Raw genomic sequence first — 57671 nt, forward strand, 5'->3', positions numbered from 1 at the left:
TATTGATATATTAATTGCTACGCCTGGACGCTTATTAGATTTAATTGGACAAGGACATCTTAAAATCAATCAAATTGAGATTTTTGTTTTAGATGAAGCTGACCGAATGTTAGACATGGGATTTGTACACGAAATCAAAAAGATTATCGAAATCATTCCAAAACAGAGACAATCTTTATTTTTCTCGGCTACTATGCCAAAATCAATTCGTAAATTTTCTCATTCCGTTTTAAATCGTCCAAAAGAAGTAAGTGTTACACCTGTTTCTTCGACTGCCGAAACTGTTGAGCAATTTGTTTACCATGTTGACAAGGATATGAAAGTAAAACTTTTGGTCAATATCTTAAACGAACATCCAGAAGATCGTACGTTAATTTTTACACGTACAAAACACGGTGCAAATCGTTTGGTTAGACATTTAGAAAAAGTTGGTATTCCTTCTGCTGCAATTCACGGTGATAAATCTCAAAATGCACGTCAAAAAGCTTTAACTAATTTCAAAGAAGAAAAATTAAAAGTACTAATTGCAACCGATATTGCTGCGCGAGGAATTGACATTGATCAATTACCTTACGTTGTGAATTATGAATTACCTAATGTTCCTGAAACATACGTTCACCGAATTGGACGTACTGGTAGAGCTGGACGAGAAGGAAAAGCTATTTCTTTATGTGCTGCTGATGAGAGAGGTGATTTAGCAAATATTGAGAAATTAATTGGCAATTATGTTACCGTAATTAAAACACCAAAAGAGTTTTACAAATTACCTGATGCGAATAGCAACAATAATTTCAAAAAAACAAATACAGGTTTTAAACCGAAAAAAGATACGAAACCGAAGAATAATAATCGTAAACGTAGAAAATAAAACAAAAAATCACTTCATAATGAAGTGATTTTTTTATGCTTTCACATCTTCTGCATATTTGTCTACAATCATACTCAATGCGCCATCAGTTGTGATATTACAAGCTGTTCCAAAACTATCCTGCAATGCAAAAATAGTCAAGATTAAAGCGACGCCAGCTTCATCAAATCCTAAAACATTAGATATTAATCCTAACGAAGCGACAACTGTTCCACCCGGAACTCCAGGTGCACCAACAGCAAAAACGCCTAATAGTAAAACAAAAGTTACCATTGTTCCTAAATCAGGAATTTGCCCATATAAAACTTGCGAAACTGTCATTACAAAGAAAACTTCGGTTAAAACTGATCCACACAAATGCGTATTTGAGAAAAATGGAATTGTAAAGTTCGAGATTGTTGGTTTGATTACTTTACTATCATTCACTGCTTTTACCGCAACACCCAAAGATGCCGCAGAAGACATAGTTCCGACTGCTGTTAAATATACTGGCGGATAATATTTCAAAAGCTTAAAAGGATTTGTCTTGTGATAAAAACCTGCAATTGTATACATCAACGTCATCCATAGAAAATGACCAACAATTACAATCAAAATTACTTTTAGGAAAACAGGTAATTGTTTTTCAATAGAACCTTCATAACTCAAAATTGCAAAATTTGCTGCAATGAAAAATGGTAAAATCGGAATCAAAACTTTATTCACCAAGAGGATCACAATATCTTTGAATTGATCGAATATCTTTTCCAATTCTTTGGCTTTCGTAATTAAAATTCCCATTCCCAACATCAACGAAATAATCAACGCTGTCATCACTGAAAAAATTGGCGGAATATCTAATTGAAATAGTATTTTTGGAACTTCTCGTAATGAATCTACTGAAGTTGGAACTGATAAATTTGGAATGATTTGATAACCTGCCAACATTGAAAACAAACCTGCTCCAATTGATGATAAATAAGCAATCAATAACGAAAAACCTACAATTTTAGCTGAACCTTCATTTAGTTTTGTGATAGATGAAACAATAAAACCAATTACAATTAACGGAACTAAAAAGAAAATTAATTGTCCTGTAAAATATTTTAATGATAAAACAACCTGAATTGTTGCTTCATTTAAATAATTCCCTCCTACTAATCCAATAATTACACCCAAAAGCAACCTAAATAAAGTATTGCTTGCTATTTTTTTAAACATTTGAACAAAATTTGCGACAAATATAAACTCTATTAAATAAATAGACTAAATGTATTTCAGGAAATATTTAAATATTTTTACTAAATTATATGACATTAAAAAAGTACAAAATAAAAAGTCCCGTGTCACTCTGAGCCTGTCGAAGAGTCTTTTCTATTTTTTGATAATAAAGATAAATCTTCAAATCTATTATTAATTAAAGCTTCCTTTTTAGCTCTACTCCAACCTTTCAGTTTTTTCTCAAAAATTATTGCATGGTTTATGTCTAAAAATTCTTCATTAAAAACTAATTTAATTGGTCTTCTCGAAAAAGTATAACTCATAGGATTTATTCCGTCGTTATGCTCATTAATTCTTTTTTGGAGATTATTTGTCACTCCTACATAATACGAATTGTCTGAACACTATATAATATAGACATAATATATTTTTCTCATAAACAAAGTTTTATTCTTCGACAGGCTCAGAATGACCACAGTATTATTTATAATCTTTTCATATCACTTTGAGTTTATCCAAGAGTAATTATTTTAACACTCCTCTCTCACAAATTCTATTGCCAAGTTCAATGCATTATTCGAAACAATTTTGATAAAGTCTTCACGATCCAAATAAGGATAAAAACACTTTTTATTCAAGGCTTTTTCTCCATTCGTTACAGAAATCCAAACTGTTCCAACTTCTTTTCCATCTTCTCCTCTGTTCGGTCCCGCAACGCCTGTTGTAGAAATAGAAAGATTAGAATTTAAAACATTACAAGCTCCTAAAGCCATTTGTTCTGCTACTTGTTCTGAAACAACCGAATACTGATCAATATCTTTTTGATTAACGTCTAAAACAGAAGTTTTAACAGAAGTTGCATAAGAAACAATACTGCCAATAAAATAAGAAGAACTTCCCGAAACAGAAGTAATTAAGGTTGAAATATTTCCGCCTGTACAACTTTCTGCTGTAGAAATTGTTAGATTCTTTTGTTTTAAAAAATCACCTAAAACTTGCTGCGCTTTTCCTGAATTTTCTGAAATTAAAAACTCCCCCGCAATTGATTTAAATTTATCAATCTGATGCTGAATTTCATTTCTTAAAAAAACCTCATCATTTCCAGAAGCAGAAAAACGTAAATCAATCGAAGTACGATTCGGTAAATACGCCAAATGAATAAAATCTGGTAATTGATTCTCCCAATCTTCGAGCAAAATTGCTAAATCACTTTCTGGAATTCCACTGACCAAAATATCACGATGAATGATTGTATCTGAATTAAATTGACTTTTTAATCGTGGTACGATTTCATCACGCATCAAACCTTTCATTTCGAATGGAACGCCAGGTAAATTGATGATAATTTTGTTGTCAATATTTGTCCAAAGACAAGGCGCCGTTCCGTATTTATTCTGAATAAATGTTGATTTTTCTGGAATTAAAGCTTGATCTTGATTCAAATTATTTAACTCTTTCGTATAACCTCTAGCAGCAAATAATTGAACAATATTTTCAATTACTTTTTCTTCTCGAATTAAACCGCAATTTAAAAATTGACACAAAGCAGACTTTGTTTTATCGTCTTTTGTTGGCCCTAAACCTCCTGTAACAATTACAATTTCTGATTTCGATACGCCTCGTTGAAAGGCTTCAATTATATGTTGTAATTCGTCTTTTACAGAAATAATTTCTTCAACTTCAATTCCTATTTTATTTAATTCTTGTGCAATAAATGCCGAATTAGTATCTACAATTTGACCAATTAATATTTCGTCTCCAATTGTTAATAAAGTTGCTTTTGTTTGCATGGTATAAAAAAACTTGCTTAAAGTTAAGCAAGTTTGATATTAATATAAAATTTAAAAACCTTGTTCTCGATACAAAATTCTAAAAGAATTTCACTCGAACTGACGGTTTTATTTATTTTTTGTCAATTCCGTTACCTTGAGATTGTTCGTATAATTCGTCTCGTTTACGATTTGTTTCGCGTAAAATATCTGTATATTCCTTATTTGTTACTTTTTCACCTTTTGTTGGTTTTACGATTTTAGCTTTTTTAATTTCTTTAATTTTTTGAGCATTAATTTTGACGATTCGTTCACCTTTTTCAAAAGTTTCATTAATTAATTCTTCCAAAACCAAACCATTTACTCCCGTGTAAACATCTAAATTATAATTCTTTTTAAAATCAGGAACATACCAAACCGTAATCTTTAAATTATCTTTGGTATAAATTGATTCTTTTGCTGTATATCCTAAAATAGTTTTTGTATTTCCAGAATCTTTAAACTCTAATGGTTTGAAATTATTTTCGAGAATAAATTTTCTCCCGTACATATCCCTTTCTTCTAAATACGTTCCTTTTTCGTAATCGTAATAACTATAATTTGTATTAAGATTTGGAGGAATCATTATAAATCTAGCTATCTCACCCTGTCCGTTGTTCACTTTTTTTACGTAATTTACATTTGCTTCCTTATCATTAAAAATAAATGTAAAATACTCTTTTGGAGGATTTGCATTGCCTTCGATAATTTTGTTGCGCTCACTTACACTCGGTTGAGATTTTTGTAACTCTTCAATTCCTTTTTCATTGTTAATATAACTTACATGCGTTTCATATTCTATTTCATAAAACTGGGCTTGCGCAAAACTTGAAATAAGGATGATTAATGTTAACAGTTTTTTCATGGTTAATTATTTTTTGTCTACGCCTTCGCTATTATTTCTCAATTCATTCATTTTATTATTGGCTTCATCATAAATTGCATCAATTTGATTTGCTTTTACCTCAATTCCTTTTTTGGGTAAACTTATTTTCGGCGATTTCTTAGATTCCTTTTTAGCAATTGCTATCCACGAGTTAATCATTTCCGAATTATCAAAATTTAATTTATAATGCAATTCTAAAATAAAACCCTTTGAAGTCGAATAAATATCTGGTGTATATAAATATGGAATATCTTTTGTGTACCAAACAATTATATCAATATCATTTAATTTACCTTTCGCTTCATAAGCTTTAAATCCAATTATATCCTTTGTTTTTCCTGTATCAGTAATATTAATCGGTATTAAATTATCTTTAACTAAATAATTTTTACCATAAACATCTATTTCATATGAGAATTGATTCAATTTATAATCATTTACAACAATCCCTCCCATATTCATTGGTACTTTAGAAATCATAGATTCATTATCTTGATTATTATTTATACGACGAATATGTTCCGATTTACTTAACGATTCATTGTAAATAAACTTAAATGTTTCCTTTGGTGGATTTTGATTCATCTCAATCATTTTCTTGATTTGCTGCTTATCACCACCAACTGCTTCTTCAAACCATTTTAATCCTTCTTCATTGTAATGCGTTTGAACTTGTGTTTCGTACGTTATTTCATAAAACTGCGCTTTTGCAAAACTTGAAATGATGATGATTAAGGTTAATAGTTTTTTCATAGTTAATTTGATTTATCTACACCATTATTGTTATTATACATTTCGCTTCGTTTACAATTTGCTTCTTCTTCAAGTTTTTGAAATTCTTGAGGCGTTACAACATTATCTTTTTTGCTAGTTTCTATTATTGGATTTTTAAACTTATACTTTTTAGCATTTTTATTAATCTTAAGTACTTTAATGTAATTATTCACTTTACCAACATTTTCTGCTTTAAGAAAAATATTCATTTCTAACACAAAACCTTCAATCGGTTTTACTAATATTGGCATGAAATTCGAATCAATTTCTTTGGTAAACCAAGCTTCTACATTATAATTATTGTATTTAGCCGTTGCTTTGTATGTTTTGTAACCAAGAATTTCTTTTGTTTCATCGGTATATGTCCAATCCAATTCTTCTAAAGGAGATTTAACAATGTAGTTTTTTCCATAAAGATCAACTTTTCTATAGTTTTCTCCTTTTACGAGATTAGAATAAGTAAGACCATATATCAAACCAGGAGGGTAATTCTTGACTTCACCTTGAATCCCTTGTTGATTGTCAATTTTTTCTTGTTCAATTGTGTTTAACTCTGTTTTTGAAAAATAAATTTTAAATTCAATCGGTTTTGCATTTGTATGTTGTTCTATATACCATTTCCTCGTTTCAGGATCTTTTATGTCTTCATAAAATTTTACTAAATATTCTGCCGTATATTCTGGATTATACTTGGTTTCTACAAGAACTTCATAAACTTGAGCTTGCGCAAAACTTGAAAGAAGAATAAGTAGTGTTAAAAATTGTTTCATATTAAATTGATTATTATTTAAATATAATAAAAAAAGAGTTACAAAAAATTGTAACTCTTTCTAACTATTATAGTTCTATTTATTTTTATAAAATATGTTTCTCAGCATGGTAAGAAGAACGAACCAATGGTCCAGATTCTACATGACGGAATCCTAATCCACGAGCAAAATCTTCGTATTTTTTGAATTGTTCTGGTGTAATAAATTCCTTTAAAGGCAAATGTTTTTTTGTTGGTTGTAAATATTGTCCAATTGTAATGACATCTACATTTGCATCTGCTACTTCCTGAATTGTTTCAAAAACCTCATCTTCGAACTCACCTAAACCAAGCATAATTCCAGTTTTTGTACGACGCTGTCCAGCTTCTTTTGCATAACGTAAAACTTCTAACGAACGATCATATTTTGCTTGAATACGAACTTCGCGCGTCAAACGACGAACAGTTTCCATATTATGTGATAAAACTTCTGGTCCAGCTTCTACAATACGATCGATATGTTTTTCAATACCTTGAAAATCTGGAATCAATGTTTCCATTGTTGTTCCTGGACTAATTCTACGAACTGCATGAATTGTCTCTGCCCAAATAATAGATCCCATATCTTTTAAATCGTCACGATCAACAGAAGTTAAAACTGCATGTTTAATCTGCATCAATTTAATAGAACGCGCTACTTTTTCAGGTTCTGCCCAATCCACTTGATCTGGACGGCCAGTTTTTACACCACAAAAACCACAAGAACGTGTACACACATTTCCCAAAATCATAAATGTTGCAGTTCCTTCACCCCAACATTCACCCATATTTGGACAACTTCCACTTTGGCAAATGGTGTTTAATTTATATTTATCAACTAAACCTCTTAATTCACGATGTTTTTTCCCTGTAGGTAATTTTACACGTAACCATTCAGGTTTTTTTACTCTTCCATCTGGTAATAGCTCAACACTCATACATTACTTTTCTGATTGGCTAATTTACAAAGATTTTTTGGAAGATATTACATCCGAAATAATAGATTATGTTTCGATTAGTAAACTGAATAAAATTATCATCTTTAACATTTTTTGGAATATTTTTTGGATTAACAAGAATACTCTAACCTATAAAAAGATGAAAAAATCAATTATTCTTACTCTATTATTTTTTCTAACTATCGTTAGTTGTAATACTAACAATGATATGAAGTTTTCTACAAATGAGAGAAGCATTTACGATTCTAATGAAAACTCTTCCAATAATTTGTATAATATCGGAAAAACAAACACCAATAGTGCAAAAACAACACTTGATTGGGTTGGAACCTACGAAGGTATTTTACCATGTTCTAATTGTGCTGGAATAAAAACCACAGTTACATTAAATAAAGATGAATCTATTAAAATTACTACTCAATATTTGAAGCAAAATAAAAAATTTGAAAATGAAGGATACATTAAATGGACAGCTGACAACAACGCTTTGTATTTAGACACAAAAGACAAAAACAGATTTTTTTATAAAGTTGGAGAAAATAAATTAATTGTTTTATCTGAAGAAGGCGAAGAAATGAAAGGTCCCTTAGCTGATAAATATGTTTTGATTAAGAAATAATATAACCTCAAAAAATCATAATCCCGATAATTAATTATCGGGATTATGATTTAGAATAAATTCAACTGAGTTGATTCTAATTCTAACAAAAATTGTTTTCGTTTTTTACCTCCTGCATAGCCAGTCAAAGAGCCATCCGAACCAATTACACGATGACAAGGTACGACAATCGCTATTTTATTTTTACCATTTGCATTTGCAACTGCACGAATAGCTAATAAATCTCCAACTGCTATAGATTGATCTTTATATGATCGTGTTTCACCAAACGGAATTTTTATTAACTCGTTCCAAACTTTTTTCTGAAAATCAGTTCCTATCAAATCAAGTGGAATTGTAAATTCTTTTAAATTTCCATCAAAATAATCATTCAATTCATTTTCCAAACGATTCAAAATATCATCTTCTTCTTTTGGGATGATTTCCCCTAAATTTTCAATTTCTTTTAGTTGTTTTTCTGTCGATTTTCCATCAAAAAACTCTAACATACAAAGTCCTTTTTCTGATTTAATCGCAAGCATTTCTCCCAAAGGAGTTTGTATTTTTTTAGAGTAAAACATTTTATAAAATTTTAGTTGAAAGTTAGAAAAATATACCCGTAATTTGGTATCAAATTTGTTGTTAAAAATATCATAAAATTAATTTATGAAAAAATCTATATTTGCGAGTGTTTTCGCTTCATTCATATTATTCTCTTGTCAGTCAAAAGGTGTTCAACAAGAACAAAAAAATAATAGTGTCGATAATGCTATACCTGCAATCATTGCAATAACAGATCACAATGCTAAAAATTCTTTGGACTGGACTGGAAAATATGAGGGAACTTTACCTTGTGCCGATTGCGAAGGAATAAAATATAGTGTTGAGATAAAGAAAGATGGAAACTTTTTTATTGAACAAGAATATTTAGGAAAAGAAACCGTTTACCAAGACGAAGGTTTTTATAAATGGGACGCTTCAGGAAATGTATTGCACTTAAATTCGAATGTAAGCCCTTTAGTATTAAAAGTTGAAGAAAATAGATTGAAAGTTTTGGATCAACAAGGAAAAGAAATTTCTGGAAATCTAAAAGACAAATATATTTTGAAAAAGATAAAATAATCAATACAAAAAAAGCCCAATAAGTAATTTTATTGGGCTTTTTCATTTAATATATCAATTGATTTTTCTTAAGCTCTTCATAAACCTTGAGAACACCAATTACTTGAATTTCTTCGTTCAAATACTCTTCGAAACTAAAATAGTTTACAGCTTCAATTTCATTTGTTGGCTTTATATCTTCTTTCAAATCATACAAAAAACAATCCTGTTCCATCAACAAATTTTGTTCTCCGTAAGCTTCAGCCGTAATATGACAAAAGAATCTTAATTTTTCATTATCAAGATTAACATTCAATTCCTCTTTAATCTCTCTAATCAAACCAGATTCAGATGTTTCACCTTCATCTATTTTACCTCCTGGCAAATACCACGCTTTTTTATTTTTACTAAATGTAAGCAATAGCCTATTATCATTAATAACCAATAAACCTGCTGTTGGTAACTGAATCATATTTTATTTTTCTAAACTTTTTTGCCATTCCCAAGCTGTACGCATACTTTCAGCTAACTGAATTTCTGGTTTCCAACCCAATTCTTTCTCTGCAAACGAATTATCTGCATAAGCTTCGATAATATCACCCGCGCGACGCTCTTTTATTTGGTAATTTAATTTTAGATGATTTGCTTCCTCAAACGCATTTACAACTTCTAACACCGTAGAACCTGTTCCTGTACCAAGGTTAAAAAACTCTAATTTCGATTTGTTTTTATTTTCGATTAATCTTGTCACCGCTTTTACATGCGCATCAGCTAAGTCATTTACATCAATATAATCTCTAATTGCCGTTCCATCACGTGTAGGATAATCATCTCCCCAAACAGATAAAGCTTCTCTAATTCCTGCAGCTGTTTGCGTTACATATGGAATCAAATTATTCGGAATTCCTTTTGGCAATTCTCCAATTTTAGCTGTTGGATGCGCACCTACTGGATTGAAATAACGTAAACAAATTACATTTTTATCAAAAGCTGAAGAAAAATCTTCTAAAATTTCCTCTCCCATTTGTTTTGTTTTACCATAAGGAGATTCAGGTTTCTTTAAAGGCGTTTGCTCATCAATTGGCATTTTATCTGCTTGTCCATATACCGTACAAGAAGAACTAAAAATAATATTATCTGCATCAAAATCTTTCATTGCATCTAAAAGATTGATTAATCCTAAAAGATTATTGCGGTAATACATCAACGGTTTTTCAACAGATTCACCCACTGCTTTATGCGCCGCAAAATTGATAATTCCGTCTATTTTATTTGTTTTAAAAAACTCGTTTACCTTTTCTTGATTTTTTAAATCGATTTCGAAGTAGTTTGGTTTTGTACCTGTAATAGAAGTAATACGATCTAAAACACCAATTTCGGTATTCGACAAATCGTCTATAATCACAACTTCATAACCTGCATTTTGTAAAGCTACAACTGTGTGCGAGCCAATGTAACCCAAACCGCCAGTTACTAAAATTTTACTCATTTTAATTCTTAGTTTTTATAGTGAAATCAAATTTAGGAAAATAAAAAAGCTTCTGAAACTAATCAGAAGCTTTTTAGGTTATTTTTAGGATAAATTATTTTCCAAAAAATTCGCGAACAGCAGATGTTATATAAGCTAATTGCTCTTCATCTAATTCTGTATGCATTGGTAAAGACATTACTTCTTCTACCAATTTATTCGTATTAGGGAAATCTGCATCATTATAATGTCCGTTATCATATGCTTTTTGTTTACGTAAAGGAACTGGATAATAAATCATTGCAGGAATTTCTTTTTCTGTTAAGAAAGCTTGTAACTCATTACGTTTTCCATTTGTTACACGTAAAGTATATTGATGAAAAACATGTGTTGTATCTTTACCTTTTACTGGAGTTAATAAAGCATCAATATCTTTGAAAGCTTCTGAATAATAAGCTGCTGCTTTGTTACGAGCTGCGTTATAATCATTTAATAAAGGTAATTTACGACGTAAAACTGCAGCTTGAACAGAATCTAAACGAGAATTTACACCTACTTCATCATGATAATAACGTTTGTACATTCCGTGATTTACAATTCCACGTAAACGATGTGCAATATCATCATCATTTGTAAAAATTGCTCCACCATCTCCGTAACAACCTAAGTTTTTAGAAGGGAAGAAAGATGTACAACCAATATGACCAATTGTACCTGCTTTTTGACCTTTATAATCTGCTCCAATTGCTTGCGCTGTATCTTCTACAACATATAAATTATGCTCTTTTGCAATAGCCATAATTTCGTCCAGATTTGCACATTGACCAAATAAATGAACTGGAATAATTGCTTTTGTTTTTGGGGTAATTGCAGCTTTCAATTTTTCAGTATCAATTGTAAATGTATCATAATCAACATCTACTAAAATTGAATTTAATTTTAATAAATCAATTACTTCAACAGTTGCAGCAAATGTAAAATCAGCAGTAATTACCTCATCACCTGGTTCTAAACCTAAAGCCATCAAAGCAATTTGTAAAGCGTCAGTTCCGTTTCCACAAGGAATAACATGTTTTACGTTAAGATATTCTTGTAATTCAGTTTCGAATTGTTTTACTTCTGGTCCATTAATAAAAGCAGCCGAATCTAAAACATTCATAATTGCCGCATCAACGTCACCTTTTATTTTTTGATATTGACTTTGTAAGTCAACCATTTGTATTTTTTTCATAACTTAATGAATCTTTCAAAATCTACAACTTTAAAAAGTCGTTATTATTACAACAAATGTACAAAAAAAGCTCATTCTAAATTTTTAACTTTGCAACATTGTGCAAGGATTTTATAACACATCAATCAAGGCGTACGGAATGGCGCTAAAATTGGCATCGAATTTTAATGAAAAGGCAAAACTTTGGGTAAACGGTCGCAAAAATTGGGAAGAAAAAATAGCTTCTAAAATTTCTAAAACCGATAAAGTTCTATGGGTACATTGTTCATCTTTAGGAGAGTTTGAACAAGGTCGACCTGTTATAGAAGCACTAAAAGAAAAATATCCTTTGCATAAAATTGCGGTTTCATTTTTCTCACCTTCAGGCTATGAAATTAGAAAAAATTATCAAGGCGCAGATTTGATTTTCTATTTGCCATTGGACACAAAATCTAATGCAGAGAAACTAATACAGATTTTAGATCCTGAGATTTTGATCTTAGTAAAATATGAATATTGGTTCAATTTAATTTCAGCTTTACATCAGCACAACATTCCTACAATCGTAGTTTCTTCTATCTTTAGAGAAAGTCAAAACTTTTTCAAAAAGGGTGGAAATAATTGGTTTGCTAAAAAGTTAAGTTTAATCAATCACTTTTTTGTTCAAAACCAAAAATCTAAAAATTTATTAGATTCTATTCAAATTACTCAAAATACAATTGCAGGTGATACGAGATTTGATCGTGTAAAACAGATTGTTCATCAAGATAATCGTTTAGATTTTATGGAGAATTTCAAAGGGAATTCGAAATTAATTGTCGTTGGAAGTTCATGGCCAAAAGACGAAGAATTATTTATTGAATTGATCAATCAAAAATTAAATGATAATTGGAAAATTCTTTTTGCACCTCATAATTTGAATGAAACTGAAATCAATTCTTTTTTAACTAAAATCAATCAAAAATCGGTAAAATATTCAGATTTTGAAAAAACTTCTACACAAGAATTAATTGATTCAAAAATTTTTATTCTTAACACAATTGGTATTTTGTCTAAGGTATATTCGTACGCAGATATCACCTATATTGGAGGTGGTTTTGGAGCGGGAATTCACAATACATTAGAAGCTGTTACTTTTGGTAATCCGGTAGTTTTTGGACCAAAATATAAGAAATTTCAAGAAGCTGTGGATTTAATTGAAGTTGGCGGAGGATTTTCTATTTCGAATCAAATTGAATTTAATGAAATAATGAATCGTTTGATGAATGATGAAAATTTCCGAAAAGAAAGTGGAAAAAAAGCTGGAGATTTTGTTCAAAATTCACCAAATGCGACTAAAATTATTTTAGAATATTTAAATGATATTTTGTAAATCTTAAAATTTTATCAATTTTTAACAAAAAAGGCACAGAAATTGTGAATCAAAAAGCGTTATTGATTTTTGAAAGAACAAATCAATCTTTTATCTATGAATAAAACTTTACTTTTGAATTAAATATAAATAACTCAAACTTAAGTAATAAAAAAATGAAGAAACTTATTTTAGGAATAGCACTTTTCGGTGGATTAAGTGCAGCTAACGCGCAAATTGATTTAGGAGTAAAAGGAGGACTTAATTTTTCTACACTTTCTGGTGACTCAAGAAAATTATATGATGATCAAACTAAATTTAGAACTGACTTTTATGTGGGTGGATATGCCAACTATAAAGTAACAGATCAAATAAGTTTTCAACCAGAGTTATTGTATTCTAAACAAGGAGCTGGCTTAAAAACTACGGATAACTCTAAAGCAAAAATTGTCACACATAATATTAATATTCCATTGATGGGACGTTATGAAATTATGGATGGATTAAATCTTGAATTTGGTCCACAATTGGGTTTCTTAGTTTCTGCTAAAGCGAAAAGTGAAGAAGGAAAAACTGATACAAAAGTTAAAGTAACAGACAATTTCAAAACATTTGATTTCGGATTAAACTTCGGAGCTGGTTACAAAGTAACAGACGAATTAGAAATCAATGCTCGTTTTACAAAAGGTTTGTCAAACATCAACAATGTTTTTCCAGAGGGAATGAACGACAACTACAAAATTACAAACACTTATTTTAGTGTTGGTGTAGCATACAAATTAGCCGAAATGTAATATCATTTCAATTTAAAATATCAAGGAGCTTTTTGCTCCTTTTTTTGTGCAAAGTCGTTAAATAATTCAAAAATAAGTTGGTCAAATTAAATTAAATTCTATATTTGTAGTAATTAAATTACAGTTGTAGATATGAAAGTTAAATTATCAAGAAGAGAGGAAGAAGTGATGGAAGTAATTTGGAGTGGAAAACAAGTATTTGCAAAAGATATTATCGATTCCTATGACGATCCAAAACCTGCTAACACAACAATTTCTACTCTATTAAAAAGAATGCACGACAAAGGTTATATTGATTACGAGCAAATGGGAAACTCGCGTCGATACTTCGCTTTGGTAAAAAAAGATGATTATTTTTCTAAAGAAGTAAAAGGAATGATTTATAATTTCTTTAATAATTCAACAAGTCAATTTGCTTCATTTTTTGCTAAATCAAACAATATGTCTGTCGAGGAATTAGAAAAATTACGTGACATCATTGATAATGAAATAGACCGTAAAAAGAAATAGCCTATGGTTGCTTTTTTAATAAAATTTATTCTATGTTCTGGATTTTTATATTCTTTTTATAAACTTTTCTTGGAACGCGAAAGCATGTATAAAATCAATCGATTTTATCTTTTGTTTTCGTTAGTGTTTTCGTTGATTGCACCTTTGTACAAAATCGATTTGCCCATTACAGCTAATGAAACAAATATTTCACCTGAACTTTTAGCCTTTTTAATGCAAAATCCTGAATTATTGCAACAACAAGAAGGTGTTAATTTTGGAGATATTTTGAATCTGATTTATATTATAATTGGAGCTGTTTTTTTAATACGTTTTATTTACAATTTATACGAATTAATGTTTAAAATTAAAACAGAAGAAAAAATCAAAGATCAAGAAATTACTTACATTCTCGATTTAGATTCAAATCAACCTTACAGTTTTTGGAAGTATATTTTTATCCCAAAAAAGCAACTTGAAAATTTACATCAAAATTTAATTGATCACGAAAAAGCACATTGTATTCAGAAACATAGCTTTGATATTTTATTAATTGAAGTTTTTCAGATTCTTTTTTGGTTCAATCCATTTATTTATTACTACAAAAAATCGATTAAACTAAATCATGAGTTTTTAGCAGATGAGTATGTTTTGAAAAGAAATTCTGATTTAAAGACCTATCAACATCAAATTTTAGATTGTATTGCAACACAAAATCCATCAATGATGGCAAGTAATTTCAATTTTATTCTAACCAAAAAACGCCTACTTATGATGACAAAAAATACATCGAAACGAAAAGTAAAGATTCTTTCGTTTGCATCATTACCTTTTATATTGAGTGCATTTGTATTATTTTCTCAAAAATCTTTCGCACAAGAAGTAGAAAAAAAAGCTAAAAAAGTAGAACAAGCTTTAGAAAAACCTGTACAATCACAAGCTGAGCTTATTTTTGATCAAGTAAATAATTTAGGAGATACACTTCTTAATTCAAAAAAAATCGAACAAGATCAAACTGCTCCTAAAATAGAAAAGGTACTTACAAAAGATCAATTAAAAGAAATTTTAAAAAATAATCCTCAAAACAAAATTATTTTAAATGATGCTGGAGATATCATCTTGAATGATTCTATCAAAATTAAAGATATCGTTTTCAAAAAAGATTTGGTTCCAACAGTTTTATACGGAACAGATGGAAAAGTTTTACAAAGAATAGATCCTAAGGATATTGATAAAATGTTTGTAAAGAAGAATGAAGGTTTAATAGAAATCATCAAAAAAGATTCAAGTATAATCAAAATTTTCAACTCTGCAGAGGATATTCCAAAAGTTTCAAAAAAAGATATCGAAAAAGCAAATTCTGCTAAAATGTCAATGGTTACTAACCAGATTACTTTTCGTAATGGATTATCAATTTATACTGATAAAAATGGTGTAGAACATAAAATACAGAATTCTGATATAGACAAAATTTATATTTCAAAAATTAAAAATGGAACACTTGAAAATAAAGAATTTGATTTATCAAAATTCCCAAAAAATATCACAAATATAAAAGTAGATTCAAAATATGAAGGTAATGATATGAATATTAAAATTCTTCCAAAAAATGGATATACTGTTAATTACGAATTTAATGAAACAAATCAGCCATTATCTGAACTATTAGATCAACGAATGAAAGAACTAAAAAGTGAAGAACAAACTACTAAAATGAAAATAAAGGCATTAGAAAAATTACAAAAAGAAGAACGTAAAAAGGATAAGAATTAATGTTTTTAATTTATTTAAGAATATTTATAAAGTCGCTTAAATTTAAGCGACTTTATTTTATCTGTTTATTAAATACTTAAGTTTAACTTAATGATAAATATCATTTAAAAAATACTAACCTCAATATACATTTGCCACAAATTTAACTCTCATGAAAAAATTAATTTTATTAGCTACCGTATTAGCATTTGGAATAAATGTTAATGCACAAGAAAAAGAAAGTGTATCATTAGATGGAAGATGGTTCATTATGGGACAAGCTGGTTTCAATTCATCACACGAAGGAAATGTTCAATCTTATAGCTTTATTCCACAAGTAGGAACTTTTATTTCAGAAGATATTGCATTAGGATTAGGTGTTGGTTACAAGGGTAGCAAAACTGAAACTGAAAACACGAATAATATTGTTAACACTCAAAAAGAAAATTTATTAATAGTTAAACCGTTAGCTAGAAAATATTGGAATGTTGCTAACAATTTCTTTATTTTTGGTGAATTAGCTGTACCATTTGGATTTGGTAAAATTACTAATGAAAATTCAATTGGTAATAATACAACATCAATAGAATATAAATACACAAATATTGGTGTACAATTAGCTCCAGGTTTAGATTACTACCTATCTGACAATTGGTCTATAGAGGCAACTTTTGGTTTATTAGGATGGTCTTCTGTAAAACCTAAAGATGGTGACGCATCAAATGAGTTTAACTTCGGATTAAATTCTGGTGTTGATAATGGTGTAAAACTTGGAATTAAATACACTTTCTAATTAGTCGTTACATTCTTTCAAAAACATATTAAAAAAGGAAACTCTATAGAGTTTCCTTTTTTTAGTACGTCATGTTTTGGCATTCTGATTTTCTACTTTTGAGAAGATTGTTTAACTTTCCTAAAAATTCAGAATTTGTTACAAGCAGGCGATTTCAAAATTTACAATGCATCCGCTGGTGCAGGTAAAACTTATACGTTGGTAAAAGAATTTCTTTCGTTGTTATTGACGAATGAAAGCGATTATCATTTCGAACATATTTTAGCCATCACATTCACCAATAAAGCTGCTGGTGAAATGAAAGAACGTATAATCGAAACATTAGAAGAAATCGCTAATAACCCTAATCCAAAAGAAGATCGGTATATTCTCGAATTAGCTTCAGAGCTGAATATGAAGCCAGAAATTATCAAAACAAAAGCGTATAATATTCTGATTGCAATTCTTCATAATTATTCAAAATTTTCTATTTCAACTATTGATAAATTCAATCTTCGTTTGATGAAATCATTCGCGCAAGATTTAGGTTTATCGATGAATTTTGATGTCGAAATGAATACCACAGAAATCATCAACGAATCGGTTGATTTATTGTATTCAAAAATTGGAGAAGACGAAAAACTAACGCAAACCATGATCAAAATTGCGTTGGATAATATGGACGAAAATAAATCGTGGGATATCCGAAAAACGCTTTCTTCTGATACTTCTGACATTTCGAACGATCGACATTTACAAGATTTAGAAAAGTTAAAAAATATTTCGTTAGACGAATTTATTCGTTACCGAAAAGTTATTTTTGATGATATCAAAACGTTGAAAGATGGTTTAATTACAATCGGAAATGAGTTTTTTGAATTGCTTGCAAACAATGGAATTTCCGTGAACGAATTACCAGGCAAAAGTCGTGGAATTGCTGCTTTCTTTCAAAAATTAAAAAATTTCGATGGTTTTGGGTTGATTTTACCAACCGATTCCAATACAAAAGATGTTTTAGAAGGTGGTTATCTTTCGAAGGTGAAAGATGCAACTGCCGAATCTATTTTTCCACAAGTGAAAGATTTGTTCGAAAAAGCTGCAAACATCAATGATCACTTACTTTTATTAACCTCAATTCAGAAAAATATTTCTTCGATTTCGTTGATTAATGAGGTTGAAAAATCATTGGATTCAATCAAAAAAGATTCAAATGTTTTATTAATAAACGAATTCAATACCATCATCAGTAAAAATCTGCAACAACAACCTGCCAATTTTATTTACGAACGAATTGGTTCTCGTTACAATCATTATTTTATTGATGAATTTCAAGACACTTCGACTTTACAATGGAACAATTTAAATCCATTGGTTGAAAATGCGCGTGCGCAATCTGACACAATTATGTTGGTTGGCGATGTAAAACAGTCTATTTATCGTTGGCGAGGAGGAAATCCAGCACAAATGATTGATTTAATTGATCGAAAAGAAGAAGAAAATATCAAGGTAGAAGAATTAGAAAAAAACTGGCGAAGTCACGAAAATATTATTCAATTCAACAATGACTTGTATTCGTTTATTGCGCCTCAGCTTAATTTACCAAGTTTTCAGTATTTATACGAAATCGGTAATAAACAATTAACCAATCAACAAAAAGATGGTTTTGTCAAAATAAATTTTATTGAGCAAGAAGGTCGTTCGAAAGATTTGTTTAAAGAACAAAATTTAGATTTAGTTCTTAAAACAATAGAAGATTGCAGAGAAAATGGATTTTCGTTAAGTGATATTGCAATTTTGGTTCGTAGTAATGCGCAAGGAATTTTGTTGGCGAAATATTTGACCGAAAATAATTTGGTTGTCATTTCAAATGAAGCATTGTTACTTAAAAATTCATTCGAAATACAATTAATTGAATTTTTGTTCAAAATAACATCAAATCCGCAAGACGAACAATCCAAAATTCGCTTTCTAATGGTCGCTTACGAATTAGAATTATTCAAAACGAATGATTTAACAATTACTGTTGAACAAGCATTAAAAGGAGATTTACCAAAGTTTTTAAAATTAACAAAATCACTTGCAATTGATTTAGATTTCATTCAAGATCAAAATCTTTCGTTATACGATTTCACCGAAAAAGCGGTTAGAACGTTACATTTACAAGAACGTTCACCTGCTTACATTCTCAGCTTTTTGGATGTTATTTTAGATTATTCATCAAAAAATGAATCAGATCTTAATTCCTTTCTTGAATTTTGGTCAACGATCAAAGATAAAGCAAGTATCAAAACACCAAAAGGTGTTGATGCGATTCAAATTATGACAATTCATAAATCAAAAGGATTAGAATTTCCTGTTGTTATTTTACCGTTTTTGGATTGGCAAAGTAAGAATTCTAAAATTTGGATTCCGTTACAAAAAGATGAAGAAAATCCGTTCGAAACGTTTTATGTTGGAATTAATAATGAATTAAAATCAATCAAAAATGAAGCGATAAAATCAAAGATTGACGAAGAAGAAAACTTGGTTCAATTAGATGAAATTAATACGCTTTATGTTGCTACAACACGTGCAAAAGAGCAATTATATATGATTGCCCAAAAACCAAAAGAATCATCAAAGTCAAAAAATATTGCCAATTATTTACATGAATTTGTTTTCAGTAAAGGTTTTTCTGAGGATGAAGTTATTCTAAAGGGTTCTCCTGAACGAATTTCAACTCCAAAAGTCATTGAAAATTCTTCGGCTGAACTAAAAATTTATTCTTCGGATTGGAATACTCGTTTAGTGATTAACACCAATTCAGAAAAAGCGCAAGAAAAATTAAAGTTTACTGAATTTGGAAATACCGTTCATAACATTTTGTCACAAATTGTTACACAAAATGATTTACCAAAAATCATCGAAAGTGAAAAACAACGCGGAACAATTTCTGTGGAAAATGTAGAACATCTTCAAAAAACCTTGCAAAACTTATTACAAGATGTTAAATTAGTTCCATATTTTGCTGAAGGTTTAACGGTTTTGAATGAACGCGATTTTATCGATGAAAGTGGACAAATATTTAGAGCCGATCGTGTTGTAATTGATTCTGAAAATAATTGTTCAATTATCGATTATAAAACTGGTCAACCCGATTTAGATCATCATTTTCAAGTAAATAGATATGCTGAATTTTTCAATAATTTAGGTTATAAAATTCAAACAAAAATCTTGATTTATATTGATGATGAACAGCAAAAAATAAATGTTGTAGAGGTATTTTGATGAATGAAAATGTAAAATTAAAATTAGCGAGTTTACCCGAAACGCCAGGTGTTTATCAATATTATAACAAAAAAGGAGATTTGTTATACATTGGTAAAGCGAAAAACCTGAAACGTCGTGTGAATTCGTATTTCAATAAACAACACGATTCGAAACGATTGCGTGTTTTGGTGAGCAATATTGATAATATTGAAACCATAAACGTAAATTCTGAATATGACGCGTTGTTGTTGGAAAATAATTTAATTAAAGAACATCAACCTCGATACAATATTCTATTAAGAGATGACAAAACTTATCCTTGGATTTGTATCAAAAATGAACGTTTTCCTCGTATATTTTCTACTCGAAACGTTATAAAAGATGGTTCTGAATATTTTGGTCCATATTCTAATGTCAAAACCATGAAGATTTTATTGGGTTTGATTAAAGAATTGTATCAAGTTAGAACATGTTCGTATGATTTGAGCGAGAAAAACATCGAAAATCATAAATTCAAAGTTTGTTTGGAATACCATATTGGTAATTGTCTTGGGCCTTGTGAAGCTTATCAAACCGAGGAAGAATACAACGAGCAAATTTCGGCGATTCGTAATATTATCAAAGGTGAATTTAACGAAGCAAAACAATATTTGGTCAATCAAATGACAAAATATGCATCGGATTTGAAGTTTGAAAAAGCGCAAATCATCAAAGAAAAAATCGAAGCGTTACAGAATTATCAATCTCGTTCGACAATTGTTTCGCCTACCATTACCAATGTTGATGTTTTTTCGATTTCTTCGGACGAAGAATATGCTTACGTCAATTTTATGAAAATTTATCATGGTGCAATTATACAATCGCATACTGAAGAATGGAAAAAGAAATTGGACGAAACGGATGAAGATTTATTGGAACGAGCAATTATTGATTTCTCGGAACGATTTAATTTAACTTCGAAAGAAATTTATGTTCCATTCGAATTAAGTTTAGAAATTCCGTTCCGAAAAATAACAGTTCCAAAAATTGGTGATAAAAAACATATTGTTGATTTATCGTTAAAAAATACACGAATTTATCGTTTAGAACAGCTCAAACAAACCAAAATTGTCGATCCAGATCGTCATACCAATCGCATCATGAATCAAATGAAAGTTGATTTACGATTACCCGAAGAGCCTCGACATATAGAAGGTTTTGATAATTCTAACATTCAAGGAACCAATCCAGTTTCAGCTTGTGTGGTGTTCAAAAATGGAAAACCAAGCAAAAAAGATTATCGTATTTTCAATGTCAAAACTGTTGAAGGACCCAACGACTTTGCAACAATGGAAGAGGTGATTGAAAGACGATATTCTCGAATTTTAGCTGAAGGAGAATCTTTACCACAATTAATTTTGATTGATGGTGGAAAAGGACAATTAAGTTCGGCTTTGAAATCAATTGATCGTTTAGGTTTACGTGGAAAAGTATCCGTAATTGGAATTGCAAAACGTTTGGAAGAAATTTATTACCCAGAAGATCCATATCCTTTGTATTTAGACAAGAACTCTGAGACCTTAAAAGTTCTTCAACATGTACGTGATGAATCGCACCGATTTGGGATTACTCGACATCGAAATCGACGCAGCAAAAATGCCTATAATTCGGTTTTAGAAGAAATAGAAGGCATCGGTCCGCAAACAATTAAAGAATTATTAACAAAATTTAAATCGGTTGAACGAATAAAAAATGCATCTTTGTTAGAGTTAACCGATTGTATAGGAAAATCTAAAGCAAAAAAAATAAAAGATTATTTTTCGAATGATGAAAAATCTACTAATTGACAGAGATTTAACCTCTCTTTTGAACAATCCAAAGCTACAAGCTACTTTGGCAATTGTTCCAATCACCTTATTTATATTAGGCTTGTTAAGTTATTTTGGAATTTTTTATTCAATGTTCAGCACGCTCGATGCGCAACTTGGACATTTAGGAAACTCTAAATCGCTTTTGAGTGCTTTATTGGGAAATCTTATCATTTTTATCTTTTTAGTTTTGATGAGCTTTTTTACTGGAGTAATTTCCTTTGTATACTTTATTGTACATGCCTTAAAAAATCCGAATTTAATAAAAAGTGATGATCGTCTCATTTGGATCACAGTAATTATTTTTGGGAATGGAATAGGTATTTTTGTTTATTGGTTAACACAAATTAAACGTAAAAAACCTCGACCTATTATCGATTTATATACGGACGATATTTAGAATATAAAACAGTTTTACAATTTAGTAAAGCTGTTTTTTTTTATCTATAAACCAAAATGTTGTACCTTTTTACTACAAATCAGAACATTATGACAATAGTAAAATTATTAGCAACAGAATTGCAAAACGAATATCAAATTACGAAAGAATTTGTAGCAAAATTTCCAAGTGATAAAGCAGATTATAAACCGCATGAAAAAAGTATGGATATAACAACTTTGACAAATCATATTGTAGAAATATTTGCTTGGCCAGCTTTGATTTTAGCAACAGAAAAATTAGATTTCGCTGCTGGAGATTACAAACCGACAAATTATACTTCGGTTGACGACTTGGTACAAAAATTAAATAATGATTATCAAGCTGGTAAACATGCATTAGAAAATGCATCTGATAATGATTTAGATAAAAATTGGAAAATTGTAGCTGGAGAAACTATTTATGCGGATTATTCCAAATACGAAGCGATTCGACATGCGTTAAATCAAATTACACATCATCGTGCTCAATTAGGTGTTTATTATCGTTTATTAGGAATTACCCTTCCATCAAGTTATGGACCTAGTGCAGATTCTCAGAAATTTTAAAATAAAAAAAAGGCTTCTTTTTGAGAAGCCTTAAAATCATAATTAGTGTTAATTGAATACTACTGATCAGTAATACTGTTTACTCAAAACTATAACATATATCATATAAAAGCAAATCATGTTAAGATAATTTTTAATAAATCTTAACATTTTTATTAGATTCACACTTTTTAATTAGTATTTTTTAATTTATCTAAATAAGACACTCATAAAAGTATCAAATAATATGAATTCATAAAAAAAGCTTCCGAAATGATCAGAAGCTATATATGATTTAATATATCAATATCTTTTTAAACAAAAGGAGTTTTAACAACTTCTGCTAAAATATTTTTATCACGAATTTGAATTCTAATTGTTGTTCCAACTTTTGCAAAATCTGTGTTTACATAAGCTAAACCAATTCCTTGTTTCAACATTGGCGATTGAGTTCCTGAAGTAACTATACCAATTGTATTTTCGTTGTCGTCAACTACTTTATAATCGTGACGAGGAATTCCTCTTTCAATCATTTTGAAACCAACTAACTTCTTCTCTACTCCAGCTTCTTTTTGTGCTTTCAAAATATCAGAAGAAATAAAATTTGTATCCAATTTAGTTACCCAACCTAAACCTGCTTCTAAAGGAGTTGTTTCGTCGTTGATATCATTTCCATATAAACAATATCCCTTCTCTAAACGTAACGTATCGCGGGAAGCTAAACCACAAGGCTCTATATCATAAGATTTACCAGCTTCCATTACTTTGTCCCACATTTCGTTTGCTGCTTCATTTGCAAAGTATATTTCGAAACCTCCAGAACCAGTATAACCAGTAGCTGAAATAATAACGTTATCAATGCCTGCGAATTTCCCTACAGCAAAATGATAAAAAGGAATTTCTGCTAAATTAATATCCGTTAATGGTTGCATAGCTTCGATTGCTTTTGGTCCTTGGATTGCTAACAACGACATTTCATCAGATTTGTTTGTTAACTCTGCTCCAAACGTATTGTGTTTGTTCATCCATTCCCAATCTTTGTCGATATTAGATGCATTTACAACTGCCAACCATTCGTCATCAGACATTTTATAAATGATTAAATCATCTACAATTCCTCCTTTTTCATTTGGCATTGCATTATATTGTGCTTGACCAATTGCAACTTTCGTTACATCATTTGTCAAAATATGCTGTAATAAATCTGTTGCTTTTTCTCCTTTAATAAAGAATTGTCCCATGTGAGAAACATCAAAAACACCAACTTTTTCGCGAACAGCAAAGTGCTCTTGGTTAACACCTGCGTATTGCACTGGCATTTCATATCCAGCAAAAGGAACCATTTTTGCACCTAAATCTTTGTGCTTTTGGTTTAATGCAGTTACTTTCATTGTTTGTTTGCTTTGAATAAGTTTATAATTCTCCCAAAAATAAGGAAATAATTCGTAGGAAAATTTCTTAATGATAAGATTATCTAATTTTGTGAATAATTTTTAAATTCCCTTCTGTCGCTTTATAAGGCTCGAAACGCATGATTGATTTTCCTTTGCCAAATTTGTTCATAAACTTTTCGTTTATCTTTCCTGTCAACTTTAGTGGCTGACATCCTTCGCAAGGAATAATCAAAATTGTATCATTTGTTTCTCCTTTTACTTTTACAATTTCGTACGAATAATCTTTATCCAAACGAGAATTAATCGTATTTTCAATTGGTTTGCTAAAGCTTTCTACAAAGAAAACTCGTCGATCTTTATTACTACCAATAATAATTGCAATGCCAACTAAAATCAATAAAACGACAATTGATATCGTCAAAATTTTTTTAAAATCCATCTTTTTGGTTAATTCGTAGATTAAAAGTAATAATTCATTCCGAATGAAAAAAATATTCATTTTATTTCCTATCTTTTTAGTTCTATTTACATTGACAATGAATAGTTGTTCTAAGACAAAAATCACAACAGAAAAAAAATATATCTCGATCAAAAAAATTCAAAATGGAGATTTGATCTTTGTTGGTGCGCAAACCGAAGAGCTTTCTGGTGCAATAAATAGAGTTACAAAAATAAATGATGAGACAAATTTTGATCATATTGGTTTGATCGAAAAAACTTCTGATTCTATTTTCGTTTTACACGCAGCACCAATGGGAGGATCGCAACGAGAAGAAATTCATCATTTTTATACATCTCAAACCAAAAAAAATAATCAAATTGTTATTTATCGATTAAAAAAAGAATATCAATCAACAATTCCGAATGCAATTGTAAAAGCGAAAACCATGTTAGGAAAACCTTATAATTGGTTATATATTTTGAATGATGACGAATTATATTGTTCAGATTTTGTAGAAAGAGCTTTTCGTGATGATAAAGTTTTTGAATTAATTCCTATGAATTTCAAGAATAAAGAAACTGGAATTATTGATGATTTTTGGATAGATTTTTATCATAAAAAAGGAAAAAAAGTTCCGCAAGATGAACCTGGAACAAATCCAAATCAATTGGCAACTTCTGAAAAGTTAATCAAAATTGGAGAGTTGAAATTATGACTAAAAAGAGAGCATTAGCAATTACATTTCTAATTATATGTAGCGCATTTCTATTTTTTAATTCCAACCTTTACATAAATAATCAGAATTGGAAATATAGAAATGGATTTCATGTTGGAGATACATTAAATAGAAATGTGAATATTTCTAATGATGAAACTCTTTATTGCCTTGGATATATTTTAATAATCAAAAATGACAAAACAAATGAAAAAGGTTATTATATCAGAAAATAAAAAAAACTCTTCAACAAGCTCAGTATGACAACTATTTTCTTGTCTTGCAAAACTTATCAAGCTGGATTCATATCAGCTTCTCATGAATTAAACGAATAATTTACAAAAATGTATATAACTAATATATTAATAATTCTTAGCTTAAATATTCTAATTATTTTAAACTTTTATAAATCAATTTCTAAAATTAAAATTGGTTTAATCTGTCTATTAATACTTTTATTTATTGGACTTAATATTTATTTACAATCATTTTATCAACCAATAATTACCTTTATTATTCTATTTTTTTCTAGTTCAATAATAATTTTCAATTTATTTCTTAAACTTAGTCCTATTGATCATAAAATAGAAAATTATAAAACAATAAAGAAAGTTAGAATTCTTATATTCAAGATAGTTTTTCCGATTTTAATAACTAGTTTTCAAATTGTATTAATGTCTGACACTAAATTACAAGAAGAAATGTTATCTAACAAAAATCAAAACACAATAAAGGCTTCTTAAATGGAACTTAAAATCAAAATAGATTTATTAATTGACCAATCAATTGATTTTGCTCAACTTTGTTTAAACTGAATTCATTTTCATTAATAAATTAAAAAAAATGAAATTATTAAGATTAGCTGTAATACTTTTTGTATTTATATTATTTCAAAAAATTGCTTTTGAGAATTGGGAATTTAAGTTAGAATTCTTAAATCAAATTGTACTTTTTATTTTTATTTCTACTTTATTGTTCATTTTTTATTATTTTATTTCATTTAAAATCAACAATAAAAAAACACTTAATATTTTATTTGGATGTTTAATATTTATTTCAATTTTTAAAATTTTCATCAATCCTGAGAAAAGTAAAATTCTAAGTAAAAAAAATATAAATCCGACAGAAGAAATTATTATTATAGAATCAGATCCAAGTACATATATTGGCAATAGCTCAAGTTTTACAGATACCATTTTAATTAAAAAATATTTTCTTGTGCAGAAAAGAGTAAAATCAACAACTAAAACAAGCTCAGAATAATATTTATTTAGAAAATTTCATCCAACTTCTCAGTTCAATTATCTCAGAAAATTTTTCTGAATTAACGAAGTTTAATTAAAATAATATTATCGCTTCAAATAGAATTAGAGGAATGTAAACTTCAATAATATCATTACTTTTACCAGATGAAACAAAACATTATATATTCTGTTCTATTTTTTTGTGTCTTGTTTGGACTAAAATATTTATTCGACAAAAGTGATACGCAATCTATGTTAATTAGTTCGGGAATTGGTACGGCAATCTTTTTTATTTACCGTGCTATAATTAGACAAAAATTATATAAACAAAAAGACCAAGAAAATTAATTCCCTTGGTCTTTTTTTATTGCGTTCATTGCTTCTTCTATATGCAGATCTGCTGTATTAGAAACGATATGTTTAATTAATTTTCCTTGTTTATTAAAGACAAATGTTTCGCGAGGTGTGATTAATCCAAATTTCTTTTTAACTCCTAACAGTTTAGATAATTTCGCTCCTTTATCTGATAGTAACGGAAAATTAAGTTGATGTTTGGTATAGAATTTTTCGTGAGAAGATGTTGATTGTCCATTAATTCCTACAACAACCGTATCCAATTCACTAAAATCTGCATTGACATCTCGAAATTGACACACTTCTTTGGTACACATTGGTGTAAAATCCATCGGATAAAAGAATAAGACAAAATACTTTTTGTATAAAAACTCGTCTGAATTAAACCAATTTCCTTTGTTATCTTCCAACGAAAAAGTTGGTACATGATCACCTATTTTCATTCGCCAGTATATTCTACAAAATTACGAGGAGTTTCGTATAAAGTAACTTTCAATTCTAAATCTGAGGCTAATTTTGCGCGAATTTTATTCCATATTAAAATCACAATATTTTCTGCAGTTGGATTTACATCTTTAAATTCTTCGATATCTACATTTAGATTTTTGTGATCCAAATAATCTTCGACTTCGACTTCGATAATTTTTCGCAATTCGTCCAAATTCATTACAAATCCTGTTTCTGGATCAACTTCACCTTTCACTGCAACAATAATTTCGTAATTGTGTCCGTGATAATTTGGGTAAGAACATTTTCCGAAAACTTCAAAATTTTGTTCATCGCTCCAATTTTTATTAAACAATCGGTGCGCAGCATTAAAATGTGCTTTTCTGTTGACCGTAACTTTCATCTGTTTTTAGTTTTATTCTTCGATATACGAAACGTAATGTTCAAAAATTATTTTGAACCAAGCTGTATAATTCTGAGGATTTTTATCAATATCTTTTTTCAAATCATCTAATTCTACCCAACGATACGCCATCACTTCATCTGGATTTAGCTTTGGTTCTTCATCAAATGTTCCGATAAACACATGGTCTAATTCATGTTCTATCAAATCATTTTCTAGATGTGCTTTGTAAATAAAATTAAATTTATATTCTAATTCACAATCAAATCCCATTTCTTCTTGCAAACGTCTGTGTGCCGCTTCTTTGTATGTTTCGTTATCACGCGGATGACTACAACACGTATTGGTCCACAATGTTGGCGAATGATATTTGCTTGCAGCTCGTTGCTGAATCATCAACTCTCCTTTCGAATTGAATACAAAAACAGAAAATGCGCGATGTAACATACCAGCAATATGCGCTTGTTGTTTCTCCATCAATCCTAATTTTTGATCATCCTGATCAACTAAAACTACGAATTCTTCCATGTAACAAAAATAAACTTTTAAATAGGATTAAAAAAGAAGTTCGATTTCTTTGTGCTTAAATTCTCGCAATTCATTATTTATTTCAATTACTAAATTTCCTGCATCATTTACATCTCTAATAATTCCGTCTACTTCTACTCCATCTAGTTTAAATTTAGAAATCTCATCTTTTCTAAAAAGATTATCTAAATAAATTTGATGAATTTTTTCGAAATTTTTCTGTTCTAAATCCGGATACTCCATTTCGAACTTCCGCATCAAATCTGCCAAAATTTCCTCGATGTCATATTCTCTGTCAGTAATTTTTCGAATTGATGTAGCTTTTGGCAAGTGATTAAAATCAGTTTGATTAACATTAATTCCTATCCCTATCACAGAATTCATTACACCATTGGAACGATGATTTTCAATTAATATTCCACAAACCTTTTTATCGTTCAAAATAATATCATTTGGCCATTTTACGTTAGATTTTGGGTGAAATTGTTTTAAAAATAGACAAATAACATTCGAAATCCATTGATTAAAATAAATTAATTCTTGAAAACTATAATCCGTTTTCAGTAAAAAACTAAAGGTTAAATTTTCTCCTGCAACAACTTTCCATTCATTCCCTGCATAACCTTTTCCTTTTGTTTGATTTTTAGCATGTATGACAGTCCAACTATTGGCATCTTTTTTGGACAAATCCATTAAGAACTCGTTCGTATTAGGCAAAGAATCAAAACTAATTAAATACATTTTTTTTACTATTTTTATAGAGTGGTTAAAGTTATTTTAAAAAGTTTAAACTTTAATAAGGATTCACTAAATTTGCGAATTACAAAATAAAAGATGATAGATACTCAATATACAAAAGACTTGCTAGATAGCATTGTTGATGGAATTACAAATGTGAAAGGAGAAGAAATTACAATTTTAGATCTTAGAGAAATTGAAAATGCATTTTGCCAATACTTTGTGGTTTGTACAGGTAATTCTAACACTCAAGTTAGTGCTATAGCAGCTTCAATAGAAAGAACTGTAAAAACAGAAATGTCTGAAAGACCTTTTCACGTAGAAGGTACACAAAATAATCAATGGGTTTTGATAGACTATACAAATGTCATTGTCCATGTCTTCCAGAAAGAATACAGAGAATATTACGATATCGAAAGTCTTTGGGGTGATGCCATAGAGACACGTATCGAAATGGAATATTAATCATAACTGAAACCAAAAAAAATTGAAAAAAAATAATTTTAAACCTTCGGGGTTTAATCCTACATGGATTTATGCTATCATAGGATTATTGCTGATTGCCTTTCTATTATTTTCTGATAATATTGGAGGTGTAGGCGGAACAACAAAAAATATTGACCGCACAACATTCCTTACTTATGTAGAAAAAGGCTACGTAAAAGAAGCTGATTTAGAAAAAGAAACAGGACGTGTTAGTGTATATTTGACGGATGCAGCCCTTAATACTGAAGAATTTAAAAAGTTCAAAAAAACGAACGAAACTTTAAATCCTTTTGCAAATGGAGCTCCTAACTTTACATTTAATGTAGCAGATGCAGGAAATTTTGAAAAAGATTTCTACGCTAATGTGGAAAAAAGTCCAAATAAAACCGCAAAACTAAATACGCTTGTTTCAAGCGGTTTTGGAGGATTATTTATGAATCTTTTCATCTCTTTAATTTTCTTCGGATTAATCTACTTCCTACTATTTAGAAGAATGGGCGGAGGAGGATCTGCTGGAGGTGGCGGAGGAATTTTTTCTGTCGGAAAATCAAAAGCAAAATTATTTGAAGGTGATGATCATATCAAAACAACTTTCAAAGATGTAGCTGGATTAGAAGGTGCAAAAGAAGAAATAGAAGAAATTGTTGAATTCTTGAAACACCCAGAAAAATTCACAAAATTAGGTGGACGTATCCCTAAAGGAGCCTTATTAGTAGGACCTCCAGGTACAGGTAAAACCTTATTAGCAAAAGCTGTTGCTGGAGAAGCGAAAGTGCCTTTCTTTTCATTATCAGGATCAGATTTCGTAGAAATGTTTGTTGGAGTTGGTGCATCTCGTGTACGTGACTTATTCAAAAATGCAAAAGAAAAATCTCCTTCAATTATTTTTATTGATGAGATTGATGCAATTGGTCGTGCACGTGGAAAATCAAATTTTACAGGTTCTAATGATGAACGCGAAAATACATTAAACCAATTATTAACAGAAATGGATGGTTTTGGAACAGAATCTAACGTAATTGTGATTGCTGCAACAAATCGTGCTGATGTATTGGATAAAGCATTGATGCGTCCAGGTCGTTTTGACCGTATTATTCACGTTGATTTACCTGAATTAAACGAACGTAAAGAAATCTTCGCGGTTCACTTACGTCCATTAAAATTAGGTGAAGATGTTGAAATCGAATTTTTAGCAAAACAAACGCCAGGTTTCTCTGGTGCAGATATTTTCAATGTTTGTAATGAAGCGGCTTTAGTTGCTGCTCGTAAAAACAAAGAAGTCGTAGAAAAACAAGACTTTTTAGATGCTGTTGACCGTATTATTGGTGGATTAGAGAAGAAAAGTAAAGTGATTAAACCTTCTGAGAAAAAACGTATCGCTTATCACGAAGCTGGTCACGCTACAATTGGTTGGTTAACAGAACACGCTGCGCCATTGGTAAAAGTAACTATCGTTCCTCGTGGACGCTCATTAGGTGCCGCTTGGTATTTGCCAGAAGAAAGACAAATTACAACGACAGAACAATTGTTAGACGAAATGTGTATGACAATGGGAGGTCGTGCTGCAGAAGAAGTTGTTTTTGGTAATATTTCAACAGGTGCATTAAGCGACTTGGAGAAAGTGACAAAACAAGCTAATGCAATGATTAGTATTTATGGTCTTAACAAAGAAATTGGAAACGTTTCTTACTACGATTCATCTGGACAAAATGAGTATGGATTCAGTAAACCATATTCAGAACAAACTGCTCAAGTAATTGACAAAGAAATTAAGAAAATGATTGAAGAGCAATACGTAAGAGCAAAAGATATCTTACATATTAATCGTGATAAAGTTGACTTATTGGCTCAGAAATTAATTGAAAAAGAAGTTATTTTTAGAGAGGATTTAGAAGAAATTTTCGGTCCAAGAAAATATGTAAGCGAATTAGATCAGATTGAAGAGAAGCAAGAAGAAGCTATCGAAGCTGGACCAGAACAAGTTATTCAACCAGAATCTGGAAACGATATTTAATCAAAAAACATATAATTTTTCAAAAAAATCGCCTTATTAAGGCGATTTTTTTTTTACTTCTTATTATATTGTTAAAAATTATTACCTTTAGACTGAAATTGTATTAAACCGTACAAAAATCATAAGTTCCCATGTGGAAAGCAATTAAAAACCTACTTAAAAAAGCAACAGAGAAATCTGAGAATAAAGACGATGATAATCATATTGATTTATTTCATCCAAATTATTTTGAGGATAATATTTCTATGGATGAAGTTTTTGCGACAAACTTCAACGCTGGTGGTGGTCACTTTTTATTCTGCGATAACAATCAAGAAGCTTTTCAGAACTTAAAAGAAATTATCAATTACGAAAATGTAACTGAGTTAATTTGTCTTGATCCAAAGCTTCAAGAGATGTTAACAACTAATCAAATCCCGTTTGTAGTTAATCCTTGCGATTCTCGTTACACGCTTAGTTTTCTTAGTTGCGAGTTCTTAATTGCCTTTGATGGAAGTATTATGTTATCTGCACATCAAACTTGTGGAAGAAATATAGATGATTTTCCATCAAATTTTATTATCTATGCACGCCCATCGCAATTAGTAGAAAATGTGGGAGCGGCATTACAGAAATTACGAACATTAAAAAAAGACAACCTACCATCTAAAATAACTTCTATTCGAGGGAAAAACATGCACAAATTTCCTAATATACAGAATGCGAAGAATATTTATTTGTTACTGGTTGAAGAATAGCTATGAAAAATTTAGCAATTAGAGCATTTTCGGGACTTATTTATGCACTTGTAATATTTTTCGGAACAACAATACATCCAAAAGGTTTAATCGTTTTAATGATGGTTTTTGGACTTTTTTGTTTGTACGAATTCTTTAAAATCACCAATCTTACCAATAAACTTTATCAATTAGGTTCACTTTTAGCTGCTTTAGTTGTATTTGGATATTATGGGAAAGAGTTTTTACAAGCCTTTGAAACTACAAATCACTACTATTTTTATTTACGAAGTTTATATTTCATTATACCTGTTTTATTTGTTTTTAGTATTTATGTTATTTTCAAATCAACAAACGAGTTATTGAATGATTTTGGTAAAACTACTTTAGGTTTAACCTACATCATCGCTCCTTTCGCTATTGCACTTACTCTACCAAGTTTTGATTATAGTTTAGGTGAAAAAGTAATGCACTACGAAGTATTTTTTGTTTTCTTATTACTTTGGTGCAGTGATACATTTGCTTATTTAACAGGAAACTTAATCGGAAAACACAAATTAGCACCAAAAATTTCTGGAGCTAAAACTTGGGAAGGCTTTTTTGGTGGAATTATTTTCACTTTATTAACTGGATTTTTTATTCAGAAATATTTTGGAGAAAACTTACATGGTAATTGGATGATTATAGGTTTAATCGTTGCTGCATTAGGACCTTTAGGTGACTTAACAGAATCTAAATTGAAACGTTTTTTCAATGTAAAAGACAGTAGCAATTTAATTCCAGGTCATGGTGGTTTTTTAGATCGATTAGATAGTTTTATATTTGTCACACCATTTATTTATTTATATTATTTATTAGTATATACTTTATGAAACTTCACAGAGAAGGAACTGCAATTTTGATAGGTTGCTTAATTTTATTTGCAATCGCTACAGGAGTATTACATTACTTTTTTCCTGTTTATGGTCTTTTATTCGCTTTACCATTATGGATTCTTTATGGATTTGTCGTTTGGTTTTTTAGAAATCCAATTCGTGAATCAGATTCATCTGAAAATTGTGTTATTGCGCCGGTAGATGGAAAAGTAGTTGTATTAGAAGAAGTATATGAAAGTGAATTTTTGAATCAAAAATGTATTCAATTATCTATTTTCATGACGCCACTTAATGTACATGTAACGCGTTATCCTGTGAATGGAAAAGTTATTTATTCGAAATATCATCCAGGAAAATTTTTGGTAGCATTTCATCCTAAATCATCAGAGCTAAACGAAAGAACAACTGTTGTGGTAGAAAATACAGATCATACAAAAGTTCTTTTTAGACAAATTGCAGGCGCTGTTGCGAGAAGAATTGTTTGCTACAGTAAAGAGAATGATACAGCTGTTGCTGGTAAAGAATATGGCTTTATCAAATTCGGATCTCGAGTAGATATCTTTTTACCACTTGATACTGAAATCAATGTAAAGGTTGGAGATAAAACAAAAGGTGGAATTCAGAAAATTGCACAATTGAAATAAATCAGTTAGTTGAACTCAATGTTTTTAACTAATTTTGTCAAAACAATTATAACAATATATTCATACAATAAATTTTGTACGTCATGAAAAAATTAATTCTTTTAGTAGCTGTTGCTGCATTTGCTACATCTTGTAACTCTAAAGCAGGTGTAAACCATGGTGTACTTCCTGTAGTTCACGAACCAGCTACTGCTGAAGAAATGCACCACAAGTCTGAAGCTGCTCACGAAGGTCATGCAAAACATGAAGAAGCTGTTGAAGAAAAACATGAGGAAGTAAAAGATTCTACAAAAACTGTAGAAACTCCGAAAGTTGAGAAAAAAGATACTGTAAAAGCTGGTCATTAAGATTCAGCTTTTTTTATTCTATTTCTACAATCATTTTACCATCTCCAATGATATAATTTTTATTTTTTGGATGAATATAAAATGAAACCAAAGGCGAATTATTTTCTGAAATAATAGCTAAAATTTCTTGATAAGTAAACAGATCAGCATCTAAAACTAGATGTTTATTTAATTGTGATAAAGTTGTAAAATCTGTATTTCTATTTATCCAAAACAGTTCTTCTATACTTATTTGTTCCTTCAAATTATTCGTTGATGATTTTAGAGAAAACTTAACTAATTGCATGACATATTTTATCAAAATACCTGAACGTAACAACTGATAATTCAACCAATTCTTTTGATAATATTTTGACAAGAAAATCATCATTGCTTCAAAAAAATGCTTGTAATATTTTTTATCTCGTTTCGTACTCTCTCCTTTGTAATGTAAAACCGTGATATCTCCTTTATAATAATTTTTATAACCTGCTAATTCTGCACTAAAAGACAAATCAATGTCTTCTCCATACATAAAATAACGTGGATCAAAACCTCCAATTTCTTGATAAATCTTTTTCGTCGTAAACATAAAAGCACCTACCAAAATTTCGCAAGGCGCGGTATCAAATTCATCAACTTCTAATTTGTAATAATTATTTTTTTGTGAATGATTAAAACGACTAAACAATTTAGAAAAAGAGTTTTTAGCTGTTGGAATATTACGTTTAGATTCTGGATGAAAGTTTCCATTTGTATCCATCATTCTAACCCCTATAAATCCTATTTTATCTTTGGATTGATGAAATTTAATTAACGAATCAAATAAATTTTCAGGAATAACCGTATCAGGATTTAGAATCAAAATATATTCTCCTAAAGCATTTTCAACGCCTATATTATTCGCTTTTGAAAAGCCAAAATTTTCTTTTTGAAGTAAAAACTTTACGTTGGAAAATTTTAATTTGAGTAATGTAAAATCTATTTCCGATGAATTATTATCAATTACAATAACTTCACCGTCTATATATTTTAAAGCTTCTTGACAAGAGTCAAGACAAAGCTCTAGATGTTTTGGTGCATTATAACTAACAATAACTATCGATAAAATCATTCTAAAATTTATTTTCGGAATATGGTATTCGATGCTGAATAGAACGAACCAATGTTGCTTCGTCCGCATATTCTAATTCATCTCCAACACCAAGACCTCTCGCAATCGCAGAAAAAATAATTTCAGTATTCTTTAATTGTCGATATAAATAGAAAACGGTTGTATCACCTTCCATTGTCGAACTTAAAGCAAAAATTATTTCTTTTACATTCTCATTCTGCACACGATCTACCAAGGTTTGAATGTTTAACTGTCCTGGACCGATCCCTTCCATTGGAGAAATCTTTCCTCCTAAAACGTGATATTGTCCTTTAAATTGTCCAGTATTTTCAATTGCCATTACATCACGAACATCTTCAACAACACAAATGGTAGTTTCATCTCGTAAAGGATTATTACAAATATCACAAACCTCATTATCAGAAATGGTATGACAATGTTGACAATACTTAACATCATTTACCAAATGAGAAAGCGCTTCTGACAAAGCAGTTGTTTGAGATTTAGGACGATTTAGCATATGCAAAACAAGTCGTAAAGCAGTTCTCTTCCCTATTCCTGGTAAATTTGACATTTCTTCTACAGCTCGCTCTAAAACCTTGCTTGGGTAATTCATTCGTTCAAAAAATTATAGGTGACAAATTTACAATTTTATCTTCTTATAATTAATCTACCATCTTTAACTCAAAAATATTAAATTTGGGCTTATTTACTAAATAAATTATGAACTCAACAATTTTACTACTTTGTGTAATCGTATACTTTGTAGGACTTTTAGTTATCTCTTACTTCACCAGTCGAAATTCTGACAATCAATCTTTTTTTAATGGAAATAAAAAAAGTAAATGGTGGTTAGTTGCTTTCGGAATGATTGGAACAAGTCTTAGTGGTGTTACCTTTATTTCTGTTCCTGGAACGGTTGGAAAGCTAACTGGATCTGAATATATCTACGGCGGATTCGAGTATTACATGATGGTAATCGGATTTTTCTTAGGTTATTTTATTGTAGCTGGCGTTTTACTTCCACTCTATTATCGAATGAATTTAACCTCTATTTACACTTATTTAGGAAAACGTTTCAATGTCGAAGCACATAAAATAGGTTCGGTTTTCTTTATTATTTCGAGAGGAATTGGTGCTACAGCTCGTTTGTATTTAGTTGTAAATGTGTTACAAATATTTTTATTAGATGATTTAGGTGTTCCGTTTTGGGTAACAACTTTTGTCTTATTGTTAATGATATTATTGTACACTTTTGAAGGTGGAGTAAAAACAATTGTTGTCACAGACACGCTTCAAACATCATTCATGATTATTAGTTTAATTGCTTGTATTTGGTTCATTTTATCTCATCTTAATTTATCTGTTGGCGAAGCCTACGATATGATGCAAGCAAAAAATTATACTCATTTGATTAACCTTGATCCAAATTCGAAAACATATTTCTTAAAAACCATTTTAGGTGGTATGTTTATTACCATTGCGATGACTGGATTAGATCAAGAAATGATGCAAAAAAATATTTCGGTTGATAATCTTCAAAACTCAAAAAAGAACATGTTAACATTTGCAGGAACATTGCTTATTGTGAATTTAGCGTTCTTATTTTTAGGTGGATTGTTGTATTTATATGCAATGAGCGAAGGAGGTTTTTATACAGCTGATGGCTTTATGATGGAACAAGGAGGGCAAAATATTATGGGTGATGATATGTTTCCAGCACTTTCACTTTTAGGACATCATTTTCCTATGATTATTTCAATTATCTTTATTATTGGGTTAATTTCTGCATTATTTCCTTCAGCTGACGGAGCACTTACAGCCGTTACTAGTTCTTACTGTGTAGATTTATTGAATATTAACGAGGATAAAGTAAAATCTGAACAAGAAAAGAAAAAAATTCGTATTCGAGTTCATTTAGTTTTTACAGTTGTCTTTTTTATTTTGATTATGGTTTTCAAAATGATTAACAACAAATCTATTGTTTACCTTGTAATGGAAGTTGCAGGTTATACGTATGGTCCGTTATTAGGATTATTCGCCTTCGGAATTTTGACAAAACGTAACATTTACAAAAAATATTCAATCATTACAGTAGCACTTTTAGCACCTGTTTTAACATACATCATCAATGAATTGGTTATTAATTTTAGTGACTACAAAATCGGTGTTGAATTAATAATACTAAATGGTTTATTAACTTTTATAGGATTATGGCTTGTTAGCTCTAATCAACAGAAAGAAATCAATTAAAAATGGAAAAGAAATTAAAATTAATTTGGGATTTTTATGGTCCTGATGCTATACCAACTGCAAAACATCATGCTATTCATTTAAAGCAATATGCAGAGAAAGAAAAATTGCAAATTACAATTGCAGAATTTGTAGAAGTAGAACCTGAGTATGCTGTTGCATATTTAGTTGTTGTGGAATCTGAAATGATACAAGTTCGCGACGCTTTAATACCTCATCGTGGTGAATGGCATATAGAAGAATAAATAGAAAAAAAGATGAAGTTTTGCTTCGTCTTTTTTTATTGAATAAAATCTCAACTAAAACTCGTCCCTAATTGTAGTGATTTATCTACTATCATTTTTTTGCCCTACAAAAAAGAATTATTTTTGTTCAAATTTTTATAAACAAACAATGACACTTCAAGAACTTCAAACACAAGTACAACAAACAAGGAGAGATATTTTAAGAATGGTACATGCCGTAAATAGTGGACACCCAGGTGGTTCATTAGGTTGTGCAGAATATTTTGCTGCATTATACGGTAAAGTAATGAACTATTCTACAGATTTCTCAATGGACGGGAAAGGAGAAGATTTATTTTTCTTATCAAACGGTCACATTTCACCAGTTTATTACAGCACATTAGCTCGTACAGGATTTTTTCCTGTTAGCGAATTGGCTACATTCAGAAAATTAGATTCTCGTTTACAAGGTCACCCAACAACACACGAAGGTTTACCAGGTATCCGCATCGCTTCTGGATCTTTAGGACAAGGATTATCTGTTGCATTAGGAGCTGCTCAAGCAAAAAAATTAAACAACGACGATAAATTAATTTATACATTACATGGTGATGGTGAATTACAAGAAGGTCAAGTTTGGGAAGCATTTATGTATGCTGCTGGTAAAAAAGTAGATAATGTAATCGCTACAATTGATTACAATGGTCGCCAAATTGATGGTGACACAGATGTTGTAATGCCTTTAGGAGATTTAAAAGCTAAATTAGAAGCTTTTGGATGGATTGTTTTAGAAGAAGAAAATGGAAATGACTTAGAAAAAGTGATTGCTATTTTAGAAAAAGCTAAATCATTAACAGGAAACGGACAACCAATTTCAATCTTATTACATACAGAAATGGGTAATGGAGTTGATTTTATGATGGGAAGCCACGCATGGCACGGAAAAGCACCAAACGATGAACAATTAGAAAGTGCTTTAACTCAAAACCCAGAAACTGAATTAACAGATTACTAAACAAACTAACATAACCAAAATACTATGAAAACGTTATTTTATTCTATACTTACACTTTGTTCTTTGACAGCCTTTGGGCAAGAAAAAACATATTCTTTTGATAAAAAGATATCATACAAAATCAATTTACCAGAGGAATATAGCATATATTTAGAAGGACAAAAAGATTTACTTTTTGTTACATATCTTTCGAAAGACGCTATTTTAGGAATATCAGAAGGTGGACCTTATGTAACAGGAAGCTTCAGTAAAGACGCTTTCTTTATTAATAATAGCAAGTTTTTTGAAGTATATGCGAATTCTTTAGAGAATCAATTATCAATAAAAGCACCTTATTATTACGAAGGTGTTTCTGAAGAGAATTTAAAACCTTATTCAGATAATTTGTTTGAAAAATTTGTATCAATTAAAAACTTAAATTCATCTACAGCGATCAATGGATATAAGTGTAACGAATACGAATTAATATCTACAGCAGATGGTGAAAACAAAACATCAACATTATGTATTGATGAAAAGAACACCTTAAACAATGTTGGAATTATTTTTCCTCAAACAAAATTGAAAGGACTTTTAGTACGATACGATGCAGGAGATTTTAATGGATTAACAATTCAAAGTATTGCAAATTCTAATGTAAAAGTAAGCTTCGATGAGAAAAAAGAAATCGAAAACTTCACAAGCGAATTGGCAAAAAAGAAACAAGAATATGCTAATCAAATGGCAAATATAGATTCTACAGCCACAGCAGTTGAAGCATATTCACCAGACAACCGATACGAGGATCCTATTGTTAATTATTACAATTATCAATCATCAGAAAATAATAATGTCAATAATCTTTTTACAACTATTGCTTCATTAAATTATAACTTAGTTTATACAGATTCTGATTACGATGGAAATCCTGACATCGAGCGTTCTACTGCACTTGCAACAGCTCAAGGCTCTACAAATCAATTGATAAAACAATTCAAAAAGAATAAATTAGCAAACAAAAGTGAAGTAAAAGAATTAAATAACATTTTCAAAACGTATTTTGATGACGCAAAAAAATTTAAGTTAACAGAAGTATCAACAGATTATGATGCTGCAGCTGTGGCAGTAGATTCTGCTGTTGCTGTATCAGATAATTATGCAGATTATTATGATCCTTATACGTCAACTTATAAAACTACAGACATTAGTGTAATTGATTTAGCGATCGATAATCCTGATGTTGAAGATTTTCTAAAAATTGCTCCAGAACATTGTAAAAATCTGAAAGCTAAAATTCCAACTTTTATAGATAAACAATTAGGAAATTTAGTATACAATTACGCAGGACAAGTGTGTGATTTATACATTTATCAAAGTGGAAGTGTTGGATTGCCAGAAACGATAAATGCAATGCGAAAAAGCGTTTTAGAAATCAATAATAAATACGATAAACTGAAAAAAGAAGATAAAGATAAGTTGACAACTTTCTTGAACTCTTTGGATTAATTTATTTCAAAATCATAGATAATGAAAAAATCAATCAGTTTCATCTTAACGTTAATCACATGTTTTTCTTTTGCTCAAATGCAAACGTATAAATTTGAAAACGTTATACAATATCGTATTAAAAGTGATTTCTATTCAGATTTTCTGGATATTTTATCAACCAAAGATTACAAAGCGCATTTGATGATTACGCGAACACCAATGGGAAATTTTGCTTCGCTTAAAATAAACGATAACATGTATTCGGTTTATAGTGAAGAAAAAAATCCAAAGGTTTTTAAAATAGATTTCGAAGGAACAAAAGATTTATTAGGAAATTTATTTCTAATTACTGATAATCCAAGTTTAACAAACCAAGAGTTCAAAAACAGTTATGTTGCGAATAAAACAGGTAAAAAAGAAACCATTTTAAATCAAAAATGCGAAGTTTATAACATTTTTAGAAAAGATAATGGCAACGATAATGGTACAGAAATTTGCATCGATACAAATTCTAATATCAACACCGTTCCATTTATCAATTCTGAACTAAATTTGAAAGGCTTAGTTTACCGAGTTGGACAAAATATTGTCTTAGAAAATGTAGAAACCTTAGAAAATTGGTTGAAAAAAGGCAACGAAAAAGAAGAAGTTAAAATTTCGCCAAATGATTTTATTTATCAATTTGATGAGAAAAAAGAATTAGAAGAATACAAAAACGAATACAAAAAACAAAAACAATGATAGACTTAACATACACAGAAAAAAAAGATACACGTAGTGGATTCGGAGACGGATTGACAGAGTTAGGAAGAACTAACCCAAACGTTGTTGCATTATGTGCTGACTTAATTGGTTCATTAAAAATGGATCAATTTATCAAAGAAAATCCAGAGCGTTTTTTCCAAATTGGAATTGCAGAAGCAAACATGATGGGTATTGCAGCTGGTTTAACAATTGGTGGTAAAATTCCTTTTACAGGAACATTTGCTGAATTCTCTACAGCACGTGTATACGATCAAATTCGTCAATCTATTGCTTACTCTAACAAAAATGTAAAAATAGCTGCATCACACGCTGGTTTAACATTAGGAGAAGATGGTGCTACTCACCAAACTTTAGAAGATATTGGTTTGATGAAAATGTTACCAGGAATGGTCGTAATCAATCCTTGTGATTATAATCAAACAAAAGCTGCTACAATTGCCGCTGCAGAATACGAAGGTCCAGTATATTTACGTTTCGGACGTCCTGCTGTTCCAGTTTTCACTCCAGCTGACCAAAAATTTGAAATTGGTAAAGGTATTTTAATGAACGAAGGTTCTGATGTTACAATTGTTGCGACAGGACATTTAGTTTGGGAATCTTTAGTTGCTGCAGCAGAATTAGAAAAAGAGGGAATCTCTTGTGAGGTTATTAATATTCACACAATCAAACCATTGGATGAAGAAATCATCTTAAATTCTGTGAAGAAAACAGGTAAAATTGTAACGGCAGAAGAGCATAACATCTTAGGAGGTTTAGGTGAATCTGTTGCAAGAGTTTTAGCACAAAAATTACCAACAAAACAAGCTTTTGTTGCTGTTAATGATACATTCGGTGAATCTGGAACACCTTCAGATTTAATGAAAAAATATGGAATTGATTCTACTGCAGTAATCGAAAAAGTAAAATCATTACTTTAAATTTATCCATAAATAATACAAAAGGAGCTTGTTATAAGCTCCTTTTTTTATAGGTTTAATATTAATTAGGTTGGGTCGAAAAGCAAAACTGCTCTAATCCTATAGATTATTTGGCAAAATTAAGTTATATTGCTAATCAAAAAAATACTCATTAGTCAGTATTTTGTATCACCAATAGATCATAGGAATATGAAAAAATCAGGTCAAAAATCTTTAATAGAGTACACCACAATTGTAAAAAACCTTTGGAGTGAGAATACTGATTATAGACACTCGGCAAAAGATGAAGATAATTTCAAGTCTATAGAAGAGTTTTTACAAACGCTCGGAAGTTTATCTATTGGCGAGTATTTTATGTATATTATCAATCCTAATTCTGCCATTTTCGAATATGTTTCTCCCCAAGCTGAATCTATTTTAGGATATCATCCCAATGAATATACAGCAGAATTATGTGTACAAATTGTACATCCAGATGATTTGGACGATGTGATTGATATTCAACAAAAAATCGCAAATTTCAGTATGGAAATTATTCCAGAAGAAAGAATGAATTATAAATTCACATATGATTTTCGTGTTTTAGATAAAAAAGGAAATATACATCAAATACATCTTCAGCATTTTTTTTATGAATTAAGTAAAAATTTGTTACCTAATCGTGTGTTTTGTTTAGCAACTGATATTAGCCAAATAAAAGTTGGTGGAAAACCAACAATGCATATCTATAATATCAAAAATGGTTTGAATAGTTTACTTCAACCTAAAACAAATTCTTCTTTAAATTTAACAAAAAAAGAAAAAGAAATTGTAGAGTATTTATTCAAAGGTTATACTAGTCAAGATATTGCTGATGCTATTGGCTTAAGTAAACACACAGTTGATACTCATCGAAGAAATATGTTGAAGAAAAACGATTGTTCTAATACGTCAGAATTGTTTAGTCTTTACTTTAAAAAATAAAAAAAGCAAGCCGATAAGCCGGGTTCTGTCATCTTAAAAATTAAAATGCTTTGTCATTTATCTAGAATTTAAGTTACCTTAAATTTCAATCTGCCTACCCCCCAGCAACGAACGAGTAGCCCTTAACTGCTGGTATACATGGCATTGCTCCGCATAGAGTTTACCTGGTTTCACTACAGCCGAACTGTACATACTTTCTGTTGCACTTGTCCTCGCCTCTCGACGGACGGGCATTACCCGCTATGCTTACTCTTTGGAGCCCGGACTTTCCTCTTCACATACATGAAGCGACAAAGTGGCTTGCTGAGCGCAAATGTACGGCAAAAGTTATCGAAATAAAAAAAGGCTCGAACAAAAATGTTCAAGCCTTTCTTTTATAGAAACTTAGAAATTATTCTGATTTTTCTTCTTTTGTTTTTCCTTTTACAGAAATTTTAACACCATCTTTCGCTTCATTTAAATCAAGAGTTAATTGATCTCCTTCACTAATAACAGCATTGATAATCTCTTCTGCCATCGGATCTTCGATGTATTTCTGAATTGCACGTTTCAATGGACGTGCTCCATAATCTTTATCAAATCCTTTGTCTGCGATAAAATTCTTCGCCTCTTCAGTTAATTCAATATGATAATTTAAAGCTGTTAAGCGCTCAATTAAACTTGCTAATTCAATATCGATGATTTTCATAATATCTTCTTTTGTTAATGAATTAAAGAAAATAATATCATCAATACGGTTTAAGAATTCTGGAGCAAAAGCACGTTTTAACGCTGTTTCGATTGTTGATTTCGCACGTTCATCTGCAGAATCTTTCTTAGATGAAGTTCCAAATCCAACACCATCACCAAACTCTTTCAATTGTCTTGTACCAATGTTAGACGTTAAAATGATAATCGTATTACGGAAATCAACTTTACGACCTAAACTATCTGTAACATGACCGTCGTCTAAAATTTGTAACAAGATATTGAATACATCTGGATGCGCTTTTTCAATCTCATCTAATAAAATTACCGCATATGGCTTACGACGAACAGCTTCTGTTAATTGTCCACCTTCTTCGTAACCAACATAACCCGGAGGTGCCCCAACTAAACGAGAAACGGCAAATTTCTCCATGTATTCTGACATATCGATACGAATTAAAGCATCGTTAGAATCAAAGATTTCTTTCGCCAAAACTTTCGCTAATTGCGTTTTCCCAACACCTGTAGTTCCTAAGAAAATGAATGAACCAATTGGTTTATTAGGATCTTTTAATCCTGCTCGATTACGCTGAATTGCTTTCACAACTTTCGTTACCGCTTCATCTTGACCAATTACTTTTCCTTTCATTAACTCATTCATTTGAGCTAATTTTTTCAATTCTTTTTCAGCTACACGATGAACTGGAACGCCTGACATCAACGAAACAACTTCCGCTACATTTTCTTCTGTAACTGTTTCGCGATTCTCTTTCGATTCCTGAACCCATTTTGCTTGCTCACGTTTTAAGTCGCTTTCGATTTGCTTTTCTGAATCACGTAAACGTGCTGCTTCTTCGTATTTTTGAGATTTTACAACTTTTGTTTTCTCTTCACGAACTTCTTCTAATTTTGCTTCAAGATCTAAAATTTCTTGTGGAACTTTTATATTCTTGATGTGCACACGAGAACCTGCTTCATCTAAAGCATCAATCGCTTTATCTGGCAAGAAACGATCTGTTATATAACGTGTTGTCAAATTAACACAAGCTTGTAACGCTTCATCTGTATAATTTACATTGTGATGCGCTTCGTACTTGTCTTTGATATTATGTAAAATCTGTAATGTTTCTTCTGGTGTTGTTGGTTCTACCATCACATTCTGAAAACGACGAACTAACGCGCCATCTTTTTCGATATACTGACGATATTCGTCCAACGTTGTTGCACCAATACATTGTAGTTCACCTCGTGCCAATGCAGGCTTGAACATATTTGAAGCATCTAAAGAACCTGTAGCTCCTCCTGCTCCAACGATTGTATGTAACTCATCAATGAAAAGAATAATGTCATCATTTTTCTCTAACTCATTCATGATTGCTTTCATACGTTCTTCAAACTGTCCTCGGTATTTAGTTCCAGCAACTAAAGATGCTAAATCTAATGTTACCACACGCTTGTTGAACAATACGCGCGATACTTTACGTTGTACAATTCGTAATGCTAAACCTTCTGCAATTGCAGATTTACCAACACCTGGTTCTCCAATTAACAATGGATTGTTCTTTTTACGACGAGAAAGAATCTGAGAAACACGTTCTATTTCTTTTTCACGTCCAACCACTGGATCTAATTTTCCTTCTTGCGCAATCAAAGTTAAATCTCGTCCGAAATTATCTAAAACTGGTGTTTTACTTTTCGAAGGCGATTTACTTGTAGACGCACGCTCAAAATCGCTATCAGAATCACCTCCATCAAAAGATGGATTCTCTGCACGAGGAGATTGAATTTCTTCGTCTTGAAATTGAAATTTGAATTCTTCCTTTACTGTATTGTAATCAATATCCAACTTATTCATCAATTTTGTAATCGGATCGTTTTCATTACGAAGGATACACAATAATAAGTGAATTGTATTTACAGTCGGACTTTTAAACAATTTTGCTTCTAAGAATGTTGTTTTCAACGCTCTTTCAGCTTGTTTTGTCAAACTCAAATTTTTTATATTATTACCAGGAGTTTCTTTAGCTGGGTTTAGGTTTTCTATTTTTTGACGCATTTCGTCTAAATCGACATTTAATGCTTCTAAGACAGAAATGGCTTTCCCTTCACCGTCGCGAATAATCCCCAACAGAAGGTGTTCCGTTCCTATTTGGTCGTGGCCTAATCTCAACGCTTCTTCCTTACTGTAAGAAATAACGTCTTTTACTTGTTGTGAGAAATTATCGTTCATTTTATTATTTAAGCTGTCTTTAACAAATATAATTATTCTGATAGACTATAGCATAAATTATGCCTATGTCCGAAATGATTTAATGAATCCCTAAAATAACGAATTATTGTCTATTAATTTCAAAATAGCTGACAATATTTCATATCAATTCTTAAAGAGTTCATAATAATTTGAGAAATAGATGTCGTAGCTAAAAAATCATATAAATCGCCTTTTTTCATTTTCAAATCATCATGAAGTTCTAAAATTTCTTCTGAATTTAAATCATTATTTTGATTAAAAATTTCATCAATTTCATTTCTCCTTTCAGGACTATACAATGTAGACGAACACCACGTCACAATTTTTTCTTGCGAAACATCTTTTATACTCAATTCATTTTCATTCCAAAACAAAAGGTAAGCATTTTTAGTTGTTCTTTCAAAGACAAAAATGGTAAAAGGTGCTATTTCTGACAAATTTTCCGAATCAATAAACTCATTTACAGAATTATATTTCAATAAATCTAACAAGATAATTCCTCTACTTTCTCGGTATTGTTCTTTAAAATGCAATGGTTTTTCAATTCCTCCGTTCAAAATACACGCAAAATATTGCTCCGAATAAAAAATCCAAGTTCCCTTTGCAAGCTCATCTACAGGCGAAAAATATGTTTTGCCAAAACGTTCTTGTTCTACAATTTCTTTAGAAGATGATCGATTTATTTCTTCATCTCGGTTGTGCGTCAACACAAATTCGCTTTCATTTCTGTAAAAACTGACTATACACATCTCATTTTTCAATTTACTTCAAATGTAAAAATTTATCTTTGCAAAGAATTATGAGTATTCAGAAAACCATATCGCATTCTTTTGATGAAATGAAATCGATTCTTTTGCAATTTGACGATTCGTCTTTTCAACAAGAATTAAAAATTATTTCTAACGCTTCTGTTGGTAAACATTTCCGTCATATTATCGAATTTTATACCTGTTTTTTAAACGCTCAAAAAAGTTATTGTATTTGTTATGATGATCGACAACGAAATCATACGTTAGAAAATTCTGTTGTTGAAAGTTTAAACACGCTGAATCATTTAAAGTCGGAAATAGAACGCTTAGATTTAGATAAAACAATTAATCTAAAACAGAATTACTATGGAGAGAATTTTATACTTAAAACAACAAATTATCGTGAATTAATGTATTGTTTTGATCATAGTATTCATCATTTTGCGTTGATTAAAATCGCGATAGAAACTCATTTTCCTACCATTAAAATTCCAACAAATTTCGGGATTGCTTCTTCAACAATTGCTTTTCAAAATCAAGAGAAATGAATCCTAAAATAACAAAATGGACACGATACGAATTTTGGCCATTCTGGTTATTTTATGGTCCATTGACACCTTGGTATATCTATAAAATTTTTCAGGCAGGTGCTCCAGCTTATTTTTGTTCGGCAAATCCTACAATGAAATGGGGCGGATTTATTGATTATTCAAAAATAGATTTACTCAATCAAATTGATGAAAATTATAAACCAAAAACTGTTTTCTTTAAAGAATTTACAAGCCAAAAACTACCATTTGAATTTCCTTTTATTGCGAAACCAAATCTTGGTGAACGTGGAATTGGTGTTGAATTAATCAGAAATAATATTGACTGGAATCATTATTTAAAACAAAATAATCGTGATTTAATTTTACAAGAATATATTCAATCTAATTTTGAATTTGGCGTCTTCTATGTTCGATTACCAAATGAAGAAAAAGGAAAAATAATATCGATTACAGCAAAAGATTTTTTGACGTTTACAGGTGATGGTAAATCTACATTAAAAGAATTAATCGATCAAAATTTAAGAGCTTTTTATCGAAAAGAATATTTGGTTAAACGATTTAAAAACGATCTGAATTCAGTTCTCCAAAAAGATGAAAAATTATTAGTTGAACCAATTGGGAACCATAGTCGTGGCACAACTTTTTTGGACGGATCTTCTTTTAAAACCTCTAAATTAGAAGAAACTATTGATCAAATTGCACAAAAAATTGATGGTTTTTATTATGGACGAATCGATTTGAAAGCAAAAAGTTTAGAAGATTTCCAAAACGGAAATTTTGTCATACTCGAGATTAATGGAGCAAACTCGGAAGCAACTCATATTTACGATCCTTCATTTAATCTTGTAAAAGCTTATAAAGAAGTTATTAAGCATTTAAATTATCAACATAAGATAGCCGTTAAAAATCATCAATTAGGTGTAAAATGGACGGATTGGAAATTACTCGCGAAAGAATTAATCAAACGATATCAATCTTAATTTTACCATATTTGGCAGTTTTCATGGAAAGGAATAAAGATTGAAAGAAGTTTTCGAAACCAATTTTATGAGTTATCCTTTTCCCAAGAAAACGATTATAATTCCTTTGTTATTACTTATCCCTATGTGGATTATCTTTTTGTTTCAGCAAAATGGATACAATTTCGATGGTTGTTACGGAGTTATTCCGCGAACTTTTGTTGGATTGAAAGGAATTTTATTTTCTCCGCTCTTTCATTCTGGTTGGAAACACATTATCAGCAACACTTTTCCATTAGCTTTTCTTAGCTTTATCGCATTATTGATGTATGATAGATTAGCGTATTATGTGATTTTCTTTGGGTGGATTTTATCAGGTGCAATTTTATGGATTATTGGAAATCCTCCTTTTTTAGACGATCATGTAAGTTGTCATATTGGAGCAAGTTCTATCGTTTATTTATTGGCTTCGTTTATATTTTTCAGTGGAATTATTCGCAAAGAACGTGGATTAATGGCAATTTCGCTTATTATTATTTTATTATACGGTGGAATGCTTTGGGGAATGGTTCCGCAAGAAATCTTACCTCAATTAAAATCTGATGTTGGTGGTAATTCTATTTCTTGGGAAGGACATTTGAGTGGATTTATTTCAGGTGCATTTTTCGCCTATTTGTTTAGAAAAATTGGACCACAAAAAGAAGTTCCGAAATGGGATCAAGAAAATTATTACGATCCGCAAGCTGAGCGTTTATGGGAAGTTTATCAAGAACAAGAACGCTTGAAAACTGAATACTTAGAATCGCTGAATGAGGAAAATGAAAATCCGAATTATCATATAAAACAAAACCCTGAAAATTAATTTTCAGGGTTTTGTTTTTTATTCAATCTCTACTTAGAAAGGCATTCCAGGAATGTTTGGTAAGTTTTCTTGAGCTGTTTTTTTCGCTCTGTCAATTGCTTCTGTTTTTACTTGCTCTAACGCTTTGTTTAACGTCATCACTAATAAATCTTCAATTTCTTCTTTTTCCATTCCATCAGCAAGTTCAATATCTTTTACTGTTGCTAATTTAGACATTGTAATTTTTACTTTTCCATCGTTAGATGTAGTTGTAAAAACTTCACTATCTAATTCATTTTTCAAATCAGAGAATTTATCTTTAAATGAATTGATTTTTCCCATCATTCCCATGATGTCTCCAAAATTTCCAAACATTTGTCTTTATCTTTAATAATTAGTTATTCGTGTAGTTTTTTCCACAATAAATCTTTCAATTCTGTAATTCCTTTTCCAGAAACAGACGAAATAAAAATTGTATCGATATCAGTTGGTAATTGTGCTCTAATTTCTGCTTCTAACTCATCATCTAACATATCCGATTTAGAAATAGCTAAAATTCGCCCTTTATCTAATAATTCTGGATTAAATTTCTTCAACTCATTCAACAGAATTTCATACTCTTTTTTATAATCTTCTGTATCTGCTGGAATTAAAAATAATAAGTTCGAATTACGTTCGATATGACGTAAGAAACGATGTCCAAGACCTTTTCCTTCGGCAGCACCTTCTATAATACCAGGAATATCTGCCATAATAAATGACTGATGATTACGGTATTCTACAATTCCCAAGTTAGGCGTTAACGTTGTAAATGCATAGTCTGCAATTTTTGGCTTAGCAGCAGAAACAGCTGATAACAATGTCGATTTACCTGCATTAGGGAAACCAACCAATCCAACATCAGCTAAGATTTTTAACTCCAAAGTAACTTGATGCTCTTCTCCATCTATACCTGGTTGTGCATAACGAGGTGTTTGTCGAGTAGCAGAACGGAAATGCCAGTTTCCTAAACCTCCTTTTCCTCCTTTGGCAATAATTAATTCTTGTCCATTTTCTGTTATTTCGCCAATAATATTTCCTTCTTCATCTCTGGCAATCGTTCCAATCGGAACTTCCAAAATAATATCTTCACCATCAGCACCAGTAGAACGAGATTTACCTCCACGTCCACCATGTTGCGCACGGAAATGTCTTTTGAATCGAAATTCTAACAATGTCCAAAGATTTGAATTCCCAAGAAGTGTAATGTTTCCTCCACGTCCACCATCACCACCATCTGGTCCTCCTTTGTCAATATATTTTTCGCGATGCAAACTTGCTGAACCCGCACCTCCATGTCCGGCTCTACAATTTATCTTTACGTAGTCAACAAAATTTGATTGCATAATTTTTCTCTTTTAATTAGTCTGCAAAAGTACGATTTCTTGCTTAATGTAAAAAGTATTAAGTAATAAGTATTTCGTAAAAGAATAAAATCCACTTGAGAATGTTCGATAACACTATCAATAAATTATCAAATATTAACACTATTTTTTATCCCTTTAGTATAGATAAAGTACTTACACCACCAAACTGGCTTGGTTCAAGACGTGGTCTACTTGGTTCAAGACGTAGTTAGCTTGGTTCAAGACGTAGTCGGCTTGGTTCAAGACGTAGTCGGCTTGGTTCAGGACGTAGTCAGCTTGGTTCAGGACGTAGTCGGCTTGGTTCAGGACGTAGTCAGCTTGGTTCAACACTTGGTCAGCTTGGTTCAACACGTGGTCAGCTTGGTTCAACACGTGGTCGGATACATATTGAACCAGTAAATTTGCAGAAAATTATTCCTCAATTCATATTTCGTACTTTTCTGTCTAAATTGGATTGATTAATTTTGCAGCATGTACAAACAAATCAAACAAATTCTATTTCAATTACAGCCCGAAGAAGCACATCATTTTGTTACAAGAAATCTAAAAAATTATGCTGCATTTCCTGGAGTTGGAAAATTAATGGATAAATTTTATCAATTTAATCATCCAAGTTTAGAACGAGAAGTTTTTGGAATTAAATTCAAAAATCCAATTGGTTTAGCCGCAGGTTTTGATAAAAATGCTGAATATATCGAAGAATTGAACCACTTCGGATTTGGATTTATCGAGATTGGAACGATTACACCAAAACCTCAACCGGGCAATGATGCTCCTCGTATGTTTCGTTTGTTAGAAGATGAAGCGATTATTAATCGAATGGGATTCAATAATAAAGGTGTTGATTATGCAGTTTCAAAAATCAGAGATTTAAAAAATCGTGAGCAATATATTATTGGTGGAAACATTGGTAAAAATAAATTAACGCCAAACGAAGATGCTGTAGATGATTACATCAAATGTTTCAATGCACTGTTTGATTATGTAGATTATTTTGTGGTGAATGTAAGTTCGCCAAACACGCCTGGATTACGTGATTTGCAAGAAAAAGAACCCTTATTGTACATTCTAAAATATTTGCAACAATACAATAATCAAAACGAGAAACCAAAACCAATTTTACTGAAAATAGCACCAGATTTAACCGATTCTCAATTGGATGATATTATAGATATTGTTTTAGAATCAAAAATTGCAGGAGTTATTGCTACAAATACAACTATTTCGAGAGAAGGATTAAAATCTAATCCAGAAATTGTAAAAGAAACTGGAGGCGTTTCGGGAAAACCACTAAAAAATCGTTCGACAGAAGTGATTCGTTATCTTTCAGAAAAATCAAACAAAGCTTTTCCTATTATTGGAGTTGGAGGAATTCATACAGCCGAGGATGCGAAAGAAAAATTAGAAGCTGGCGCAAGTTTACTACAAGTTTACACTGGTTTTATTTACGAAGGTCCAAGTATTGTGAAAGATATTTGTAAAGGATTGGTTGGAGATAATAAGTAATAAAATATTTTATTCTTCGACAAGCTTAGAATGACAGCTTAGTTTTTTATCGATTTTGTCTATTATGATGAGATGTTGAAAACAAGTTCAACATGACAAATTCTGGAAATCATATCCAAATAATATTTTGTATTAAACACGACAATAAAAAAAGGATTCTAAATGAGAATCCTTTTTTTATATAATGTAAAAGTTGTTTTATAAAACTTCTTTAATTGCTGCGTTTAATTTTTCAGTAATATCTTCAATAGAACCTACTCCATCAATCTCAACCCATTTTCCTTGCGCTTTGTAGTGTTCTGCTACAATTGCAGTTTTTTCGTAATATTCTGTAATACGATCACGAATAATTTTTTCGTCCACATCATCAGCACGACCAGACGTTTTTCCGCGCTCTAATAAACGTTCTACCAAAATTTCGTCATCCACAACTAATGCTAATGTAATCGAAACTTCGCTTTCATATTTATCTGCTAAGATTTTATCTAAAGCTTCTGCTTGAGATGTTGTACGTGGATATCCATCAAAAATATACCCTTGCGCATTAGGATTATTATCTAAATGATCTACCAACATATTTGTTGTTACCTCATCTGGAACTAATTGTCCCTTATCCATATAAGATTTCACAAGTGCACCTAATTCAGTTTCATTTTTAAGGTTAAAACGAAATAGGTCTCCAGTAGAAATTTGAGGAGTTTGGTACTTTTCTTCTAAAAATTTAGCTTGTGTTCCTTTACCACTGCCAGGAGGTCCGAACAATACAATGTTTAGCATTTTGTTTTAATGTTTTATTTGATAAATATCTGGTAAATTTCTTCCTAATCCGTCATAGTCTAATCCATAACCCACAACAAATTTATCAGGAATAGAAATTCCCACTAAATCTACTTTTAATTCTTTTTTGTAAGCTTCTGGTTTAAATAATAACGTAGCTACTTTTAAAGATTTCACCTTTTTCTCTTTCAAGATTCGGTGTAACTCTACTAACGTATTACCTGTATCTACAATATCCTCTAAAATAATTACGTGACGACCTTCAACACTCATTGGAATATCCATCTCAATTTGAACTTTTCCTGTTGATTCTGTTCCTTCGTAAGATTTTAATTTCAAGAACGAAATCTCACATTCTCCTTGATATTGTTTTAAGAAATCGCTAAAGAACATTACAACTCCGTTTAATACACCAACAAAAATCGGTCTTTCGTCTTTGTATTCTTCATAAACTTCGTTTGCCATATTTTTGATGGCGTGTTCTATTTCTTCAAAAGCGATGTACGGAATAAATTTTTTACCGTGAATTTCTATTTCTTTCATTGTTTGAGATATTCAAATATATACTTTTTTTGATAAAGTTTAAAACATTTATCTATTTTATTAGATTGTCATAGAGAAGAGACGTGTCTCTGGGTCGTTATCTATCATTCTCTTATCGAATGCCATACATACATTTCTTACAAATGGTCGACCTTCTTCTTTTACGATTAAACCATCTTCTATAAATTCAATCAAATTATCATCAACCATACCTTGCAACATTGTTTTGATACGATCTACATCATCAAATTTCATTTTATCGTCTGTCCAATAAGTTTCTAAATTACACATTAAATTTAGAATATGACGACGCATAATCAAATCTTCTTCTGATAAAATATGACCTTTGAAAACAGATAACTCTCCGTTATGAATCGATTTTTCGTACTCTTCTACTGTTTTTTCGTTTTGCCCAAAGCTATACCACGAATCACTGATGGAAGATACTCCTAAACCTATCATTAGCTGTGTTTTAGAAGAAGAATATCCCATAAAATTACGGTGTAACGTATGGTTTTTCATCGATTGATACATCGAATCATGTTCTAATGCAAAATGATCCATTCCAACTTCGAAATAATTCATTTCCTCGAACATTTTCTTCCCTTCTTCATACAAAGCACGTTTCAATTCTGGTGATGGCAAATCTTCGTCATGAAAACCACGTTGTCCAACACCTTTTATCCACGGTACATGTGCATAACTATAAAACGAAATACGATCTGGATTTAACTGTTTTGTCAAATTAATCGTTTCCTTCATTCCTTCCATTGTTTGATGAGGAAGACCAAAAATCAAATCATGAGAAATTGATGTAAACCCAACTTCACGAGCTTCTTCAGTAGCTCTTTTCACATTGTCGAAAGGCTGAACACGATTAATCGCTTGCTGAACTTTCAGATCATAATCTTGTACACCATACGAAATACGTCTAAAACCTAAATCGTATAATGCTTGTAAATGTTCTTTTGTTGTATTATTTGGATGACCTTCTAAACTAAATTCATGTCCTTCGGCAACATCCGCATATTCAAAAATTCCATCAATTAATTTCTTCAAATTTTCTGGAGAGAAAAATGTTGGCGTTCCTCCACCTAAATGAATTTCTTTAATCTTTGGACGAGATAAAAATAAATTCACATACAACTTCCATTCTTTTAGCACCGTATCTATGTAAGGAATTTCTACCGAATGCTGTTTCGTAATACGTTTGTTACATGCACAAAACGTACATAAAGATTCGCAATAAGGTAAATGAATGTAAATTGATATTCCTTCTTCTTCATTACTTTCTTCAAAAGATCGCTGAGAGGTTTCCACCCAACCTTGTTTTGAAAAACCATCATTATCCCAAAAAGGAACAGTTGGGTAACTTGTATAACGAGGTCCTGGAATATTATATTTTTGAATTAAATTATTCATATCTAAAAAATTAAATAATACTTAACCATCCGATTAAGTATTATCTAATAAATTATTTTTCTTTTATATTATTTTATAAAATTGCTTGACGAACTCTAACTAATTTTGTTAATAGTCCTTCTAACAAATCTAATTGTAACATGTTTGCTCCATCACTTTTTGCATTTTTAGGATCTGGATGCGTTTCGATAAAAATACCGTCTGCACCAACAGCAATACCAGCTTTCGCAATTGTTTCAATTAACTCTGGCTTTCCTCCTGTTACACCCGAAGCTTGATTTGGCTGTTGCAAAGAATGCGTAATATCTAAAATAACTGGTGCATAATTCTGCATTACAGGAATTCCACGATAATCTACCACTAAATCGCCATAACCTAACATAGTACCACGCTCGATAATTGCTACATTGTTATTACCGGAATCTGTTACTTTTTCTACAGGAAATTTCATTGCTTCTGGCGAAAGAAATTGTCCTTTTTTTAATGTAACGTGTTTTCCAGTTTTTGCTGCTGCAACAACTAAGTCAGTTTGACGAACCAAAAAAGCAGGAATTTGTAAAACATCTACATAAGTCGCAGCCATTTCTGCATGAAAAGGCTCATGAATATCTGTAGTTGTAGGAACATCAAAAGTTTCTCCAACTTTTTGTATAATCTTCAATGCTTCTTCATCTCCAATTCCTGTAAAACTATCAATACGAGAACGATTTGCTTTCTTGAAAGATCCTTTAAAAATATAAGGAATCTCTAATTTATCAGTAATGTTAACTACTTTTTCAGCAATTCTCAAAGCCATGTCTTCATTCTCTATGGCACATGGACCAGCGATTAAAAAGAAGTTTGGCGAATCTTTGTGTTTTATCTTTGATAAAGTTTCTATCATTGTGCAAATTTAAACAAAGTTATCGACTTATTTTTCATAATTTTGCCTATACTTTATCATTCTTATTTATCGTTTTATGGATTTTTTATCTAACATCGGTATAGCCGATATTTTTGGCTATTTAGCTTCAGTCTTTATTGTATTAGCATTTTTCTTTTCTAAAATTACAGTTATCCGCATTATCAATGCAATTGGATGTATTTGTTTTGTGATTTATGCTGCAATGATTGAGGCTTGGCCGGTTCTTATTCCGAATGCGTTATTATTTCTAGTTCAGGCGTATTATGTTATTTTTAAACCTGGAAAATAATTTCTAAAACCATAAAATTTGAAAATTCTATCAGCAGTATTAAATAATATTGAAACGGATCAAAGATTAGATAAAGTTTGCCATTCTTTGCTAAAGTTTGGATACGATGTAGAATTAATTGGTGCTACATTAAAGAGTAAACCAAATCTTAATAAGCCTTACAAAACTCATTTGATTGATATGAAAAATCAATCTTCGATGAAAATGTATGCTGAATTTAATTGGAAATTATTCTTTACGTTGATCAAAAAAACAGATAAAAAGACTATTTTACTCGCAAACGATTTAGATAGTTTACTTCCTTTTTATTTAGTCAGCAAATTAAAGAATCTACCTTTAATTTTTGATAGTCACGAAATTTTTTCTGAATTACCATCATTACACAATCGTCCTAGAACAAAAAAAGTTTGGAAAACCTTAGAACAATTTTTACTTCCTAAAATCAATCATTTTTATACTGTAAGTGATGGATATGCAAATTGGTTTCGTAACGAATATGGCTCTAATCCAACTGTGATTAGAAATGTTCCCAACCGAACAAAACTAAACGATAAACAAGATTTTATTTTCTTTCGCTTACCCGAAAATCTGAATAATGATAAAATATTAATGTATCAAGGCGCTATTAATATGAGTCGAGGAATTGACAAAATGATTGAAGCGTTTAAACACATTAATAATTGTCAATTTTGGATTGCTGGCGAAGGTCCTAAAAAAGCAGAATACGAACAATTGGTAAAAAATTTAAACCTTACTAATCAAATTCACTTTTTAGGAAATATACCCCCAAAAACTTTAAAAACTATTACACCTTTAGCTGATGTAGGAATGAGTATGGAAGAAGATTTAGGATTAAGCTATCGCTACGCTCTACCGAATAAATTATTTGACTTTATTCAAGCTAGAGTTCCTATTTTATCAACTAATTTACCTGAAATAAAAAAAATGGTCGAAGATTATAAAGTTGGTAAAGTAATAGAAAACCATGAACCAAAACATTTAGCTGAAAAGCTACAAGAAATCTTAAACGAAGGAAAAAAATCGTATCAAGAAAATCTAGCTAGAGCTGCAAATGAGCTTTGTTGGGAAAATGAAGAAATAAAATTAAAAGAAATTTTTGAACACATAAAAAAATAGATTAGCTTTTGTTTAAAAGACTCATTTTATACAAAACTAGATACAATTTATAAAGCTGAAAAATATTAACTGAAGGATTATTAGATTTCAAATTCTTAAGCATCATCGGTTTTAAATTTTCTAAAAATAATTTACACAAATTAGTTATTCTACCTTTTTTCAAAATCAAATAAAATTTTATCAAACGAGTATTCTCAATCTTTAAATTTTTATTCATATACATAGAAATCACACTATCTATTGCCAAGTCTGTCTTATTTAAAAATGTAATACTATCTTCTAATCCATAATGATATACTCTATTCTCTATAAAAAAAACATCAATATTTATTTGTTTTAAATTTAAGCCAAACAATGTATCTATATTTCCATATAAATTATTTTTAGACTTGAATTTATTTTTTCCTAAAACTGATTTATGAATTAAAAAGTTACACGTTTTAAAATTTAAATAAGGATTTTTATTTGCTTGTTCCAAAGTCTGAACTTCATATTTCTGACCATACTTCCAACGCAAAATACCTTCTTTTGGTTTATCTTCTTGATACAAAAGCCCACCACAAAATGCTTTATTTTGATCATTAATTAACTGAATATATATCTCTATAAAATTGGAGTTAACTGGTACTACATCTGCATCTAAATAAATTAACCAATCATATTTTGCTAAAGTTGATAAATAATTAAGCGCCTCTGCTATTCCTCTATTCAGATCTGAAGTATAAA

The 57671-nt window shown here is 30.4% G+C and carries 61 protein-coding genes and 1 other RNA gene (2 of these 62 only partly in view); 33 read left to right on the top strand and 29 right to left on the bottom strand.

The features are described from left to right. A protein-coding gene (locus AC2I98_RS07040; protein WP_486413886.1) for a DEAD/DEAH box helicase crosses the window boundary here: on the top strand, positions 1–868 show its 3' portion. The gene continues 365 nt to the left of window position 1, outside the view; the window shows 868 of its 1233 coding nt (coding positions 366–1233); its start codon lies beyond the left edge, outside the window; it ends in the stop codon at positions 866–868. A 33-nt stretch (positions 869–901) separates the two neighbouring features. Here the strand turns inward: AC2I98_RS07040 and AC2I98_RS07045 are convergent, their stop codons facing one another. The 7 genes from AC2I98_RS07045 to lipA all read right to left on the bottom strand — a co-directional run bounded on the left by AC2I98_RS07045 (position 902) and on the right by lipA (position 7261). Continuing rightward, the gene (locus AC2I98_RS07045; protein WP_486413887.1) at positions 902–2068 is read right to left on the bottom strand and encodes a dicarboxylate/amino acid:cation symporter; all 1167 of its coding nucleotides are present in this window, start codon (positions 2066–2068) and stop codon (positions 902–904) included. Positions 2069–2193: 125 nt separating this feature from the next. Next, complete coding sequence (locus AC2I98_RS07050) at positions 2194–2445, bottom strand: GIY-YIG nuclease family protein (protein ID WP_486413888.1); 252 nt, start codon at positions 2443–2445, stop codon at positions 2194–2196. A 153-nt stretch (positions 2446–2598) separates the two neighbouring features. Continuing rightward, positions 2599–3858 (bottom strand): CinA family nicotinamide mononucleotide deamidase-related protein, encoded by a 1260-nt coding sequence (locus AC2I98_RS07055; RefSeq protein WP_486413889.1) that lies wholly within the window; start codon positions 3856–3858, stop codon positions 2599–2601. Between the two features lie 112 nt (positions 3859–3970). Next, a complete protein-coding gene (locus tag AC2I98_RS07060) occupies positions 3971–4741 on the bottom strand; it encodes a GLPGLI family protein (protein ID WP_486413890.1) in 771 nt (256 codons plus the stop codon). Between the two features lie 6 nt (positions 4742–4747). Continuing rightward, positions 4748–5515 carry a GLPGLI family protein gene (locus AC2I98_RS07065; protein ID WP_486413891.1) on the bottom strand — a complete coding sequence of 256 codons (768 nt, stop codon included), beginning with the start codon at positions 5513–5515 and terminating at the stop codon, positions 4748–4750. 2 nt (positions 5516–5517) lie between these two features. Next, on the bottom strand, positions 5518–6306 hold the full coding sequence (locus tag AC2I98_RS07070) for a GLPGLI family protein (protein WP_486413892.1): 789 nt from the start codon (positions 6304–6306) through the stop codon (positions 5518–5520). An 85-nt stretch (positions 6307–6391) separates the two neighbouring features. Further along, positions 6392–7261 (bottom strand): lipoyl synthase, encoded by an 870-nt coding sequence (gene lipA, locus AC2I98_RS07075; RefSeq protein ID WP_486413893.1) that lies wholly within the window; start codon positions 7259–7261, stop codon positions 6392–6394. Between the two features lie 160 nt (positions 7262–7421). Between lipA and AC2I98_RS07080 the strand changes: the two genes are divergently transcribed. After that, positions 7422–7901, top strand: a complete 480-nt coding sequence (locus AC2I98_RS07080) for a copper resistance protein NlpE (protein ID WP_486413894.1) — start codon at positions 7422–7424, stop codon at positions 7899–7901. A gap of 50 nt (positions 7902–7951) precedes the next feature. On the opposite strand, the gene AC2I98_RS07085 is transcribed toward AC2I98_RS07080, so the two are convergent. Then, positions 7952–8461 (bottom strand): methylated-DNA--[protein]-cysteine S-methyltransferase, encoded by a 510-nt coding sequence (locus AC2I98_RS07085; protein ID WP_486413895.1) that lies wholly within the window; start codon positions 8459–8461, stop codon positions 7952–7954. 85 nt (positions 8462–8546) lie between these two features. Here AC2I98_RS07085 and AC2I98_RS07090 point away from each other — a divergent pair, with 85 nt between their 5' ends. Further along, on the top strand, positions 8547–9002 hold the full coding sequence (locus tag AC2I98_RS07090; RefSeq protein ID WP_486413896.1) for a copper resistance protein NlpE: 456 nt from the start codon (positions 8547–8549) through the stop codon (positions 9000–9002). Positions 9003–9048: 46 nt separating this feature from the next. Here AC2I98_RS07090 and AC2I98_RS07095 read toward each other — a convergent pair whose 3' ends face one another. The 3 genes from AC2I98_RS07095 to AC2I98_RS07105 all read right to left on the bottom strand — a co-directional run bounded on the left by AC2I98_RS07095 (position 9049) and on the right by AC2I98_RS07105 (position 11680). Further along, entirely contained in the window at positions 9049–9453 is a 405-nt protein-coding gene (locus tag AC2I98_RS07095; RefSeq protein ID WP_486413897.1) for an NUDIX hydrolase, read from the bottom strand. Positions 9454–9456: 3 nt separating this feature from the next. Next, positions 9457–10470 carry a UDP-glucose 4-epimerase GalE gene (gene galE, locus AC2I98_RS07100; RefSeq protein WP_486413898.1) on the bottom strand — a complete coding sequence of 338 codons (1014 nt, stop codon included), beginning with the start codon at positions 10468–10470 and terminating at the stop codon, positions 9457–9459. 94 nt (positions 10471–10564) lie between these two features. Beyond that, positions 10565–11680 (bottom strand): DegT/DnrJ/EryC1/StrS family aminotransferase, encoded by a 1116-nt coding sequence (locus tag AC2I98_RS07105; RefSeq protein ID WP_486413899.1) that lies wholly within the window; start codon positions 11678–11680, stop codon positions 10565–10567. A gap of 100 nt (positions 11681–11780) precedes the next feature. On the opposite strand from AC2I98_RS07105, the gene AC2I98_RS07110 reads away from it, so the two are divergent. The 9 genes from AC2I98_RS07110 to AC2I98_RS07150 all read left to right on the top strand — a co-directional run bounded on the left by AC2I98_RS07110 (position 11781) and on the right by AC2I98_RS07150 (position 22900). Next, a complete protein-coding gene (locus tag AC2I98_RS07110) occupies positions 11781–13031 on the top strand; it encodes a 3-deoxy-D-manno-octulosonic acid transferase (protein ID WP_486413900.1) in 1251 nt (416 codons plus the stop codon). A 155-nt stretch (positions 13032–13186) separates the two neighbouring features. Then, positions 13187–13804, top strand: coding sequence for a porin family protein (locus tag AC2I98_RS07115; RefSeq protein WP_486413901.1), 618 nt, complete (start codon positions 13187–13189; stop codon positions 13802–13804). Between the two features lie 132 nt (positions 13805–13936). Next, a complete protein-coding gene (locus AC2I98_RS07120; protein WP_486413902.1) occupies positions 13937–14314 on the top strand; it encodes a BlaI/MecI/CopY family transcriptional regulator in 378 nt (125 codons plus the stop codon). Between the two features lie 84 nt (positions 14315–14398). After that, positions 14399–16066 (top strand): M56 family metallopeptidase, encoded by a 1668-nt coding sequence (locus tag AC2I98_RS07125; RefSeq protein ID WP_486413903.1) that lies wholly within the window; start codon positions 14399–14401, stop codon positions 16064–16066. 151 nt (positions 16067–16217) lie between these two features. Further along, a complete protein-coding gene (locus AC2I98_RS07130) occupies positions 16218–16838 on the top strand; it encodes an outer membrane beta-barrel protein (protein WP_486413904.1) in 621 nt (206 codons plus the stop codon). A gap of 135 nt (positions 16839–16973) precedes the next feature. Further along, positions 16974–20084, top strand: coding sequence for a UvrD-helicase domain-containing protein (locus tag AC2I98_RS07135; RefSeq protein WP_486413905.1), 3111 nt, complete (start codon positions 16974–16976; stop codon positions 20082–20084). Beyond that, positions 20084–21892 carry an excinuclease ABC subunit UvrC gene (gene uvrC, locus AC2I98_RS07140; RefSeq protein ID WP_486413906.1) on the top strand — a complete coding sequence of 603 codons (1809 nt, stop codon included), beginning with the start codon at positions 20084–20086 and terminating at the stop codon, positions 21890–21892. Before AC2I98_RS07135 ends, uvrC begins: the two co-directional genes overlap by 1 nt. Further along, complete coding sequence (locus AC2I98_RS07145) at positions 21873–22313, top strand: hypothetical protein (RefSeq protein ID WP_486413907.1); 441 nt, start codon at positions 21873–21875, stop codon at positions 22311–22313. Before uvrC ends, AC2I98_RS07145 begins: the two co-directional genes overlap by 20 nt. Positions 22314–22402: 89 nt before the next feature. Then, complete coding sequence (locus AC2I98_RS07150; RefSeq protein WP_486413908.1) at positions 22403–22900, top strand: DinB family protein; 498 nt, start codon at positions 22403–22405, stop codon at positions 22898–22900. A gap of 293 nt (positions 22901–23193) precedes the next feature. Here the strand turns inward: AC2I98_RS07150 and gcvT are convergent, their stop codons facing one another. Beyond that, positions 23194–24270 carry a glycine cleavage system aminomethyltransferase GcvT gene (gene gcvT / locus AC2I98_RS07155; protein ID WP_486413909.1) on the bottom strand — a complete coding sequence of 359 codons (1077 nt, stop codon included), beginning with the start codon at positions 24268–24270 and terminating at the stop codon, positions 23194–23196. A gap of 79 nt (positions 24271–24349) precedes the next feature. Beyond that, positions 24350–24712 carry a hypothetical protein gene (locus AC2I98_RS07160; protein WP_486413910.1) on the bottom strand — a complete coding sequence of 121 codons (363 nt, stop codon included), beginning with the start codon at positions 24710–24712 and terminating at the stop codon, positions 24350–24352. Between the two features lie 43 nt (positions 24713–24755). Here AC2I98_RS07160 and AC2I98_RS07165 point away from each other — a divergent pair, with 43 nt between their 5' ends. Further along, a complete protein-coding gene (locus tag AC2I98_RS07165; RefSeq protein WP_486413911.1) occupies positions 24756–25430 on the top strand; it encodes a YiiX/YebB-like N1pC/P60 family cysteine hydrolase in 675 nt (224 codons plus the stop codon). Positions 25431–26273: 843 nt separating this feature from the next. Then, positions 26274–26693, top strand: a complete 420-nt coding sequence (locus tag AC2I98_RS07170; protein WP_486413912.1) for a hypothetical protein — start codon at positions 26274–26276, stop codon at positions 26691–26693. 325 nt (positions 26694–27018) lie between these two features. On the opposite strand, the gene AC2I98_RS07175 is transcribed toward AC2I98_RS07170, so the two are convergent. The 4 genes from AC2I98_RS07175 to AC2I98_RS07190 are packed head-to-tail and all read right to left on the bottom strand — an operon-like array spanning position 27019 to position 29147. Then, a complete protein-coding gene (locus AC2I98_RS07175; protein WP_486413913.1) occupies positions 27019–27471 on the bottom strand; it encodes a peroxiredoxin in 453 nt (150 codons plus the stop codon). After that, positions 27468–27878 (bottom strand): 6-pyruvoyl trahydropterin synthase family protein, encoded by a 411-nt coding sequence (locus tag AC2I98_RS07180; RefSeq protein ID WP_486413914.1) that lies wholly within the window; start codon positions 27876–27878, stop codon positions 27468–27470. Before AC2I98_RS07180 ends, AC2I98_RS07175 begins: the two co-directional genes overlap by 4 nt. A 12-nt stretch (positions 27879–27890) precedes the next feature. Further along, positions 27891–28406 carry an isopentenyl-diphosphate Delta-isomerase gene (gene idi, locus AC2I98_RS07185; RefSeq protein WP_486413915.1) on the bottom strand — a complete coding sequence of 172 codons (516 nt, stop codon included), beginning with the start codon at positions 28404–28406 and terminating at the stop codon, positions 27891–27893. Between the two features lie 27 nt (positions 28407–28433). Then, a complete protein-coding gene (locus AC2I98_RS07190) occupies positions 28434–29147 on the bottom strand; it encodes a biotin--[acetyl-CoA-carboxylase] ligase (RefSeq protein ID WP_486413916.1) in 714 nt (237 codons plus the stop codon). A 93-nt stretch (positions 29148–29240) separates the two neighbouring features. On the opposite strand from AC2I98_RS07190, the gene rsfS reads away from it, so the two are divergent. The 6 genes from rsfS (at position 29241) to AC2I98_RS07220 (ending at position 34226) form a co-directional block, all read left to right on the top strand. Then, entirely contained in the window at positions 29241–29609 is a 369-nt protein-coding gene (rsfS, locus tag AC2I98_RS07195) for a ribosome silencing factor (protein ID WP_486413917.1), read from the top strand. Between the two features lie 22 nt (positions 29610–29631). Then, on the top strand, positions 29632–31644 hold the full coding sequence (gene ftsH, locus AC2I98_RS07200; RefSeq protein ID WP_486413918.1) for an ATP-dependent zinc metalloprotease FtsH: 2013 nt from the start codon (positions 29632–29634) through the stop codon (positions 31642–31644). 131 nt (positions 31645–31775) lie between these two features. Next, positions 31776–32381, top strand: coding sequence for a hypothetical protein (locus AC2I98_RS07205; RefSeq protein WP_486413919.1), 606 nt, complete (start codon positions 31776–31778; stop codon positions 32379–32381). A gap of 2 nt (positions 32382–32383) precedes the next feature. Beyond that, on the top strand, positions 32384–33232 hold the full coding sequence (locus tag AC2I98_RS07210; RefSeq protein WP_486413920.1) for a phosphatidate cytidylyltransferase: 849 nt from the start codon (positions 32384–32386) through the stop codon (positions 33230–33232). Beyond that, positions 33229–33879 carry a phosphatidylserine decarboxylase family protein gene (locus AC2I98_RS07215; protein ID WP_125350513.1) on the top strand — a complete coding sequence of 217 codons (651 nt, stop codon included), beginning with the start codon at positions 33229–33231 and terminating at the stop codon, positions 33877–33879. Before AC2I98_RS07210 ends, AC2I98_RS07215 begins: the two co-directional genes overlap by 4 nt. A gap of 83 nt (positions 33880–33962) precedes the next feature. Next, entirely contained in the window at positions 33963–34226 is a 264-nt protein-coding gene (locus AC2I98_RS07220) for a hypothetical protein (RefSeq protein ID WP_115001599.1), read from the top strand. A gap of 13 nt (positions 34227–34239) precedes the next feature. On the opposite strand, the gene AC2I98_RS07225 is transcribed toward AC2I98_RS07220, so the two are convergent. Both AC2I98_RS07225 and recR read right to left on the bottom strand, forming a co-directional pair. Then, positions 34240–35319: a glycosyltransferase family 2 protein gene (locus AC2I98_RS07225; RefSeq protein WP_486413921.1), complete on the bottom strand. Its 1080-nt coding sequence runs from the start codon at positions 35317–35319 to the stop codon at positions 34240–34242. A 1-nt stretch (position 35320) separates the two neighbouring features. Further along, positions 35321–35935, bottom strand: a complete 615-nt coding sequence (gene recR / locus AC2I98_RS07230) for a recombination mediator RecR (RefSeq protein WP_486413922.1) — start codon at positions 35933–35935, stop codon at positions 35321–35323. Positions 35936–36042: 107 nt separating this feature from the next. On the opposite strand from recR, the gene AC2I98_RS07235 reads away from it, so the two are divergent. The 7 genes from AC2I98_RS07235 to AC2I98_RS07265 all read left to right on the top strand — a co-directional run bounded on the left by AC2I98_RS07235 (position 36043) and on the right by AC2I98_RS07265 (position 42923). Beyond that, positions 36043–37572, top strand: coding sequence for a sodium:solute symporter (locus AC2I98_RS07235; protein ID WP_486413923.1), 1530 nt, complete (start codon positions 36043–36045; stop codon positions 37570–37572). A gap of 2 nt (positions 37573–37574) precedes the next feature. After that, a complete protein-coding gene (locus AC2I98_RS07240) occupies positions 37575–37817 on the top strand; it encodes a hypothetical protein (RefSeq protein WP_486413924.1) in 243 nt (80 codons plus the stop codon). A gap of 148 nt (positions 37818–37965) precedes the next feature. Further along, entirely contained in the window at positions 37966–38811 is an 846-nt protein-coding gene (locus AC2I98_RS07245) for a transketolase (RefSeq protein WP_486413925.1), read from the top strand. A 24-nt stretch (positions 38812–38835) separates the two neighbouring features. Beyond that, positions 38836–40296: a hypothetical protein gene (locus AC2I98_RS07250; RefSeq protein ID WP_486413926.1), complete on the top strand. Its 1461-nt coding sequence runs from the start codon at positions 38836–38838 to the stop codon at positions 40294–40296. Between the two features lie 21 nt (positions 40297–40317). Continuing rightward, the gene (locus AC2I98_RS07255) at positions 40318–41019 is read left to right on the top strand and encodes a hypothetical protein (RefSeq protein ID WP_486413927.1); all 702 of its coding nucleotides are present in this window, start codon (positions 40318–40320) and stop codon (positions 41017–41019) included. Continuing rightward, positions 41019–41960, top strand: coding sequence for a transketolase family protein (locus AC2I98_RS07260; protein WP_486414066.1), 942 nt, complete (start codon positions 41019–41021; stop codon positions 41958–41960). Before AC2I98_RS07255 ends, AC2I98_RS07260 begins: the two co-directional genes overlap by 1 nt. 189 nt (positions 41961–42149) lie before the next feature. After that, positions 42150–42923, top strand: coding sequence for a LuxR C-terminal-related transcriptional regulator (locus AC2I98_RS07265; protein ID WP_486413928.1), 774 nt, complete (start codon positions 42150–42152; stop codon positions 42921–42923). Here AC2I98_RS07265 and rnpB read toward each other — a convergent pair. From rnpB to AC2I98_RS07280, 3 genes are all read right to left on the bottom strand, one after another. Then, an RNA gene (gene rnpB / locus AC2I98_RS07270) (RNase P RNA component class A) lies at positions 42922–43230 on the bottom strand. The genes AC2I98_RS07265 and rnpB overlap by 2 nt on opposite strands. Before the next feature lie 84 nt (positions 43231–43314). Beyond that, entirely contained in the window at positions 43315–45840 is a 2526-nt protein-coding gene (locus AC2I98_RS07275; protein ID WP_486413929.1) for an ATP-dependent Clp protease ATP-binding subunit, read from the bottom strand. Between the two features lie 119 nt (positions 45841–45959). Further along, positions 45960–46610 (bottom strand): NRDE family protein, encoded by a 651-nt coding sequence (locus AC2I98_RS07280; RefSeq protein ID WP_486413930.1) that lies wholly within the window; start codon positions 46608–46610, stop codon positions 45960–45962. Positions 46611–46660: 50 nt separating this feature from the next. Here AC2I98_RS07280 and AC2I98_RS07285 point away from each other — a divergent pair, with 50 nt between their 5' ends. The 3 genes from AC2I98_RS07285 (at position 46661) to AC2I98_RS07295 (ending at position 48982) form a co-directional block, all read left to right on the top strand. Continuing rightward, on the top strand, positions 46661–47158 hold the full coding sequence (locus tag AC2I98_RS07285; RefSeq protein WP_486413931.1) for a hypothetical protein: 498 nt from the start codon (positions 46661–46663) through the stop codon (positions 47156–47158). Beyond that, complete coding sequence (locus tag AC2I98_RS07290) at positions 47155–48141, top strand: ATP-grasp domain-containing protein (RefSeq protein WP_486413932.1); 987 nt, start codon at positions 47155–47157, stop codon at positions 48139–48141. Before AC2I98_RS07285 ends, AC2I98_RS07290 begins: the two co-directional genes overlap by 4 nt. Before the next feature lie 67 nt (positions 48142–48208). Next, the gene (locus tag AC2I98_RS07295) at positions 48209–48982 is read left to right on the top strand and encodes a rhomboid family intramembrane serine protease (RefSeq protein WP_486413933.1); all 774 of its coding nucleotides are present in this window, start codon (positions 48209–48211) and stop codon (positions 48980–48982) included. A 33-nt stretch (positions 48983–49015) separates the two neighbouring features. Here the strand turns inward: AC2I98_RS07295 and AC2I98_RS07300 are convergent, their stop codons facing one another. Continuing rightward, positions 49016–49336, bottom strand: a complete 321-nt coding sequence (locus tag AC2I98_RS07300) for a YbaB/EbfC family nucleoid-associated protein (protein WP_486413934.1) — start codon at positions 49334–49336, stop codon at positions 49016–49018. A 23-nt stretch (positions 49337–49359) separates the two neighbouring features. Continuing rightward, positions 49360–50346 (bottom strand): GTPase ObgE, encoded by a 987-nt coding sequence (gene obgE / locus AC2I98_RS07305; protein WP_486413935.1) that lies wholly within the window; start codon positions 50344–50346, stop codon positions 49360–49362. Between the two features lie 492 nt (positions 50347–50838). Between obgE and AC2I98_RS07310 the strand changes: the two genes are divergently transcribed. Beyond that, entirely contained in the window at positions 50839–51873 is a 1035-nt protein-coding gene (locus AC2I98_RS07310) for a quinone-dependent dihydroorotate dehydrogenase (RefSeq protein ID WP_486413936.1), read from the top strand. A 198-nt stretch (positions 51874–52071) separates the two neighbouring features. On the opposite strand, the gene AC2I98_RS07315 is transcribed toward AC2I98_RS07310, so the two are convergent. The 4 genes from AC2I98_RS07315 to kdsA all read right to left on the bottom strand — a co-directional run bounded on the left by AC2I98_RS07315 (position 52072) and on the right by kdsA (position 55498). Beyond that, positions 52072–52650, bottom strand: a complete 579-nt coding sequence (locus tag AC2I98_RS07315; protein ID WP_486413937.1) for an adenylate kinase — start codon at positions 52648–52650, stop codon at positions 52072–52074. Between the two features lie 6 nt (positions 52651–52656). Next, complete coding sequence (hpt, locus tag AC2I98_RS07320) at positions 52657–53193, bottom strand: hypoxanthine phosphoribosyltransferase (RefSeq protein WP_486413938.1); 537 nt, start codon at positions 53191–53193, stop codon at positions 52657–52659. Positions 53194–53253: 60 nt separating this feature from the next. Further along, positions 53254–54615: an oxygen-independent coproporphyrinogen III oxidase gene (hemN, locus tag AC2I98_RS07325; RefSeq protein ID WP_486413939.1), complete on the bottom strand. Its 1362-nt coding sequence runs from the start codon at positions 54613–54615 to the stop codon at positions 53254–53256. 73 nt (positions 54616–54688) lie between these two features. Continuing rightward, entirely contained in the window at positions 54689–55498 is an 810-nt protein-coding gene (kdsA, locus tag AC2I98_RS07330) for a 3-deoxy-8-phosphooctulonate synthase (protein WP_486413940.1), read from the bottom strand. 76 nt (positions 55499–55574) lie between these two features. On the opposite strand from kdsA, the gene AC2I98_RS07335 reads away from it, so the two are divergent. Next, positions 55575–55808 carry a uroporphyrinogen decarboxylase gene (locus AC2I98_RS07335; protein WP_486413941.1) on the top strand — a complete coding sequence of 78 codons (234 nt, stop codon included), beginning with the start codon at positions 55575–55577 and terminating at the stop codon, positions 55806–55808. 18 nt (positions 55809–55826) lie between these two features. After that, entirely contained in the window at positions 55827–56945 is a 1119-nt protein-coding gene (locus AC2I98_RS07340; protein ID WP_486413942.1) for a glycosyltransferase, read from the top strand. Position 56946: 1 nt separating this feature from the next. Here the strand turns inward: AC2I98_RS07340 and AC2I98_RS07345 are convergent, their stop codons facing one another. Next, positions 56947–57671, bottom strand: the 3' portion of a protein-coding gene (locus AC2I98_RS07345; protein ID WP_486413943.1) for a glycosyltransferase family 2 protein. It continues 178 nt past the right edge of the window; the window shows 725 of its 903 coding nt (coding positions 179–903); its start codon lies off the right edge, out of view; the stop codon is at positions 56947–56949.

The sequence above is a fragment of the Empedobacter sp. EJD.6dd genome, assembly GCF_057369435.1.

Coding starts and splice junctions, on each gene's coding strand:
- AC2I98_RS07045 (WP_486413887.1), bottom strand. CDS start 2,068: ATGTTTAAAAAAATAGCAAGCAATACTTTATTTAGGTTGCTTTTGGGT.
- AC2I98_RS07055 (WP_486413889.1), bottom strand. CDS start 3,858: ATGCAAACAAAAGCAACTTTATTAACAATTGGAGACGAAATATTAATT.
- AC2I98_RS07060 (WP_486413890.1), bottom strand. CDS start 4,741: ATGAAAAAACTGTTAACATTAATCATCCTTATTTCAAGTTTTGCGCAA.
- AC2I98_RS07065 (WP_486413891.1), bottom strand. CDS start 5,515: ATGAAAAAACTATTAACCTTAATCATCATCATTTCAAGTTTTGCAAAA.
- AC2I98_RS07070 (WP_486413892.1), bottom strand. CDS start 6,306: ATGAAACAATTTTTAACACTACTTATTCTTCTTTCAAGTTTTGCGCAA.
- lipA (WP_486413893.1), bottom strand. CDS start 7,261: ATGAGTGTTGAGCTATTACCAGATGGAAGAGTAAAAAAACCTGAATGG.
- AC2I98_RS07080 (WP_486413894.1), top strand. CDS start 7,422: ATGAAAAAATCAATTATTCTTACTCTATTATTTTTTCTAACTATCGTT.
- AC2I98_RS07085 (WP_486413895.1), bottom strand. CDS start 8,461: ATGTTTTACTCTAAAAAAATACAAACTCCTTTGGGAGAAATGCTTGCG.
- AC2I98_RS07090 (WP_486413896.1), top strand. CDS start 8,547: ATGAAAAAATCTATATTTGCGAGTGTTTTCGCTTCATTCATATTATTC.
- AC2I98_RS07095 (WP_486413897.1), bottom strand. CDS start 9,453: ATGATTCAGTTACCAACAGCAGGTTTATTGGTTATTAATGATAATAGG.
- galE (WP_486413898.1), bottom strand. CDS start 10,470: ATGAGTAAAATTTTAGTAACTGGCGGTTTGGGTTACATTGGCTCGCAC.
- AC2I98_RS07105 (WP_486413899.1), bottom strand. CDS start 11,680: ATGAAAAAAATACAAATGGTTGACTTACAAAGTCAATATCAAAAAATA.
- AC2I98_RS07115 (WP_486413901.1), top strand. CDS start 13,187: ATGAAGAAACTTATTTTAGGAATAGCACTTTTCGGTGGATTAAGTGCA.
- AC2I98_RS07120 (WP_486413902.1), top strand. CDS start 13,937: ATGAAAGTTAAATTATCAAGAAGAGAGGAAGAAGTGATGGAAGTAATT.
- AC2I98_RS07125 (WP_486413903.1), top strand. CDS start 14,399: ATGTATAAAATCAATCGATTTTATCTTTTGTTTTCGTTAGTGTTTTCG.
- AC2I98_RS07130 (WP_486413904.1), top strand. CDS start 16,218: ATGAAAAAATTAATTTTATTAGCTACCGTATTAGCATTTGGAATAAAT.
- uvrC (WP_486413906.1), top strand. CDS start 20,084: ATGAATGAAAATGTAAAATTAAAATTAGCGAGTTTACCCGAAACGCCA.
- AC2I98_RS07145 (WP_486413907.1), top strand. CDS start 21,873: ATGAAAAATCTACTAATTGACAGAGATTTAACCTCTCTTTTGAACAAT.
- AC2I98_RS07150 (WP_486413908.1), top strand. CDS start 22,403: ATGACAATAGTAAAATTATTAGCAACAGAATTGCAAAACGAATATCAA.
- gcvT (WP_486413909.1), bottom strand. CDS start 24,270: ATGAAAGTAACTGCATTAAACCAAAAGCACAAAGATTTAGGTGCAAAA.
- AC2I98_RS07160 (WP_486413910.1), bottom strand. CDS start 24,712: ATGGATTTTAAAAAAATTTTGACGATATCAATTGTCGTTTTATTGATT.
- AC2I98_RS07165 (WP_486413911.1), top strand. CDS start 24,756: ATGAAAAAAATATTCATTTTATTTCCTATCTTTTTAGTTCTATTTACA.
- AC2I98_RS07170 (WP_486413912.1), top strand. CDS start 26,274: ATGAAATTATTAAGATTAGCTGTAATACTTTTTGTATTTATATTATTT.
- AC2I98_RS07175 (WP_486413913.1), bottom strand. CDS start 27,471: ATGAAAATAGGTGATCATGTACCAACTTTTTCGTTGGAAGATAACAAA.
- AC2I98_RS07180 (WP_486413914.1), bottom strand. CDS start 27,878: ATGAAAGTTACGGTCAACAGAAAAGCACATTTTAATGCTGCGCACCGA.
- idi (WP_486413915.1), bottom strand. CDS start 28,406: ATGGAAGAATTCGTAGTTTTAGTTGATCAGGATGATCAAAAATTAGGA.
- AC2I98_RS07190 (WP_486413916.1), bottom strand. CDS start 29,147: ATGTATTTAATTAGTTTTGATTCTTTGCCTAATACGAACGAGTTCTTA.
- rsfS (WP_486413917.1), top strand. CDS start 29,241: ATGATAGATACTCAATATACAAAAGACTTGCTAGATAGCATTGTTGAT.
- AC2I98_RS07205 (WP_486413919.1), top strand. CDS start 31,776: ATGTGGAAAGCAATTAAAAACCTACTTAAAAAAGCAACAGAGAAATCT.
- AC2I98_RS07210 (WP_486413920.1), top strand. CDS start 32,384: ATGAAAAATTTAGCAATTAGAGCATTTTCGGGACTTATTTATGCACTT.
- AC2I98_RS07215 (WP_125350513.1), top strand. CDS start 33,229: ATGAAACTTCACAGAGAAGGAACTGCAATTTTGATAGGTTGCTTAATT.
- AC2I98_RS07220 (WP_115001599.1), top strand. CDS start 33,963: ATGAAAAAATTAATTCTTTTAGTAGCTGTTGCTGCATTTGCTACATCT.
- AC2I98_RS07225 (WP_486413921.1), bottom strand. CDS start 35,319: ATGATTTTATCGATAGTTATTGTTAGTTATAATGCACCAAAACATCTA.
- recR (WP_486413922.1), bottom strand. CDS start 35,935: ATGAATTACCCAAGCAAGGTTTTAGAGCGAGCTGTAGAAGAAATGTCA.
- AC2I98_RS07235 (WP_486413923.1), top strand. CDS start 36,043: ATGAACTCAACAATTTTACTACTTTGTGTAATCGTATACTTTGTAGGA.
- AC2I98_RS07240 (WP_486413924.1), top strand. CDS start 37,575: ATGGAAAAGAAATTAAAATTAATTTGGGATTTTTATGGTCCTGATGCT.
- AC2I98_RS07245 (WP_486413925.1), top strand. CDS start 37,966: ATGACACTTCAAGAACTTCAAACACAAGTACAACAAACAAGGAGAGAT.
- AC2I98_RS07250 (WP_486413926.1), top strand. CDS start 38,836: ATGAAAACGTTATTTTATTCTATACTTACACTTTGTTCTTTGACAGCC.
- AC2I98_RS07255 (WP_486413927.1), top strand. CDS start 40,318: ATGAAAAAATCAATCAGTTTCATCTTAACGTTAATCACATGTTTTTCT.
- AC2I98_RS07265 (WP_486413928.1), top strand. CDS start 42,150: ATGAAAAAATCAGGTCAAAAATCTTTAATAGAGTACACCACAATTGTA.
- AC2I98_RS07275 (WP_486413929.1), bottom strand. CDS start 45,840: ATGAACGATAATTTCTCACAACAAGTAAAAGACGTTATTTCTTACAGT.
- AC2I98_RS07280 (WP_486413930.1), bottom strand. CDS start 46,610: ATGTGTATAGTCAGTTTTTACAGAAATGAAAGCGAATTTGTGTTGACG.
- AC2I98_RS07285 (WP_486413931.1), top strand. CDS start 46,661: ATGAGTATTCAGAAAACCATATCGCATTCTTTTGATGAAATGAAATCG.
- AC2I98_RS07290 (WP_486413932.1), top strand. CDS start 47,155: ATGAATCCTAAAATAACAAAATGGACACGATACGAATTTTGGCCATTC.
- AC2I98_RS07295 (WP_486413933.1), top strand. CDS start 48,209: ATGAGTTATCCTTTTCCCAAGAAAACGATTATAATTCCTTTGTTATTA.
- AC2I98_RS07300 (WP_486413934.1), bottom strand. CDS start 49,336: ATGTTTGGAAATTTTGGAGACATCATGGGAATGATGGGAAAAATCAAT.
- obgE (WP_486413935.1), bottom strand. CDS start 50,346: ATGCAATCAAATTTTGTTGACTACGTAAAGATAAATTGTAGAGCCGGA.
- AC2I98_RS07310 (WP_486413936.1), top strand. CDS start 50,839: ATGTACAAACAAATCAAACAAATTCTATTTCAATTACAGCCCGAAGAA.
- AC2I98_RS07315 (WP_486413937.1), bottom strand. CDS start 52,650: ATGCTAAACATTGTATTGTTCGGACCTCCTGGCAGTGGTAAAGGAACA.
- hpt (WP_486413938.1), bottom strand. CDS start 53,193: ATGAAAGAAATAGAAATTCACGGTAAAAAATTTATTCCGTACATCGCT.
- hemN (WP_486413939.1), bottom strand. CDS start 54,615: ATGAATAATTTAATTCAAAAATATAATATTCCAGGACCTCGTTATACA.
- kdsA (WP_486413940.1), bottom strand. CDS start 55,498: ATGATAGAAACTTTATCAAAGATAAAACACAAAGATTCGCCAAACTTC.
- AC2I98_RS07335 (WP_486413941.1), top strand. CDS start 55,575: ATGGATTTTTTATCTAACATCGGTATAGCCGATATTTTTGGCTATTTA.